Annotated in this window: 52 protein-coding genes and 2 tRNA genes (2 of these 54 running past the window's edge); 16 read left to right on the top strand and 38 right to left on the bottom strand. The window is 73.9% G+C overall.

Annotation, left to right across the window (positions count from 1 at the left end):
* The 3 genes in view from ACQ614_RS21345 to ACQ614_RS21335 are tightly spaced (at most 35 nt apart) and all read right to left on the bottom strand, a layout consistent with a single transcriptional unit that may run on beyond the window.
* Window positions 1–1,117 carry the 5' portion of a DegT/DnrJ/EryC1/StrS family aminotransferase gene (locus ACQ614_RS21345; RefSeq protein ID WP_431680094.1) on the bottom strand. The gene continues 29 nt to the left of window position 1, outside the view, so only the first 1,117 of its 1,146 coding nucleotides appear in the window; it begins with the start codon at window positions 1,115–1,117; its stop codon lies off the left edge, out of view.
* A gap of 35 nt (window positions 1,118–1,152) precedes the next feature.
* Window positions 1,153–2,133: an NAD-dependent epimerase/dehydratase family protein gene (locus ACQ614_RS21340; protein WP_431680093.1), complete on the bottom strand. Its 981-nt coding sequence runs from the start codon at window positions 2,131–2,133 to the stop codon at window positions 1,153–1,155.
* Entirely contained in the window at window positions 2,130–3,329 is a 1,200-nt protein-coding gene (locus ACQ614_RS21335; protein ID WP_431680092.1) for a Gfo/Idh/MocA family protein, read from the bottom strand. The genes ACQ614_RS21340 and ACQ614_RS21335 overlap by 4 nt, the downstream gene beginning before the upstream one ends.
* Before the next feature lie 355 nt (window positions 3,330–3,684).
* Here ACQ614_RS21335 and ACQ614_RS21330 point away from each other — a divergent pair, with 355 nt between their 5' ends.
* The 3 genes from ACQ614_RS21330 to ACQ614_RS21320 all read left to right on the top strand — a co-directional run bounded on the left by ACQ614_RS21330 (window position 3,685) and on the right by ACQ614_RS21320 (window position 5,944).
* Window positions 3,685–4,185 (top strand): YwqJ-related putative deaminase, encoded by a 501-nt coding sequence (locus tag ACQ614_RS21330; protein WP_431680091.1) that lies wholly within the window; start codon window positions 3,685–3,687, stop codon window positions 4,183–4,185.
* Window positions 4,186–4,267: 82 nt separating this feature from the next.
* Window positions 4,268–4,723, top strand: a complete 456-nt coding sequence (locus ACQ614_RS21325) for an SUKH-3 domain-containing protein (RefSeq protein ID WP_431680090.1) — start codon at window positions 4,268–4,270, stop codon at window positions 4,721–4,723.
* Window positions 4,724–4,861: 138 nt separating this feature from the next.
* A complete protein-coding gene (locus tag ACQ614_RS21320) occupies window positions 4,862–5,944 on the top strand; it encodes an acyltransferase family protein (protein ID WP_431680089.1) in 1,083 nt (360 codons plus the stop codon).
* Here ACQ614_RS21320 and ACQ614_RS21315 read toward each other — a convergent pair.
* Window positions 5,892–7,247, bottom strand: coding sequence for a sensor histidine kinase (locus ACQ614_RS21315; RefSeq protein WP_431680088.1), 1,356 nt, complete (start codon window positions 7,245–7,247; stop codon window positions 5,892–5,894). The two genes, ACQ614_RS21320 and ACQ614_RS21315, sit on opposite strands and share 53 nt — an antisense overlap.
* A gap of 212 nt (window positions 7,248–7,459) precedes the next feature.
* On the opposite strand from ACQ614_RS21315, the gene ppc reads away from it, so the two are divergent.
* A complete protein-coding gene (ppc, locus tag ACQ614_RS21310) occupies window positions 7,460–10,261 on the top strand; it encodes a phosphoenolpyruvate carboxylase (RefSeq protein WP_431680087.1) in 2,802 nt (933 codons plus the stop codon).
* Window positions 10,262–10,321: 60 nt separating this feature from the next.
* Here the strand turns inward: ppc and ACQ614_RS21305 are convergent, their stop codons facing one another.
* The 4 genes from ACQ614_RS21305 to pth form a co-directional block, all read right to left on the bottom strand.
* On the bottom strand, window positions 10,322–11,104 hold the full coding sequence (locus tag ACQ614_RS21305; protein ID WP_431680086.1) for a hypothetical protein: 783 nt from the start codon (window positions 11,102–11,104) through the stop codon (window positions 10,322–10,324).
* Window positions 11,097–11,591, bottom strand: a complete 495-nt coding sequence (locus ACQ614_RS21300; RefSeq protein WP_431680085.1) for a SigE family RNA polymerase sigma factor — start codon at window positions 11,589–11,591, stop codon at window positions 11,097–11,099. Before ACQ614_RS21300 ends, ACQ614_RS21305 begins: the two co-directional genes overlap by 8 nt.
* Before the next feature lie 123 nt (window positions 11,592–11,714).
* On the bottom strand, window positions 11,715–11,990 hold the full coding sequence (locus tag ACQ614_RS21295) for a hypothetical protein (protein ID WP_431680084.1): 276 nt from the start codon (window positions 11,988–11,990) through the stop codon (window positions 11,715–11,717).
* 174 nt (window positions 11,991–12,164) lie between these two features.
* Window positions 12,165–12,752: an aminoacyl-tRNA hydrolase gene (pth, locus tag ACQ614_RS21290; RefSeq protein ID WP_363500290.1), complete on the bottom strand. Its 588-nt coding sequence runs from the start codon at window positions 12,750–12,752 to the stop codon at window positions 12,165–12,167.
* Between the two features lie 139 nt (window positions 12,753–12,891).
* Here pth and ACQ614_RS21285 point away from each other — a divergent pair, with 139 nt between their 5' ends.
* Window positions 12,892–13,629 carry a DNA alkylation repair protein gene (locus ACQ614_RS21285; protein WP_431680083.1) on the top strand — a complete coding sequence of 246 codons (738 nt, stop codon included), beginning with the start codon at window positions 12,892–12,894 and terminating at the stop codon, window positions 13,627–13,629.
* Window positions 13,630–13,724: 95 nt separating this feature from the next.
* Here ACQ614_RS21285 and ACQ614_RS21280 read toward each other — a convergent pair whose 3' ends face one another.
* The 4 genes from ACQ614_RS21280 to ACQ614_RS21265 all read right to left on the bottom strand — a co-directional run bounded on the left by ACQ614_RS21280 (window position 13,725) and on the right by ACQ614_RS21265 (window position 17,353).
* Window positions 13,725–14,315, bottom strand: coding sequence for a 50S ribosomal protein L25/general stress protein Ctc (locus tag ACQ614_RS21280; RefSeq protein WP_431680082.1), 591 nt, complete (start codon window positions 14,313–14,315; stop codon window positions 13,725–13,727).
* 256 nt (window positions 14,316–14,571) lie between these two features.
* The gene (locus tag ACQ614_RS21275) at window positions 14,572–15,549 is read right to left on the bottom strand and encodes a ribose-phosphate diphosphokinase (protein WP_431680081.1); all 978 of its coding nucleotides are present in this window, start codon (window positions 15,547–15,549) and stop codon (window positions 14,572–14,574) included.
* A gap of 204 nt (window positions 15,550–15,753) precedes the next feature.
* The gene (gene glmU / locus ACQ614_RS21270; protein WP_431680080.1) at window positions 15,754–17,211 is read right to left on the bottom strand and encodes a bifunctional UDP-N-acetylglucosamine diphosphorylase/glucosamine-1-phosphate N-acetyltransferase GlmU; all 1,458 of its coding nucleotides are present in this window, start codon (window positions 17,209–17,211) and stop codon (window positions 15,754–15,756) included.
* Window positions 17,212–17,282: 71 nt separating this feature from the next.
* Window positions 17,283–17,353: transfer RNA gene (locus tag ACQ614_RS21265), tRNA-Gln, on the bottom strand.
* Window positions 17,354–17,553: 200 nt separating this feature from the next.
* On the opposite strand from ACQ614_RS21265, the gene ACQ614_RS21260 reads away from it, so the two are divergent.
* From ACQ614_RS21260 to ACQ614_RS21250, 3 genes are read left to right on the top strand one after another with little or no spacing between them, the layout of a single operon-like run.
* A complete protein-coding gene (locus ACQ614_RS21260) occupies window positions 17,554–18,513 on the top strand; it encodes an acyl-CoA desaturase (RefSeq protein WP_431683983.1) in 960 nt (319 codons plus the stop codon).
* Between the two features lie 26 nt (window positions 18,514–18,539).
* Window positions 18,540–19,268, top strand: coding sequence for a TetR family transcriptional regulator (locus tag ACQ614_RS21255; protein ID WP_431680079.1), 729 nt, complete (start codon window positions 18,540–18,542; stop codon window positions 19,266–19,268).
* Window positions 19,269–19,286: 18 nt separating this feature from the next.
* Window positions 19,287–20,150: a DMT family transporter gene (locus tag ACQ614_RS21250; protein WP_431680078.1), complete on the top strand. Its 864-nt coding sequence runs from the start codon at window positions 19,287–19,289 to the stop codon at window positions 20,148–20,150.
* A 182-nt stretch (window positions 20,151–20,332) separates the two neighbouring features.
* On the opposite strand, the gene ACQ614_RS21245 is transcribed toward ACQ614_RS21250, so the two are convergent.
* Entirely contained in the window at window positions 20,333–21,139 is an 807-nt protein-coding gene (locus tag ACQ614_RS21245) for a methyltransferase domain-containing protein (RefSeq protein ID WP_431680077.1), read from the bottom strand.
* Window positions 21,140–21,249: 110 nt separating this feature from the next.
* On the opposite strand from ACQ614_RS21245, the gene ACQ614_RS21240 reads away from it, so the two are divergent.
* A complete protein-coding gene (locus ACQ614_RS21240; protein ID WP_363500255.1) occupies window positions 21,250–21,744 on the top strand; it encodes a MarR family winged helix-turn-helix transcriptional regulator in 495 nt (164 codons plus the stop codon).
* A gap of 11 nt (window positions 21,745–21,755) precedes the next feature.
* Here the strand turns inward: ACQ614_RS21240 and ACQ614_RS21235 are convergent, their stop codons facing one another.
* The 8 genes from ACQ614_RS21235 to ACQ614_RS21200 all read right to left on the bottom strand — a co-directional run bounded on the left by ACQ614_RS21235 (window position 21,756) and on the right by ACQ614_RS21200 (window position 29,174).
* Window positions 21,756–23,297 (bottom strand): polysaccharide biosynthesis protein, encoded by a 1,542-nt coding sequence (locus ACQ614_RS21235; RefSeq protein ID WP_431680076.1) that lies wholly within the window; start codon window positions 23,295–23,297, stop codon window positions 21,756–21,758.
* A gap of 91 nt (window positions 23,298–23,388) precedes the next feature.
* Entirely contained in the window at window positions 23,389–24,228 is an 840-nt protein-coding gene (locus ACQ614_RS21230) for a response regulator (protein ID WP_431680075.1), read from the bottom strand.
* A 178-nt stretch (window positions 24,229–24,406) separates the two neighbouring features.
* Window positions 24,407–25,540 (bottom strand): galactokinase, encoded by a 1,134-nt coding sequence (gene galK / locus ACQ614_RS21225; protein ID WP_431680074.1) that lies wholly within the window; start codon window positions 25,538–25,540, stop codon window positions 24,407–24,409.
* Window positions 25,540–26,499, bottom strand: coding sequence for a UDP-glucose 4-epimerase GalE (galE, locus tag ACQ614_RS21220; RefSeq protein WP_431680073.1), 960 nt, complete (start codon window positions 26,497–26,499; stop codon window positions 25,540–25,542). Before galE ends, galK begins: the two co-directional genes overlap by 1 nt.
* Complete coding sequence (gene galT, locus ACQ614_RS21215; RefSeq protein ID WP_431680072.1) at window positions 26,496–27,596, bottom strand: galactose-1-phosphate uridylyltransferase; 1,101 nt, start codon at window positions 27,594–27,596, stop codon at window positions 26,496–26,498. The genes galE and galT overlap by 4 nt, the downstream gene beginning before the upstream one ends.
* A gap of 113 nt (window positions 27,597–27,709) precedes the next feature.
* Window positions 27,710–28,384, bottom strand: a complete 675-nt coding sequence (locus ACQ614_RS21210) for a LuxR C-terminal-related transcriptional regulator (protein ID WP_431680071.1) — start codon at window positions 28,382–28,384, stop codon at window positions 27,710–27,712.
* Window positions 28,385–28,543: 159 nt separating this feature from the next.
* A tRNA-Thr gene (locus tag ACQ614_RS21205) sits at window positions 28,544–28,616 on the bottom strand.
* Between the two features lie 108 nt (window positions 28,617–28,724).
* Window positions 28,725–29,174, bottom strand: coding sequence for a winged helix-turn-helix transcriptional regulator (locus ACQ614_RS21200; protein ID WP_431680070.1), 450 nt, complete (start codon window positions 29,172–29,174; stop codon window positions 28,725–28,727).
* A gap of 141 nt (window positions 29,175–29,315) precedes the next feature.
* On the opposite strand from ACQ614_RS21200, the gene ACQ614_RS21195 reads away from it, so the two are divergent.
* Complete coding sequence (locus ACQ614_RS21195; protein ID WP_363496882.1) at window positions 29,316–29,915, top strand: flavodoxin family protein; 600 nt, start codon at window positions 29,316–29,318, stop codon at window positions 29,913–29,915.
* A gap of 23 nt (window positions 29,916–29,938) precedes the next feature.
* Here the strand turns inward: ACQ614_RS21195 and ACQ614_RS21190 are convergent, their stop codons facing one another.
* A complete protein-coding gene (locus ACQ614_RS21190; RefSeq protein WP_431680069.1) occupies window positions 29,939–31,276 on the bottom strand; it encodes an MFS transporter in 1,338 nt (445 codons plus the stop codon).
* Between the two features lie 144 nt (window positions 31,277–31,420).
* Here ACQ614_RS21190 and ACQ614_RS21185 point away from each other — a divergent pair, with 144 nt between their 5' ends.
* Window positions 31,421–31,618 carry a hypothetical protein gene (locus ACQ614_RS21185; RefSeq protein WP_363496876.1) on the top strand — a complete coding sequence of 66 codons (198 nt, stop codon included), beginning with the start codon at window positions 31,421–31,423 and terminating at the stop codon, window positions 31,616–31,618.
* A 42-nt stretch (window positions 31,619–31,660) separates the two neighbouring features.
* On the opposite strand, the gene ACQ614_RS21180 is transcribed toward ACQ614_RS21185, so the two are convergent.
* A complete protein-coding gene (locus ACQ614_RS21180; protein WP_431680068.1) occupies window positions 31,661–33,457 on the bottom strand; it encodes an ABC-F family ATP-binding cassette domain-containing protein in 1,797 nt (598 codons plus the stop codon).
* A 147-nt stretch (window positions 33,458–33,604) separates the two neighbouring features.
* Between ACQ614_RS21180 and ACQ614_RS21175 the strand changes: the two genes are divergently transcribed.
* Window positions 33,605–34,156, top strand: a complete 552-nt coding sequence (locus ACQ614_RS21175) for a Uma2 family endonuclease (RefSeq protein WP_431683982.1) — start codon at window positions 33,605–33,607, stop codon at window positions 34,154–34,156.
* Here ACQ614_RS21175 and ACQ614_RS21170 read toward each other — a convergent pair.
* The 7 genes from ACQ614_RS21170 to rsmI all read right to left on the bottom strand — a co-directional run bounded on the left by ACQ614_RS21170 (window position 34,137) and on the right by rsmI (window position 40,694).
* Window positions 34,137–35,063, bottom strand: a complete 927-nt coding sequence (locus ACQ614_RS21170; protein ID WP_431680067.1) for a 4-(cytidine 5'-diphospho)-2-C-methyl-D-erythritol kinase — start codon at window positions 35,061–35,063, stop codon at window positions 34,137–34,139. The two genes, ACQ614_RS21175 and ACQ614_RS21170, sit on opposite strands and share 20 nt — an antisense overlap.
* A complete protein-coding gene (rsmA, locus tag ACQ614_RS21165; protein WP_431680066.1) occupies window positions 35,060–35,944 on the bottom strand; it encodes a 16S rRNA (adenine(1518)-N(6)/adenine(1519)-N(6))-dimethyltransferase RsmA in 885 nt (294 codons plus the stop codon). Before rsmA ends, ACQ614_RS21170 begins: the two co-directional genes overlap by 4 nt.
* 28 nt (window positions 35,945–35,972) lie before the next feature.
* Window positions 35,973–36,548, bottom strand: coding sequence for a Uma2 family endonuclease (locus tag ACQ614_RS21160; RefSeq protein WP_431680065.1), 576 nt, complete (start codon window positions 36,546–36,548; stop codon window positions 35,973–35,975).
* 90 nt (window positions 36,549–36,638) lie between these two features.
* Complete coding sequence (locus ACQ614_RS21155) at window positions 36,639–37,517, bottom strand: TatD family hydrolase (RefSeq protein ID WP_431680064.1); 879 nt, start codon at window positions 37,515–37,517, stop codon at window positions 36,639–36,641.
* Window positions 37,517–39,136 carry a methionine--tRNA ligase gene (gene metG, locus ACQ614_RS21150; RefSeq protein WP_431680063.1) on the bottom strand — a complete coding sequence of 540 codons (1,620 nt, stop codon included), beginning with the start codon at window positions 39,134–39,136 and terminating at the stop codon, window positions 37,517–37,519. Before metG ends, ACQ614_RS21155 begins: the two co-directional genes overlap by 1 nt.
* 88 nt (window positions 39,137–39,224) lie before the next feature.
* The gene (locus tag ACQ614_RS21145; protein ID WP_363496853.1) at window positions 39,225–39,647 is read right to left on the bottom strand and encodes a hypothetical protein; all 423 of its coding nucleotides are present in this window, start codon (window positions 39,645–39,647) and stop codon (window positions 39,225–39,227) included.
* Window positions 39,648–39,848: 201 nt separating this feature from the next.
* Window positions 39,849–40,694, bottom strand: a complete 846-nt coding sequence (rsmI, locus tag ACQ614_RS21140; protein WP_431680062.1) for a 16S rRNA (cytidine(1402)-2'-O)-methyltransferase — start codon at window positions 40,692–40,694, stop codon at window positions 39,849–39,851.
* Window positions 40,695–40,813: 119 nt separating this feature from the next.
* Between rsmI and ACQ614_RS21135 the strand changes: the two genes are divergently transcribed.
* Window positions 40,814–42,685 carry a dolichyl-phosphate-mannose--protein mannosyltransferase gene (locus tag ACQ614_RS21135; RefSeq protein WP_431680061.1) on the top strand — a complete coding sequence of 624 codons (1,872 nt, stop codon included), beginning with the start codon at window positions 40,814–40,816 and terminating at the stop codon, window positions 42,683–42,685.
* 109 nt (window positions 42,686–42,794) lie between these two features.
* Window positions 42,795–44,441, top strand: coding sequence for a penicillin-binding transpeptidase domain-containing protein (locus ACQ614_RS21130; protein ID WP_431680060.1), 1,647 nt, complete (start codon window positions 42,795–42,797; stop codon window positions 44,439–44,441).
* Window positions 44,442–44,472: 31 nt separating this feature from the next.
* On the opposite strand, the gene ACQ614_RS21125 is transcribed toward ACQ614_RS21130, so the two are convergent.
* The 7 genes from ACQ614_RS21125 to ACQ614_RS21095 form a co-directional block, all read right to left on the bottom strand.
* Window positions 44,473–46,059: a N,N-dimethylformamidase beta subunit family domain-containing protein gene (locus tag ACQ614_RS21125; protein ID WP_431680059.1), complete on the bottom strand. Its 1,587-nt coding sequence runs from the start codon at window positions 46,057–46,059 to the stop codon at window positions 44,473–44,475.
* 92 nt (window positions 46,060–46,151) lie between these two features.
* Complete coding sequence (locus ACQ614_RS21120) at window positions 46,152–47,489, bottom strand: hypothetical protein (protein ID WP_431680058.1); 1,338 nt, start codon at window positions 47,487–47,489, stop codon at window positions 46,152–46,154.
* A 165-nt stretch (window positions 47,490–47,654) separates the two neighbouring features.
* A complete protein-coding gene (locus tag ACQ614_RS21115; RefSeq protein WP_431680057.1) occupies window positions 47,655–49,154 on the bottom strand; it encodes a penicillin-binding transpeptidase domain-containing protein in 1,500 nt (499 codons plus the stop codon).
* Complete coding sequence (locus ACQ614_RS21110) at window positions 49,151–50,455, bottom strand: FtsW/RodA/SpoVE family cell cycle protein (protein ID WP_431683981.1); 1,305 nt, start codon at window positions 50,453–50,455, stop codon at window positions 49,151–49,153. Before ACQ614_RS21110 ends, ACQ614_RS21115 begins: the two co-directional genes overlap by 4 nt.
* A 105-nt stretch (window positions 50,456–50,560) precedes the next feature.
* Window positions 50,561–51,064, bottom strand: coding sequence for a DUF1269 domain-containing protein (locus ACQ614_RS21105; protein ID WP_431680056.1), 504 nt, complete (start codon window positions 51,062–51,064; stop codon window positions 50,561–50,563).
* 143 nt (window positions 51,065–51,207) lie between these two features.
* Window positions 51,208–51,870: an ABC transporter gene (locus ACQ614_RS21100; protein ID WP_431680055.1), complete on the bottom strand. Its 663-nt coding sequence runs from the start codon at window positions 51,868–51,870 to the stop codon at window positions 51,208–51,210.
* Window positions 51,867–52,763, bottom strand: coding sequence for an ATP-binding cassette domain-containing protein (locus ACQ614_RS21095; protein WP_431680054.1), 897 nt, complete (start codon window positions 52,761–52,763; stop codon window positions 51,867–51,869). Before ACQ614_RS21095 ends, ACQ614_RS21100 begins: the two co-directional genes overlap by 4 nt.
* Before the next feature lie 134 nt (window positions 52,764–52,897).
* Between ACQ614_RS21095 and ACQ614_RS21090 the strand changes: the two genes are divergently transcribed.
* Window positions 52,898–54,220: a VWA domain-containing protein gene (locus ACQ614_RS21090; RefSeq protein ID WP_431680053.1), complete on the top strand. Its 1,323-nt coding sequence runs from the start codon at window positions 52,898–52,900 to the stop codon at window positions 54,218–54,220.
* A gap of 2 nt (window positions 54,221–54,222) precedes the next feature.
* Complete coding sequence (locus ACQ614_RS21085; protein ID WP_431680052.1) at window positions 54,223–55,191, top strand: peptidase; 969 nt, start codon at window positions 54,223–54,225, stop codon at window positions 55,189–55,191.
* 87 nt (window positions 55,192–55,278) lie between these two features.
* Here ACQ614_RS21085 and ACQ614_RS21080 read toward each other — a convergent pair whose 3' ends face one another.
* Window positions 55,279–55,655, bottom strand: partial view of a MarR family winged helix-turn-helix transcriptional regulator gene (locus ACQ614_RS21080; RefSeq protein ID WP_431680051.1) — the 3' portion only. The gene runs 136 nt beyond the window's last position; the window shows 377 of its 513 coding nt (coding positions 137–513); its start codon lies off the right edge, out of view; the stop codon is at window positions 55,279–55,281.

The following is a 55,655-nucleotide window of genomic DNA, read 5'->3' as shown; positions in this document are numbered from 1 at the left end:
CGACGGTGTCCTGCTGCTGCTCGGTGAGGGTGTGGAACAGCGGCAGGACCAGCGAGCGGTGGGTGATCAGCTCGGTGGCGGGCAGCGGCACCCGGGCGGTCCCCTTGTACGGGGCCTCCAGGTGGGCGGCCATGATGCCGCGCCGGGCGAAGACGCCCGCGCCGGCGAGCCGGGCGAGCACCTCGGTGCGGTCGGGGGCGCCGTCGGGCAGCAGCAGCCAGCAGGACTGGTAGTTGCCGGTGCCGTGGGCCGGGTCGGCGACCAGCCGTCCGGCGAGCGGGCCGAGCAGGGTGCGGTAGCGCTCGGCGAGTTCGCGCCGCCGGGCGACCATGGCGGGCAGCTTGCCGAGCTGGACCAGGCCGACGGCGGCCTGGATGTCGGTCATCCGGTGGTTGAAGCCGATCTCGTCGTAGGTCTCGACGACGGCCGCGCCGCCGGAGGCGCTGTGCCGGTCGGCGGCGGAGACGCTCATCCCGTGCTCGCGCAGCCGGCGCAGGCGGGCGGCGAGTTCGGCGTCGTGGCAGGTGACCATGCCGCCCTCGCCGGTGGTGAGGAGCTTGCGCGGGTGGAAGGAGTAGGCGGCGATCTCGGCGCCGGCGCCGACCGGGCGGCCGCGGTAGACGGAGCCTGCGCCGCAGGCGGCGTCCTCGACGACGGTGGCGCCGCGCGGCTCGACCAGTGCCCGGATCGCGTCCAGGTCGACCGGGACGCCGCCCTGGTCGACGGCGATCACGGCCCTGGTGCGTTCGGTGAGCACGGCGGCGACGGTGTCCGGGGTGAGGTTGCCGGTGGCGGGGTCCACGTCGGCGAAGACCGGGACGGCCCCGACGTAGGTGACGGCGTTGGCGGTGGCGATGAAGGAGAGCGAGGGCACCACGACCTCGTCGCCGGGCCCGACGCCGGCGCCGACCATCGCGAGGTGCAGGGCGGTGGTGCAGGAGGAGACGGCGACCGCGTGCGGCACGCCGAGGTGCTCGGCGAAGGCCCGCTCGAAGGCGGCCACCCGGGGGCCCTGGGCGACCCAGCCGGAGCGGACGGCCTCGGCGGCGGCCTCGGCCTCCTCCTCGCCGAGCCACGGCACCATGACGGGGATGCCGGCCACGGGGGTACTGGACACGGGGGTGCTCCGAACTGCTCGCGGGTCGGTCGGGGTCACTGCGCGCGCCACCAGGCGACGAGCCGGCGCAGGCCCTCCTCGAGGCCGAGGCCGGGCTTCCAGCCGAGGTCGCGCTCGGCGGCGGAGATGTCGGCGAGCCGGCGGACCACGCCGCCGGCGGTGCCGCGGGCCGGGCCGTGCTCGACGTCGAGGTCGGTGCGGTCCATGGCGGCGAGCAGGGCGTCGGCGAGGCCGCGCAGCGATACCTCGCTCGCGGAGGCGATGTTGTAGACCCGGTCGGTGACCGGGGCCTCGGCGGCCAGCAGGTTGGCCCGGGCGATGTCCTCGGTGTAGACGAAGTCCATGGTCTGGGCGCCGTCGCCGAAGATCAGCGGGGGCTGCCCGGCGTTGATCCGCTCCATCCAGCGGATGAACACCTCGGTGTACTTGCCGTGGACGTCCATCCGGGGCCCGTACACGTTGAAGTAGCGCAGCGCGACGTAGTCCAGCCCGGTCATCGCGTGGAAGCTGCGCAGCATGCCCTCGTTGAAGGCCTTGGCGGCGCCGTAGAAGGTGTCGTTGTTGTAGGGGTGCTGGGTCTCCGGCGTCGGGAAGGTGTCGGCGAGGCCGTAGACCGAGGCGGTGGAGGAGGCGATCAGCTTCCGGACGCCCTTCTCGGCGGCGGCCTCGATGACGTCGAAGGTGCCGTCGACCATGATCTCCAGGGCGAGCCGGGGCTCGGCGGCGCACTGGGTGATCCGGATCGCGGCGAGGTGGAAGAGCAGGTCGGTGTCGTCGCCGAGGAGTTCGCGCAGCAGGGCCCGGTCGCGGATGTCACCGTCGACGACGCGCAGTTGCCCGGGGGCGGCGAGCTGCTGGGCGCGGGCGAGGTTCTCCGTGCGCCCGCGGACGAAGTTGTCGAGCACGACGACCTCGCGGGCGCCGGCCTCGACCAGTTGGTCGACGACGGTGGAGCCGATGGTCCCGGCTCCGCCGGTGACCAGGCAGCGGGACCCTTCGACGGTGACGGCGTTCATCGGGCGGTGGCCCTCTCCTGAGCGGTGGTCGGCTGGGCGGGGATCGGTGCGGTGTCGGCGCCCGGACCGACGGGCACGGTGGCGCCGCCGAGTTCGAGGCTGAGCGAGGCGGCGTGCAGCAGGCGCAGCACGCGCAGGCCGGCGCGGCCGTCGGTGAGCGGGGCCCGGCCCTCGGCGACGGCGGCGGCGAACTCGGCCATGACGTTGCGCAGCGCCTCCTGCTCGACCAGGGCGGGCGCCACCACGTCGCCGACCCGGTAGGAGATCAGGGCGCGGTGCCGGATGGCGTCGGTGAGCTCGTCGGGCGGGGTGAGGTCGACGCCGCGGTCGTGGATCGCCAGCCGGGCCTGCGGGTTGAGGTCGTCCCAGACCAGGGTGCGGCGGGAGCCGCCGATCAGGGTGGTGCGGACCTTGGTCGGGGAGAGCCAGTTGACGTGGCAGTGGGCGAGCGCGCCGTTGCTGAGCCGGACGGTCAGGTAGGCGACGCAGGCGCGGCCGGCGCCGATCGGGTCGGCGGCCTGGGCGCTGACGCCGACCGGCTCCACGCCGGGCGGCAGGACGAAGTCGAGGATGGACAGGTCGTGCGGGGCGAGGTCCCAGAGCACGTCCACGTCGGGCTGGACGAGGCCGAGGTTGATCCGCACCGAGTCGAAGAACTGGACGTCGCCGATCTCGCCGCCATGCACCAGCTCGCGGATGCGGCGGACCACCGGGGTGTAGCAGAAGGTGTGGTCGCACATCAGCACCAGGCCGCGTTCCTCGGCCAGTTCGCACAATTCGGCTGCCTCGTCGGCCGTGGTGGTGATGGGCTTCTCCACGAGCACGTGCCGGCCGGCCTCCAGGGCGGCCCGCACCAGCTTGTAGTGGGCGGCGGCGGGCGTGGCGACGGCGACCGCCCGCACCCGGTCGTCGGCGAGGACCTCGTCGAAGGAGGTGGTGGTGCGGACGGTGCTGTACTCACCGAGGACCCGGCGGGAGCGCTCCTCGTCCAGGTCGCACAGCCAGTGCAGCTGCAGCGCGGGTGTCTGCTGGGCGTTGCGGACGAGGTTGGGGCCCCAGTACCCGGCGCCGACCACGGCCAGTCCGATCCGGCCGGACGGTCCCGCCTCGGGTGCACCCGGCGTGGGGACGTGCTCCCCGGGCGCCTCGTGCGCCTCCTGCGCCGGCGCGCGACCCTGCCCGTACTGCATCGACATCGACAAGACCCCCCTTGTCCGGTGCCGGAGCGTCACTGCCCCGGTGCACCACGCGTCCGAACGGCGGCCCCGGACGATCGCCCCACCGGCCCTTCGGACGGCGGCGCCCCCACGGTGTGCCCAGGTGACCCCGTTGCTCGAACGGTACCGGCCGCCGTACGCCCCCGGGGTCCGAATCCGCAAACCCGAGGCGCGCCGTGACGGCGTTCGCAACGCTCCGTACACCCCGGGTCCGCGGCGCTGCGAAGGGTTTGACAGTCTGGAGGCCCACAATGAGGGAGCGGTCGGCATCCGCCGTCCGTCAGCACACCGAGCACCGGCCGGAGACCGCGCGGAACGCGGATCGAGGAGAACCATGGCAGCGAGCCCGACGGCCGACCGGGAGCCGGTCACGACCGAGCAGCCGGCGACCCAGGCCGTGCCGCACCTGCTCCACCTGCGGGACAGCGTGCTGCCCGCGGTGGCGGCCGCGCTCTCGCTGAAGAACGGGGACGTGCACACGCTGGCCGGTGACAAGGCCGACCTCGTGCCGCTGCTGCACCCGCTGGTCGCGGACTTCCTCGCCGGCCTGCCCATCGAGCACCGCGAGCGGTTCACCGGGCGCTGCCCGGAGGCGGTGCTGCTCTCCCAGTACCTCGCCACGGTCGACGGGGCGCGCTCCAAGCGCGCCTCACGCAAGCCGCTCGGCCTCCACGACGCCCGCAAGGCGCTCAGGGGCGCGCGGCTGACCACCGTCCGCATCCGCGAGGAGGGCGATCCGGCGCACGGCACGCACGCGCCGCCCTGCCGTTCCTGCGCGGCCCTGCTGGACCACCTGAACGTCGCGAGCGTCGCCGTCGGGCCCACCGCCCGCTGATGCCCGCCGTCCCTGTCCCCGAACCACGGAGCAGACCCTGAACGCGACCGCTGTACGAACCCAACCGCGCTTCCCCGCCGACGTGGCCGCCGCGCTCAAGCAGGCCGGCTGGCACCCCGGACGCTGGGAGATCCGCCAGGCCGAGGCCTGGGCGGACGTGCTCGCCGTGCACGGCGGGCCCCTGGACACCCCGCACTCCGTCTTCCCGGCCGCCGTCGAGGCCTGGGCCGAGTTCGGCGGGCTGGCCTTCGACCTCGGCGGCGCCGGCCGGGTGCTGGCCCGTACGCCGTTCCTGCTCGACCCCCGCTGCGGCCTGCACCAGCCACGCACCCTGGCCGACCTCGGCCGGGCCCTCGGCACCCGTCTCGCCCCGCTCGGCGAGGAGCGGTACGGCCAGGCCCTGCTCGCCGTCGACGAGCGCGGCCGGGTCTACAGCCTCGACCACACCGGCGAGTGGTACCTCGGCGCCACCGTCGACCAGGCCATCGCCACCCTCGTGCTGGGCCTCGCCCCGGAGCGGCTGCGCGCCGGCGCCTGACGGCACGCCACCGGAATCCTCCACCGCACCGGCTGACCGACCGTCGGCCGGTGCACTTTCCCCCGGACCCCTCCCGCCCCGGGCGTCCCGGCGCCACACTGTGTGGCTATTCCGAGGAGAACACCGGGAGGAACCGCGATGAGCGCCGCCCCCACCGCCGAACCGGCCGCCGCCGGGACGGCACCCGCCGCTTCCCGCGCCGACGCCCCCGCGGCCGCGCCCGCACGGCTGCCGCTCTTCGACAACGCCAAGTTCGCGGCGGTGGCGCTGGTGGTGTGCGCCCACACCTGGATGCCGCTGGTCGGCGCGGACCGCACGATCGCCGCCGCGGTGCTCACCGTCGCCGCCTTCGCGATGCCGGTGTTCGTGACCCTCTGCGGCTGGTTCGCGCAGCCCCGGCCGGGCCGGCCGGTCGACGGCCGCCGCCTGGTGACCGGGGTCGCCGTGCCCTACCTGGTCTTCCAGGTGCTCTACAACGTAGTCGGCATGGTGCTGGAACGGCGCGCGGCCCCGTTCTCCCTGCTGGAGCCGCGCTGGCTGACCTGGTTCCTGCTGTCGCTGTTCGTCTGGCGGCTGACGGTGCCCGTGTGGACGGCGCTGCGGCACCCCCTGGCGGTCGCCCTGCTGGTCGCCGCGGGCTCGGGCGCCGTCCAGGCGCTGCCGGCCGAGCTGGCCCTCAGCCGCACCCTGGCGTTCCTGCCGTGGTTCGTGCTGGGGCTGGTCCTGCGGCCGCACCACGTCGCCCTGCTGCGCAGGCCCGCCGTCCGGGGCTGGGCCCCGGTGGTACTGGCCGCGGTCTTCGCCGTGCTGTGGCTCGCCGCGCCGAAGCTGCTGAACCCGGGCTGGGTGGAGTACACCGACAGCGCGGCCCAGCTGCACGTGCCGTACCCGGTGTGGCTGGCGGTCAGGGCCGCCCTCGGCCTGCTGTCGCTGGCCGCCGGCGCGGCGTTCCTGGCACTGCTGCCCGAGGGCCGCACCCGCTGGACGGCACTCGGCGCCGCCTCGCTCCACGTCTACCTGCTGCACGGGCTGCCGCTGAAACTCGTCCAGGCCTCCGGCGTCTACCACGCCGGGGCCCTCCACCACGCCTGGACGGCCCTGCCCCTGCTCGGCGCCTTCGCCCTGGCCCTCGCCGTCGCCCTCGCCCTGCCGCTCGCGACCCGCCTGTTCACCCCGCTGGTCCACCCGAAACCCGCCGACCGCCTGCTGAAGGCCGCCTGAGCGGGGGACCACCGGAGGGCGGGGGCTCCTGGGCGAGCCGTTCCGAGGGCACCGCCAGGCGTGACGGCAGCACCGCCTCGACGCGGAAGCCGCCGTCCGGTTCCGGGCCGGCGTCGAAGCTGCCGCCCAGCGCCAGGACGCGCTCCCGCATGCCGACCAGCCCGTTGCCGCCGCTCGGCAGCCGCACCGGCTCGGCCCCGCCCGGGCAGTCGTTGACCACGGCGACCCGGACCCCGTTCGGCACGTAGGCGAGCACCACCACCACCCGTGCTCCGCCGGCGTGCTTGTGCGCGTTGGTGAGGCCCTCCTGGACCACCCGGTACGCGGTCTGTTCGGCGTCCCCGCGGTACCGGCGGTGGTCGCCGCTGACGGTCAGGGACACCGCCATCCCGGCCGCCCGGGACTGCTCGACCAGCCCGGGGACCTCGGCGAGCCCGCCCGCCGTCTCGGCCGCCGCGGCCGGCTCGGCCATCCGCAGCACACCGAGGATCTCGCGCAGCTCGTCCAGCGCCTGCCGGCCGACCTCGCCCATCAGCTTGGCGCTGGCCTGCGCCTTCTCCGGGTCCTTGGTGATGATCCGCTCCAGGGCGCCGGCGTGCACCACCATCAGGCTGACCCGGTGGGCGACCACGTCGTGCATCTCGCGGGCGATCCGGGTGCGTTCCTCCAGGCGGGCGCGCCGGGCGCGTTCGCTGGCCTGCTCGGCGAGCAGGTCGAGTTCGGCCTCCAGGCCGTGCGCCCGGTCCTTGAGGGACTCCACCAGCCGGCGGCGGGCACCCACGTACAGGCCGGTCACCACCGGCGGCACGGTCAGGCCGACCGCCACCAGGCCGGCCAGCACCACGAACACCCAGGTCGGCGGCAGTTCCTCGGCCGGTACCTGGGAGGGCGCGAGCACGTACACCAGCGCCATGCCGAAGGTCTCGGCGAGGGCGAGCGCGGAGAGCGCCACCACCCGGCGGCGGCGCGAGGGCCACTCCCAGGTCGCGGCCAGGGTGTACAGCGACACCACCAGCAGGACCATGCCGAACAGCCCGGGCACGAACACCAGCGCCACCAGTACGGGCACGGCCGGCCACCGCCGCCGCACCACCAGCGTCGCGCCGGCCAGTGCGCCGAGCACCGCCGACACCACCGCGAGCGGTGCCCCCAGGTGCAGCCGGTCCCCCACCATGCCGTGCGCGCCTGCGGCGCACTCCAGAGCGGCCAGGCCGGCCAGCCCCACGTCCAGCAGCGCACTGCGGCGCCGGGGCCACCACCCCAGGGTGTGGACCGGCCCGCCCCCCTCCGGCGACTTGCTCATGGGGGACAGCGTAAGGCCGCTCCTCGGGCCGTCCCCAGCGAGTTCCGTTACGGCCTCCGCAGGTGCCGTGCTGTCCGCCATCCGGCCACTTCTCGGACGCGGCACCCGGTGCCACCTATGCTGTTCGCGTCGGACAGCGCGGTCCGCACACATCGCCACTACAAAGGTGATGAGAGCCGTTGCCGAACCCCCACCACCACAGGGAGAAAGCCGTGACCGCTCCGGTCCCCGCCTCGGCGGACACCACATCCGCGAGCCCCGAGGCCGACAACGCCGCCCTGCGCGCGGACATCCGGCGCCTCGGTGACCTGCTCGGCGAGACACTGGTCCGGCAGGAGGGCCCCGAGCTGCTCGGCCTGGTGGAGCAGGTCCGCCTGCTCAGCCGCACCGACGGCGAGGCCACCGCCGAACTGCTCGGCGGCATCGACCTGGAGACCGCAGGCAAGCTCGTCCGCGCATTCTCCACCTACTTCCACCTCGCGAACGTGACCGAGCAGGTCCACCGCGGCCGCGAGTTCGCCACCCGCCGCTCCCGCGAGGGCTCGCTGCTGGCGCAGACCGCCGACCAGCTGGCCGACGCCGACCCCAAGCACCTCCAGGACACCCTGGCGCACCTGGCGGTCCGGCCGGTCTTCACCGCGCACCCCACCGAGGCCGCCCGCCGCAGCGTCCTCAACAAGCTGCGCCGGATCGGCGAGCTGCTGGAGCGCATCCACCGCGAGCACGTCGCCTCCGGGCTGTCCGAGGCCGACCCCGTCCGGCACTCCTCGGCGAAGCGCCAGGCCGACCGCCGGCTCGCCGAGGTCATCGACCTGCTCTGGCAGACCGACGAGCTGCGCATCGCCCGCCCCGAGCCCACCGACGAGGCCCGCAACGCCGTCTACTACCTGGACGAGCTGTACCGCGACGCCGTCCCGGAGGTGCTGGAGGAGCTGCACGAGGAGCTCGCCCGGGTGGGCCTCTCGCTGCCCGAGGGCGTGCGCCCGCTGACCTTCGGCACCTGGATCGGCGGCGACCGCGACGGCAACCCCAACGTGACCCCGCAGGTCACCTGGGACGTCCTCAACCTGCAGCACGAGTACGGCATCAAGGACGCCCTCACCGCCGTCGACGACCTGCGCAACTCGCTCTCCACCTCGGTCCGCCTCGCCGGGGCGAGCGAGGAGCTGCTCGCCTCGCTGGACGCCGACCTCAAGGCGCTGCCCGAGCTCAGCCCCCGCTACAAGCGGATGAACGCCGAGGAGCCGTACCGGCTGAAGGCCACCTGCGTGCGCCTCAAGCTGGAGAACACCCGGGACCGCCTGGTCTCCGGCACCGCGCACGTCGAGGGCCGCGACTACGTCGGCACCCGCGAGCTGATCGCCGACCTGCGGCTGATCCAGGACTCGCTGCGCGCCCACCGCGGCGGGCTGATCGCCGACGGCCGGCTCGCCCGCGCCGTCCGCACCATCGAGGCCTTCGGCCTGCAGCTCGCCACCATGGACGTCCGCGAGCACGCCGAGGCCCACCACCACGCGCTCGGCCAGCTCTTCGACCGGCTCGGCGAGGAGGCCTGGCGCTACGCGGACATGCCGCGCGAGTACCGCCAGCGGCTGCTCGCCAAGGAGCTCCGCTCCCGCCGCCCGCTCGCGCCCGTCCCGGCCCCGCTGGACGCGGCCGGCGCCAAGACCCTCGGCGTCTTCAACACCATCCGCGAGGGCTTCGAGCGGTTCGGCGACGAGATCGTCGAGTCGTACATCATCTCGATGTGCCAGGGCGCCGACGACGTGTTCGCCGCCGCCGTGCTGGCCCGCGAGGCCGGTCTGATCGACCTGCACGCCGGCATCGCCAAGATCGGCATCGTGCCGCTGCTGGAGACCACCGACGAGCTCCAGGAGGCCGACCGGATCCTGGACGAGATGCTCTCCGACCCGTCCTACCGCCTGCTGGTGTCGCTGCGCGGCGACATCCAGGAGGTCATGCTCGGCTACTCGGACTCCTCCAAGTTCGGCGGCATCACCACCTCCCAGTGGGAGATCCACCGCGCCCAGCGCCGGCTGCGCGACGTCGCCCACCGCTACGGCATCCGGCTGCGGCTCTTCCACGGCCGCGGCGGCACCGTCGGCCGCGGCGGCGGCCCCTCGCACGAGGCGATCCTCGCCCAGCCCTGGGGCACCCTGGAGGGCGAGATCAAGGTGACCGAGCAGGGCGAGGTCATCTCCGACAAGTACCTGCTGCCGTCGCTGGCCCGGGAGAACCTCGAACTCACCATCTCCGCGACGCTCGCCGCCTCCGCGCTGCACACCGCCCCGCGCCAGGCCCCCGAGGAGCTGGCCCGCTGGGACGCCGCGATGGACCGGGTCTCCGACGCCGCCCACACCGCCTACCGGGCCCTGGTCGAGCAGGAGGACCTGCCGAAGTACTTCTTCGCGGCCACCCCGGTCGACCAGCTCGCCTCGCTGCACCTGGGCTCCCGCCCGTCCCGCCGCCCCGACTCCGGCGCGGGCCTGGACGGCCTGCGGGCCATCCCGTGGGTGTTCGGCTGGACGCAGTCCCGACAGATCGTCCCCGGCTGGTACGGCGTCGGCTCCGGCCTCGCCGCCGCCCGCGCGGCCGGTCTCGGCGACGTGCTGGACGAGATGTACGGCCAGTGGCACTTCTTCCGCAACTTCCTGTCCAACGTCGCCATGACGCTGGCCAAGACCGACCTGCGGATCGCCCGCCACTACGTCGAGCAGCTGGTGCCGGCCGACCTGCACCACATCTTCGACCAGATCACCGCCGAGCACGAGCTCACCCTGCGCGAGGTGCTGCGCCTCACCGGCGAGGACGAACTCCTCGACCACAACCCGGTGCTGAAGCAGACCTTCGCCGTGCGCGACGCCTACCTCGACCCGATCTCCTACCTGCAGGTCGCCCTGCTGCGCCGCCAGCGCGACGAGGCGGCCAAGGGCCTCACCGAGGACCCGCTGCGGGCCCGCGCCCTGCTGCTGACCGTCAACGGCATCGCCGCGGGCCTGCGCAACACCGGCTGACGCCGCATCAGGCCGACGGGCCGGGGCGGTCCCGCAGTGCGGGACCGCCCCGGCCCGTTCTCACTCCACGGTCTGCTCCACCACCTGCACCTCGTACGGCCGGTAGCGCTCGCGGATCGCCTCCGCGGCCGTACCGGCCTGCGGGGTGCCGACCACGATCCCGCTGCCGTCGATCCGCGAGCCCACGTCGCCGATCTGCACCCCGCGGTCCCGCCAGTAGCGGGTGTCCTGCACGACGGCGCTCACGGCGTGCGCGAGGTCGTCCTGCGACCAACGGGCGTCGCGCAGCACGATCACCTGCCCCGCGGGGAGCGGCCGGTGGGCCAGCCGGTCGTCCAGACCGCTGCCGGGCACCCGGAACACCACGATCCTGCCGTGCCCGCGGTCCACACAGACCCCGGCGACGTTGAACCGGAACTCCCGCAGGGCGATCCGCCACACCTCGTCGGCCGCCCGGTCCGGCCGGTCGTCGCCCACCGGGGCGGCGCTGCCGACGGGGCCGCCGGCGGCGAGGTCGGCCGGGCAGGTCCGGTCCGGCAGTTCCATGGCGGGCCGGTCCGTCGCGGACGGTGCGGGTGCCGGTGCGGCCGGCCCCGTCCGCTCCGGTGCGCCGCCGCCGAGCAGCGGCACCAGGCCGACCAGCAGCACCGCGGCGGCGGTGGCGGCCTGCGCCCCGCGCCTGCGGCGCAGTCGGCGCCGACCCTGTCGACGCACCTCGGCCAGCGGCGCCGTGCCCTCCTCCGCGGCCGCCGCGTCGGCCGCCGCCGCCAGCCGGCCGGCCAGCATGCGATCGAATCCGTCGCCGGTCCCGTCCGCCGGGATCTCCCACAGGTCGTCAGCCACGTCCGCTCACCTCCCGCTCGGGCGCGAGGTCGCGCCGGAGCGTGGTCATCGCCCGTCCGAGATGTGTCTTCGCCGTCGTGAGCGTGCAGCCCATCTCCTCGGCCACCGCAGAGACCGGCAGATCGGCCCAGTAGCGGAGCACGACCGCGGCGCGCTGCCGCGGCGGGAGGGCGCGCAGGGCCTCGGCCAGCCGCTCGTCCCCTGCCGCGGCCTCCGGCCCGGCGAGGTCCGGCAGGCGGTCGGTGAGGACCTCGCGCCTGGTGCGCCGCCAGCGGGAGATGTGCGTACGCACCATGGTGCGGCGCACGTAGGCCTCGGTCGCCGACTCCTCGCGGATCGACCGGCGCCGGACGTACACCCGGGCCAGTGCGTCGTGCAGCAGGTCCCGGGCGTCGTGGAGGTCGCCGGTGATCAGGAACGCCGCGCGGAGCAGCGCCTGGTACCGCGCTCCGACGAAGGCGTCGAACGGGTCACCCTTCATCGTCATGCCCACCTGACGCACCGGGCGGCCGGAACGGACGACATGCCGGGGAAAAAATTCCGGCGGCCGGACGTGCGAGGGGCCGACCCCGGCGGGATCGGCCCTGCGGCGTGCGGCGCGGACGGCGCGTCAGTCCGTCGCGACCCGGTCGGCGCGCTTGCGGCGCAGCCAGGTCGCCGCGCCACCGGCGACCACGACCATGCCGCCGGCCACCGCGTACAGGCCGGCCGATCCGCCGACCGTGCCGCTGACCGGCGGCACCATCTGTGCGGCGGCGGGCTCGGGGGAGGTGGCCGGACCCGCCGTCGAGTCGGCGGCCTCCGCTGCCGGGGCGCCGACCGTGGTCGTGGCCAGGCAGAACGCCGCACCGCCGACCATCCGTGCCACCCGGTGGGACCGAATCACGTTCCTTACCCCCAGATCGAACCCCTCAACCCCTTCGTACGGGACAGACCGTATCCGATGGAACCTGCCGATCTGACCGTGATTCAGCTTCCAGCGGCCAAGCGTTGCACGACCGTTGTGTACTGCGCCGAATCCTCACGAACGGTCCCGGCGTTCCGGGCAGGGGGCGGCCGGTCAGGAGTTGTAGGTGCCCTGCGCCCGCTCCAGCCCCTCGGAGATGAGCGCCTCGACCGCGTCCGCCGAGCGGTCCACGAACCAGTCCAGGTCCTTGCGTTCGGCGGAGGAGAAGTCCTTCAGCACGAAGTCGGCGACCTCCATCCGGCCGGGCGGGCGGCCGATGCCGCAGCGGATCCGGTGGTAGTCGGGGCCGAGCGACTTGGTGATGGACTTGAGGCCGTTGTGGCCGTTGTCGCCGCCGCCGCACTTCAGCCGCAGGGCCGAGTAGTCGATGTCGAGCTCGTCGTGGATCGCCACGATCGCCGCGTTGGGGACCTTGTAGAAGTCGCGCAGGGCGGTGGTGGGGCCGCCGGAGAGGTTCATGAAGGTCATCGGCTTGGCCAGCACCACGCGGCGCCCGGCGAGCCGGCCCTCGGCGACCTGGGCGCGGCTCTTGTGCGCCTTGAACTTCGCGCCGATCCGCTCGGCGAGCAGGTCCACCACCATGAAACCGATGTTGTGCCGGTTGCGGGCGTAGCCGTCCCCGGGGTTGCCGAGCCCGACCACCAGCCAGGGGCCCGTGTACTCGTCCGCCACCGCGCTCATCACCGATCTCCGCTCGCCCGAATCCTGACGCATCCATTATCCGCAGCGCCCGGGCCGCGGGCCGCGGCAGGGGCACCGGTGGCCGGGTCGGCGTACCGTCGGACGCGGACCACGACCGCCGCGAGCCGAAGGACCGCCCGTGACCGCACCCCCCGCCGCCGTACTGGCCGACGAGCTCACCGCGGCCCTGGAGGACTCCGTGGTGCCCGGCCGGGCCGAGCAGGAGAAGGCGTACCTGAAGAGTTCGCTGGACCACCTCGGAGTGCCGGTACCGGGAATGCGTGCCGCGGTGCGCGGCCTGCTCCGCCGGTACCCGGGGCTGGACCGGGCCGCGGTGCTGGCGCTGGCGGAGGAGCTGTGGGCGCGGCCGCTGCACGAGACGCGCAGCTGCGCGGGGTTCCTGCTGGAGGCCCGGGCACAACTGCTGGTGCCGGCCGACACGGCGCTGCTGGAGCGGATGCTGGAGGAGTGCGACACCTGGGCGCACTGCGACGTGATCGCACCGAAGGCGGCCGGTCCGCTGCTGCTGCGGTACCCGGAGACGGCGGCGGTGCTGCTGCGCTGGAGCCGCCGGGAGGAGCTGTGGGTGCGCCGGGGCGGGGTGCTGGGCTATCTGCCCGCCGTCCGGTCGCCGGAGCAATTCCCGCGCCGTTTCGGTGACTTCGGGCGGCTGGCGGACCCGCTGCTGGACGATCCGCGGTTCTTCGTGCGCAAGGCGCTCGGCTGGGTGCTGCGGGAGGGGGCGAAGCACAGCCCGGAGGAGGTCTGCGGGTGGCTGGCCGGGCGGCTGCCGCGGGTGTCCGGGCTGACGCTGCGGGAGGCGCTGCGGCCGGTGCCGCAGGAGCTCCGGCTGCGGCTGCTGGCCCCGCACGACTGAGCGGGGAGAGCTCGGACGGCGGTGCCGGGAACGCCGCTGCCCCGGCGGCCCCTCGCAGGAGGGGCTGCCGGGGCAGCGGTCGGGAGATCCGGGGATCAGGCCTCGACGGCCTCGCCCTCGGCGGCCTCCTCCTCGGTGGCCTCGGGGGCCTGGGCGCCGATGACCTGCAGCACGACGGCGTCGGCCTCGACGGCCAGGGTGGTGCCCTTCGGCAGGGTGATGTCGCCGGCGGTGATGGAGGCGCCGGCCTCCAGGCCCTCGACGGAGACGGTGACCGACTCGGGCAGGTGGGTGGCCTCGGCCTCGATCGGGAGGGCGTTCAGCACGTTCTCGATCAGGTTGCCGCCGGGGGCCAGCTCGCCCTCGGTGTGGACCGGGATCTCGACGGTGACCTTCTCGCCGCGCTTCACCAGGATCAGGTCGACGTGCTCGATGCTGCGCTTGATGGCCTCGCGCTGGACGGCCTTCGGCAGCACGTACTCGTCCTTGCCGTCGATCGGCACGACCAGCAGGGCGTTCGGGGTCTTGAGGGCCATCATCAGGTCGTGGCCGGGCAGGTTCAGGTGGACCGGGGCGTGGCCGTGGCCGTAGACGACACCGGGGACGAAGCCGGCGCGGCGGGCGCGACGGGCGGCACCCTTGCCGAACTCGGTGCGGGTCTCGGCGGCAAGGCGGATCTCGGACACGGCTGCACTCCTCGTGAGAAAGACTGGCGCGGGTGCAGGAACGACAAAAACCGCCGGGCCACACCCTCAAGTTCCTTGGGGGGTCGCTCGGCGGCGGACGACTACTGGAAGCAGCGCGTCGATCACGGTTGCGGCACCCGTACGGGCACACGGCATCCCTCGCCGAGCAGTCCCACGAGTCTAACCGCTGCCCGCGTCAACCGCGAAATCGGCCCCCGCACGCGTCGCGTGCGGGGGCCGACCGGCCGTGCGGGTGTCAGTGCACGCCCTCGAAGAGGCTGGTCACCGAACCGTCCTCGAAGACCTCCTTGATCGCGGCGGCGATCGAGGGGGCGATGGAGAGGGTGGTCACCTTGTCCAGCTGCAGCTGCTGCGGGGTGGGCAGGGTGTTGGTGAAGACGAACTCGCTGACGCGGGAGTTCTTCAGGCGGTCCGCGGCGGGGCCGGAGAGGACGCCGTGGGTGGCCGCGACGATCACGTCGGCCGCGCCGTTGTCGTAGAGCGCGTCGGCGGCGGCGCAGATGGTGCCGGCGGTGTCGATCATGTCGTCGACCAGCACGCAGACCCGGCCCTTGACGTCGCCGACGACCTCGGCGGACAGGATGGTGTTGGCCTGCGTCATGTCGCGGCGCTTGTGGATGATCGCCAGCGGGGCGCCCAGGCGGTCGCACCACTGGTCGGCGACCTTCACGCGGCCGGCGTCCGGGGAGACGATGGTGAGCTTGGAGCGGTCGACCCGCTCGCCCACGTAGTCGGCCAGCATCGGCAGCGCGAACAGGTGGTCCACCGGGCCGTCGAAGAAGCCCTGGATCTGCGCGGTGTGCAGGTCCACGGCCATCAGGCGGTCGGCACCGGCCTGGCGGAGCAGGTCGGCGACCAGGCGGGCCGAGATGGGCTCGCGGCCGAGGTGCTTCTTGTCCTGCCGGGCGTAGCCGTAGAACGGCAGGATCGCCGTGATGCTGTGCGCCGAGGCCCGCTTCAGCGCGTCGATCATGATGAGCTGTTCCATGATCCACTGGTTGATCGGAGCCGTGTGGCTCTGGATCACGAAGCAGTCCGCGCCGCGGGCCGACTCCAGGAAGCGGACGTAGATCTCACCGTTCGCGAAGTCCAGGGCCTTAGTGGGAACCAGTTCGGTCTCGAGCTCCCGGGCCACCTCCTCCGCCAGCTCGGGGTGGGCACGGCCGGAGAAGAGCTTGAGCTTCTTCTCACCCGACGTCGTGATCCCGCTCACTGCACCGTCTCCTCGAGTTGCTGCCGCACATGGACCCGCCACGGCGCACCCGGGCAGCAGCGCTCGGGACGTCGGTCGGCGGGGATTTGGGGTACGCCGAGACGCGGACGGTCAGCCCAGTGGCGCACGTATGTACTCCAGGTTACGCGGTGCGCCGTCAACCGTCCGCCCCGGGATCGCATCCCAAGATCCCCTGCAGGGGGCTCAGGCCTCGGGAGTCTCCGCAGCCTCGGCAGCCGCAGCGGCCCGGGCGGCCGCCGTGCCGGGGCGCTTGCGGGCCACCCAGCCGGCGATGTTGCGCTGCTGCGCACGGGCGACGCCGAGCGAACCGGCAGGCACGTCCTGGTAGATGACCGAGCCCGCGGCGGTGTACGCGCCGTCGCCCACGGTCACCGGGGCGATGAACATGTTGTCCGAGCCGGTGCGGCAGTGCGCCCCGATGACGGTGCGGTGCTTGTTCACGCCGTCGTAGTTGACCGTGACGGACGCCGCACCGATGTTGCTGCCCTCGCCGACGGTGGCGTCGCCGATGTACGAGAGGTGGGGCACCTTGGCGCCCTCGCCGATCTCGGAGTTCTTGATCTCGACGTAGGTGCCGGCCTTGGCCTTGCGGGCGAGCTTCGCGCCCGGGCGCAGGTAGGCGTACGGGCCCACCGAGGCGGACTCGCCGACCTCGGCCTCGATCACCGTGGCGTTGCTCACAGTGGCGCCGGCGCCGATGGTGCTGTCGGTGACGGTGGAGTTCGGGCCCACGGTGCAGCCCTCGCCCAGGTGCGTGGTGCCCTGCAGCTGGGTGCCGGGCAGGACGACCGCGTCGGGCTCGTAGGTGACCTGGACGTCCAGCCAGGTGGTGGCGGGGTCGACCACGGTGACGCCGGCCCGCATGGCGCGCTCCAGCAGCCGGTCGTTGAGCATCCGGCGGGCCTCGGCCAGCTGCACCCGGTCGTTGATGCCGAGGATGTCGCGGAAGTCGTCGGCGACCACGGCACCGACCCGGTGGCCCGCGGTGCGCAGGATCTCCAGGGTGTCGGTGAGGTACTCCTCGCCCTGCACGTTGTCCGTGGTGAGCCGGCCGAGGGCCTCGGCGAGCAGCTTGGCGTCGAACGCGAACACCCCGGAGTTGATCTCGGAGACGGCGCGCTGCTCGGCGGTGGCGTCCTTGTGCTCGACGATTGCGGCGACCGCGCCGTGGTCGTCGCGCAGGATGCGGCCGTAGCCGTCGGCGTCCGGGACGACGGCGGTCAGCACGGTCACGCCGTTGCCCTGCTCGGTGTGGGCGTCGGCGAGGGCGCGCAGGGTGGCGCCGGTCAGCAGCGGGGCGTCGCCGGTGGTGACGAGCACGGTGCCGTCGAGGACGGTGCCGTCCGCGGTGAGCGCCTCCAGGGCGGTGCGCACGGCGTGGCCGGTGCCGTTCTGCTGCTCCTGGACGGCGGTGCGCACGCCCTCGTAGTGCGCATCCAGGTGCGCGGTGACGAGCTCGCGCAGGTGGCCGACCACGACGACGAGGTGCTCGGGCGCCAACTCCTGTGCGGCGGCGACGGCGTGGCCGACGAGCGACCGGCCGCAGATCTCGTGCAGCACCTTCGGGAGCCGGTTGGACTTCATCCGGGTGCCCCCGCCTGCGGCGAGCACGACGACGGCGGCGGTCTTGTTGGCGGTCACGCGGGAGTCTCCTCGGTTGTTCTGAGGGAGGGTCGGGCGCGCCTGCCGGACGGCCGGGGCAGTGTGCTGAGCTCCCGGAGGAGGATTCGAACCCCCATAAGCTGGACCAAAACCAGCTGTCCTGCCCTTAGACGATCCGGGACGGATGCCGTGCACGGGTGACGCGCCGACGGACGTCGGCGGGCAATGCAGGGCTAAGAGTACGGGCTGCGCCGCTCTGCATCCACCACCCTCGGGAGTCCGCGGTTGCAACACGTCTTCCCATCGGATGCCCCAGAACCTACGATGCCGTAGGTTACGGATACGTAGGTAACGCTCCCTCCCCGAGGACGCCTCATGACCATGCAGGCCGGTGCAGCAGCACCTCCCGTCGCGGCCGGCAAGGCCCCCGCCCAGGTCTCCGCCACCCTCGGAGGGGAGAAACAGGGGCTGGCCGAGCGGATCACCCTGGGCCTGTTCATCGGCGTACCGTTCCTGGCCCTGGTGGCGGCCGCGCCGGTCGCCTGGGGCTGGGGCCTCGGCTGGGTGGACGTGGCGATCGCGACCGTCATGTACTTCGTGACCTGCCACGGCATCACGGTCGGCTACCACCGCTACTTCACCCACGGCTCGTTCAAGGCCAACCGGCCGCTGCACCTGGCGCTGGCCGTGGCCGGCAGCCTCGCCGTGGAGGGGCCGCTGGTGCGCTGGGTGGCCGACCACCGCAAGCACCACCGGTTCAGCGACAAGGAGGGCGACCCGCACTCCCCCTGGCGCTACGGCGAGAGCCTCCCCGCGCTGATGAAGGGCCTGTTCTGGGCCCACATGGGCTGGCTCTTCGACGAGGAACAGACCCCGCAGCACAAGTACGCGCCGGACCTGGTCGCCGACCCGGCCATAAGGCGGATCTCCCGGCTGTTCTGGCTCTGGACGACCCTGTCGCTGCTGATCCCCCCGCTGGTCGGCGGACTCGTCACCATGTCCTGGGCGGGCGCGCTGTCCGCCTTCTTCTGGGGCTCGCTGGTCCGGATCGCACTGCTCCACCACGTGACCTGGTCGATCAACTCGATCTGCCACGCGGTCGGCGCGCGGCCCTTCAAGTCCCGCGACCGGTCCGGCAACGTCTGGTGGCTCGCGGTGCTGTCCTGCGGCGAGTCCTGGCACAACCTGCACCACGCCGACCCCACCAGCGCCCGCCACGGCGTGCTGCGCGGGCAGGTCGACTCCTCGGCCCGGGTGATCCGCTGGTTCGAGCGGGCGGGCTGGGCGACCGACGTCCGCTGGCCGCGGGCCGAGCGGATCGACGCCCGCCGCGCCGTATGACCCGCCCGCTGCAGCATGATGTAGGGGTGAACGGGAGCAACGCAGACACCGCGGACGGCCATCAGCACGCACCGGGCGGGGACGGCGGCGCGGCGGGCCGCGCCCGCTCCACCCCCGCGGCGCGCGGCGGCAGGTCGGGCGGCCGGGTGCGGATGACCGGCAAGCAGCGCCGCGAGCAGCTGCTGGACATCGGCCGGTCGGTCTTCGCGGAGCGCGGCTACGACGGCACCTCGGTCGAGGAGATCGCCGAGCGTGCGGGCGTCTCCAAGCCGGTGGTGTACGAGCACTTCGGCGGCAAGGAGGGGCTGTACGCGGTCGTCGTCGACCGCGAGATGCAGCTGCTCCTGGACATGGTGACCGGGGCGCTGACCGGCGGGCACTCGCGGGAGCTGCTGGAGCAGGCCGCGTTCGCGCTCATGGACTACATCGACACCTCCACGGACGGGTTCAAGATCCTCGTCCGGGACTCGCCGGTCGCCCAGTCGACCGGCAGCTTCGCCTCGCTGATCAGCGACATCGCCACCCAGGTCGAGGACATCCTGGGCCTGGAGTTCAAGTCGCGGGGCTTCGACCCGCGGCTGGCGCCGATGTACTCGCAGATGCTGGTGGGCATGGTCGCACTCACCGGCCAGTGGTGGTTGGAGGTGCGCAAGCCGCAGAAGGCCGAGGTCGCCGCCCATCTGGTGAACCTCGCGTGGCACGGCCTGGAGGGGCTGGAGCGGCATCCGAAGCTGGTGGGCGAACGACGGGCGTGACAGCACCGAGGTGGTCGCGTGGTGGTCTTCATTCTGGCGGTGGGCGCAGCCTGCTTCCTGGGCCTGGGCTTCGTGCTCCAGCAGCACGCCGCCCAGCGGGCGCCCAAGAGCGACCTGCTGCACTGGCGGCTGCTGCTCGACCTGATGCGGATGCCGGACTGGCTGCTGGGCCTCGGATTCATGATCACCGGCCTGGTGCTCAGCGCGCTCGCGCTGAGCCAGGGCGAGGTGGCACTGGTGGAGCCGCTGCTGGCGACCAACCTGGTGTTCGCGATGCTGCTGGCCCGGACGCTGACCGGGACACGACTGGGCCGCTCCGGCTGGACCGGAGTGGCCCTCATCGCACTCGGGGTGACCGCGTTCATCGTGGCGGGCCGCCCGGAGGGCGGCGGCGCGGAGGCCGGGCCACTGCGGTTCTGGCTGGTGGTGGGGATCGTCGCCGGGCTGGCGCTGCTGCTGGTCCTCGTCGCCAAGCACATGCCGCTGTTCGAGGAGGCGACCCTGCTGGCGCTCGCCGCGGGCCTGCTCTACGGGCTGCAGGACGCCCTCACCCGGATGACCACGGAACGCCTCGACGACGAGGGCCTGCACGCGGTGGTGCGCAGCTGGCAGCCGTACGCCGTGGTGGTGATCGGCGTGGTGGGGCTGCTGCTGGTGCAGTCGGCGTTCGAGGCGGCGCCGCTGCGGATGTCGCTGCCGGCGCTGACCGCGGCCCAGCCGCTGACCGGGATCGCCTGCGCGGTCGGGTTCCTCGGCGACCAGCTGCGGGTGACGCCGGCCGCCGTGGCCTGGCAGGTGGTCGGCCTGCTGTCGGTGGTGGCCGGCGTCGTCCTGCTCGGGCGGCACCCGGCCATGCCGGGCCACCACCACTTCCACAAGTAACGGCGTGAACCCCTCATGGGCGCGTGGGGGAACCTCCCGGCCGAAGGCTGGGGGAGAACTGCGCGGTCCGGGAGCGGGTCACCGTGCAGAACCGGTCGAGCCCTGATCCGTACGGTGACCCACATCCGAATTGCGCAGTTCCCCGCGCCCCTTGTGGATCATCCCCTGGGGGAGCACCTCGACTAGCGGCGCCGGGCGACGGCGAAGATGCGGCGGAACGGGAAGACGGTGCCCTGCTCCCCGGCCGGGTAGGCCTCGCGCAGGAGGGCGCCGTACTCGGCGAGGAACTCCGCCCGGTCGGCGGGGTCGGCGAGCCGGGCGAGGACGGGCCGCAGTGCGGTGCCCTTGACCCACTCCAGGACCGGGTCGGGCCCGGTGAGCAGGGTGAGGTAGGTGGTCTCCCAGACGTCGGCGGTGCGGTCCGCGCCGAGCAGGGTGTGCAGGTAGTCGGCGGGGTCGTGGACGCCGGCCCGGCTCGCTCCGGTGCCGAGGGCCTCGCGCCAGCGGGGGCTGCGGCGGAGTCCGGCGAGCAGGGTGTGGCTGGGGGCGTCGAAGTTGCCGGGGACCTGGAAGGCGAGCACGCCGCCGGGCTTGAGGGCGGCGGCCCAGCGGGCCACCAGGGGCAGGTGGTCGGGGCGGCCGGCGCCGTCGGGGTTGAGCCACTGCAGGGTGGCGTTGGAGACGATCGCGTCGGGGGCCGCGTCGGAAGGGTCCCAGGTGCGGGCGTCGGCGAGCAGGTAGGCGGCGCGGGGTTCGCCGGTGGTGCGGGCGGTGTCGAGCATCTCGGCGGAGTCGTCGATGCCGGTGAGGTGGGCGTCGGGCCAGCGCTCGCGGAGCACGGCGGTGGAGTTGCCGGGGCCGCAGCCGATGTCGAGGACGACGGGGGCGGCGGGCAGGGCGGGCATCCGGGCGACGAGTTCGTGCAGCGGGCGGGTGCGCTCGTCCGCGAAGCGGAGGTACTGCGCGGGGTCCCAGGGGGTGGCGGACATGGCTGCTCCCAAGTATCTCGACATCAAGATATCCGGTCGAGAGGCTGCGCGCGAAAACTCTCGATGTCAAGAGACTTCACATCGACACATCCCCCGATACACTGATCGCCATGGAGGACGAGGTCGACCGCCTGGTCGCAGCATGGCGCCGCGAGCGCCCCGACCTCGACGTGGAACCGCTCGAGGTGCTCAGCCGGGTCAGCCGACTCGCCCGGCACCTGGACCGCGCCCGCCGCGCGGCCTTCGCCGAGCACGGCCTCGAACCCTGGGAGTTCGACGTGCTGACGGCGCTCCGGCGGGCCGGCACCCCCTACCAGCTCTCCCCCGGGCAGCTGCTCACCCAGACCCTGGTCACCTCCGGCACCATGACCAACCGGATCGACCGGCTCACCGGCAAGGGCCTCGTCCGCCGCCTGCCCGACCCGGACGACCGCCGCGGTGTCCTCGTCCGGCTCACCGACGACGGCCGCGACAAGGCCGACCAGGCGCTCGCGGGCCTGCTCGCCCACGAGCGCGAGCTCCTCGCCCAGCTCAGCTCCGACCAGCAGGGCGAGCTCGCCGCGCTGCTGCGCCGCCTGGTCGCCCCCTTCGACCAGGCCGGCTGAGACCCGGGCCCTCAGAAACCGTCCGGGTACGGGGTGGCCAGCGCCGCCACCGGGACGGCCTCCGGCGTCCGGTAGCCCGGCAGCAGCTCCGCCAGGCGCCCGCGCACCTCGGTGTCCGCATTGCCCCTGGCGGCCGCGTACAGCGCCGTCAGGCCGCCCGCCAGGTCCTCCGGGCCGCCGTCCCCGGCCGCCGTCGCGAAGATCCGGCCGTGCTCGGTCGGCAGCCGCTCCTCGCCCTCGGAGAACAGCGCCTCGTTGAGCTTCTCCCCCGCCCGCAGGCCGGTGTAGCGGATCTCCACGTCCTCCGCGCCCAGCTGCACCTGCCGGGCGAAGTTGTGCACCAGGTCGACGATCCGCACCGGCTCGCCCATGTCGAGCACGAAGACCTCGCCGCCCTCGGCCATCCGCCCGGCCTCCAGCACCAGGCCGACCGCCTCCTCGATGGTCATGAAGAACCGGGTGACGTCCGGGTGGGTGATGGTCACCGGGCCACCGCTGCGCAGCTGCTCCTCCAGCACCGACAGCAGCGAGCCGCGCGAGCCCAGTACGTTGCCGAACCGGACGGCCGAGAACACCCCGGTGCCCAGGTTCCGGGCGTCCCTGGCGTTCGCCTGCACGATCAGCTCCGCGAGCCGCTTGCTCGCCCCCAGCACCGAGGTCGGGTCCGCCGCCTTGTCCGTGGAGATCAGCACGAACCGCTCCACGCCGGTCGCCAGTGCGGCCTCCACCAGGTGGTCGGTGCCCAGCACGTTCGACTTCACCGCCTCGCTGGGGTGCCGCTCCAGCAGCGGGAGGTGCTTGTGCGCCGCCGCGTGGAAGACCACCTCGGGGCGCAGGTCGCGGAAGATCTGCTGGATCCGCGGCCGGTCCCGGATGTCGGCGATCACCAGCGAGTCGTCGGTGAGCAGCGCCTCACCCCAGATCTCCAGCTGGAGGCGGTGCAGATTCGATTCGTCGTGGTCCAGCATGTACAGCTCGGACGGGCCGAAGGCGTGCACCTGGCGGCACAGCTCGCTGCCTATCGACCCGCCCGCACCGGTGACCAGCACCCGGCGGCCCTCGATCACCGCCCGGACGTCGGGCGAGACCACGTGCACCTCGTGCCGGCCGATCAGCTTGTTGACGTCCAGACTGCGCATGTCCGAGCCGACCACCTCGCGGCGCAGCGCGGACAGGAAGGACGGCAGGTAGCGGACGGCGACCCCCGCCGCCGCGGCGGCCGTCGCCAGCGCCCGCACCTGCTGGTGCGGCAGCCCCGGGATCGCCAGCACCACCACCTGCGCGCGGTGGGTCACCGCTAGGGGGGTGAGCTCGGCCAGCGGGCCCAGCACCGGCACCCCCTCGACGGACAGGCCGGCCTTGGCCGGGTCGTCGTCCAGCACACCCACCGGGGCGAGGCCGAACTCCGGTGTCCTCAGCAGGTCCCGGACGAGCGCCGACCCCGCGGCGCCGCCGCCGACCACCAGGGCGCGCAGGCCGGGCGGGCCGGCCGGGGGCTCCGGGACGGGGCCGGACTGTGCATCGGGACGGGCGGCAATGCTGTTCGGCGACATCTGTCCTCCGGTCTCCTGACCTGACGGAGTCGGTACCTGGGTGTGGCGTCGGGCCGTTCCCCCCTGCCCGGCGCGGGCACGGAGAGAGCGGTCAGCCGGCGCCCGGGCCTGCGTTCGAGGCGACGGTCGGCGGATGCGGTGGCGGTACCGGGGCGGGCGGCGGCAGCGGCTCGGACGGGGTGATCCCGGCCCGGCGGGCCACCGCGACGGCGGCGAGGGTGGAGTGCACCCCCAGCTTGCCGAGGACGTTCTGCATGTGGGTGCGGACTGTGTGCGGCGACAGGTAGAGCCGCTCGGCGGTGGCCTGCCGGCCCAGACCGGCGACCATGCAGCGCAGCACCTCCTCCTCCCGCGGGGTGAGGGTGCCGACCAGTCGCTCGCTCTCCGTCCTGTCCCGCCGCGCGCTCGTCAACTCCCGCACCACACCGGTCAGCAGGGCCGGCGGCAGGTGCGTCTCGTCGCGCAGCACGCCGCGGACGACGGCCAGCAGCCGCCCCAGCGAACTCTCCTTGGCGACCCAGCCGGACGCGCCGGCCTGCAGCGCGCGGACGGCACGGCCCGGGTCGTCGTGCGCCGCCAGCACCACCGCGCGCAGTTCGGGATGGGTGCGGCAGATCCGGGCGACCAGCGCGATGCCGTCACCGGACGGCAGGCCGGGCACCGACTCACGGCGCGGCAACGGCACCACGGCGGAAGGGAGTTGGCCCCGCACCCGGGGCCCGGACCGGACGGCGGACGGGGTCAGGTCGGCATCCACCAGGGCGATGTCGTACGGACGGCCCTCGGCGGCGGCCCGCTCGAGGGCGCGCTCCGCCGCGGCCGGGCTGCCGGCCGCACCGACCTCGATCTCGGGTTCGGCGGCGAGCGCCGTGGCCAGCGCCTCGGCGAAGATCCGGTGGTCGTCGACCACCAGGACGCGCGTACGCCCCATCGTCCGTCCCCCCTGTTCGGCGCCGACCCCCACCGGTACCGGACTCAGCGTACGGGAGGGGCGGGTGAAGGGTGGGGGATTGGTGAAGTTTCTTCATCCCCTGGTGATTTGACCTTCGCGCAGCAACCACGACCGCGGGGGAGGCCGAGCTCACAGGGGCAACCACAAGGGGCGCGGGTCAGCCGATCCGGTGGGCGCCGGCGGCGGGGACGGCGGTGAAGGTGCGAGGGGTGGCGTAGCCGGCGCCGGCGAAGGCGGTGGTGACGGCGGCGGCGACGGTGTCCAGGGTGTCGGCGGCGACCAGGGCGATGACGGAGCCGCCGAAGCCGCCGCCGGTCATCCGGGCGCCGAGGGCGCCGGCCGCGACGGCCGCCTCGACGGCGAGGTCGGTCTCCGGGCAGGAGACCCGGTAGTCGTCGCGGAGCGAGGCGTGCCCGGCGGTGAGGATCGGCCCCAGCGCCGCGAGGTCGCCGGCGTCCAGCAGGGCGACGGCCTGCTCGACGCGGGCGTTCTCGGTGACCACGTGCCGTACCAGCGGGCGGAGTTCGACGGGCAGCCGGTCGAGGGCGGCGTCCAGGCCGGCCGGGGCGAGGTCCCGCAGGGCGGGCAGCCCGAGCAGCGCGGCGGCCCGCTCGCAGCCGGCCCGCAGTTCGGCGTAGGCGCCGTCGGCGAGGTCGTGCTTGACCCGGGTGTCGACCACCAGGAGCCGCAGGCCGGCCCCGGCGAGGTCCAGCGGGACCTGCCGCTGGGCGAGGCCGCGGGTGTCGAGGAAGAGGGCGTTGCCCTCGGTGCAGCAGACCGAGGCCATCTGGTCCATGATCCCGCAGGGCACGCCGACGAACTCGTTCTCGGCGCGCTGGGCGAGCCGGGCGAGGGCCGGGCCGTCGAGGCCGAGCCCGTGCAGGTCGCTGTAGGCGGCGGCCACCACGCACTCGATGGCGGCGGAGGAGGAGAGGCCGGCTCCGGTGGGCACGTCGCTGTCGATGTGCACGTCGGCGCCGCCGACCTCGTGCCCGGCCGCGCGCAGCGTCCACACCACGGCGGCCGGGTACTTGGCCCAGCCCTCCACGCTTCCGGGGGCGAGGTCGGCGACCGACAGTTCCACCGGGCCGCCGTCGGTCTGTGCGCTGTGCAGCCGCAGCAGACCGTCGGTGCGGAGCCGGACGGTGGCCCGGGCGGCCTGCGGCAGGGCCACGGGCAGCACGAAGCCGTCGTTGTAGTCGGTGTGTTCGCCGATCAGGTTGACCCGGCCGGGCGCCGCCCAGGCCCCTGCCGGGGCGGCGCCGTCGTGGACGGACTGGGAATCTGTCATCAGGCTCGCTTCTCCAGGGTGAAGGCCCAGGCGTCGGCGACGATGTCGTCGAGTTCGGGGCGGCGGGGGCGCCAGCCGAGCGCCTCGTGGGCGCGCTCGGCGGAGGCGACGAGGACGGCGGGGTCGCCGGGGCGGCGCTCGGCGGTGACGACGGGGATCTCGCGGCCGGTCACGCGCTTGACGGACTCGATGACCTCGCGGACGGAGAAGCCGTTGCCGTTGCCGAGGTTGCAGATCAGGTGCTCGCCGGGCTTGGCGGCGTCGAGGGCGAGCAGGTGGGCCGCGGCGAGGTCCGCGACGTGGATGTAGTCGCGGATGCAGGTGCCGTCCGGGGTCGGGTAGTCGTCGCCGAAGACGGAGATGTGCGGGCGCTGGCCGAGGGCGGCCTGGAACACCAGCGGGATGAGGTGCGACTCGGGGTCGTGGCGCTCGCCGTAGGCGCCGTACGCGCCGGCGACGTTGAAGTAGCGCAGCGACACCGCGGCCAGGCCGTGGGCGGCCGCCTCACTGGTGATCAGGTGGTCGACGGCGAGCTTGGTGGCGCCGTAGGTGTTGGTCGGCGAGGTGCGCGCGGTCTCCGCGATCGGGACGACCTCGGGCTCGCCGTACACGGCGGCGGTGGAGGAGAAGACGAGCTTGCGCACGCCGGCCTTGCGCATCGCCGAGACGAGCTCCAGGGAGCCGGCGACGTTGTTGCGCCAGTACTTCTCGGGGTCGGCGACGGACTCGCCGACCTGCGAGGAGGCGGCGAAGTGCAGGACGCCGTCGAAGGAGCCGTCGAGCACGTCGGAGGCGTCCTGGATGCGGCCGCGGACGAACTCGGCACCGGCGGGGACGCCCTCGGCGAAGCCGGTGGACAGGTCGTCGAGCACGGTGACCTGGTGGCCCGCCTCCAACAGGTGGGCGGCGACCACGCTTCCGACGTAGCCGGCGCCACCCGTGACCAGGTACTTACTCATGATGCGACCTCCCGCAGGCGCTGTGCCGCCGCCTCGGGCGACACATCGTTGACGAACGCGTCCATGCCGGATTCCACACCGGCCAGGAACTTGAGCTTGCCTACCGTACGACGAATCGTGAACAGCTCCAGGTGCAGTGCCAGCTCGTCTCCTCCGAGAGCGGGCGCCTGGTGCCATGCGGCGATGTACGGCGTCGGTGCGGCGTGCTCATTGTGCCCGGGCTCGATGAACAGCCGGTCGAAGCGGCGCAGGAGTTCCAGGTAGAGCCGGGGGAACTCGGCGCGTTCGGCCTCGGTGAGGCGGGTCAGGTCGGGCACCCGCCGGTTCGGGTAGAGGTGGACCTCGTACGGCCAGCGGGCGGCGAACGGCACGAAGGCCGTCCAGTGCTCGCCGGCCAGCACCACCCGGGCGGGGTCGGCCCGTTCGGCGGCGAGCAGGTCCTCGAAGAGGTTGCGTCCGGTGCGTTCGCGGTGCCGGCCGGCCTGCTCGACCGCGCGGGCGGTGCGCGGGGTGACGAACGGGAAGGCGTAGATCTGCCCGTGCGGGTGGGCCAGGGTCACCCCGATCTCGGCGCCGCGGTTCTCGAAGCAGTACACCTGCCGGACGCCGGGCAGTGCGGACAGCTCGGCCGTGCGGTCCGTCCAGGCGTCCAGGACCAGGCGGGCCTGCGGCTCGCTCAGGTCGGCGAAGGACAGCTCGTGGTCGGAGGTGAAGCAGACCACCTCGCAGCGGCCGGTGCCGGGCCCGGAGCCGGCGAGCGGGTGGTCGCGCCCGGTGACGCGGGCGGCGTCGGCGGCCAGCGACGGGAAGCGGTTCTCGAAGACCGCGACCTGGTACTCGGCGGCCGGGATCTCGCTGAGCCTGCCGTCCCGGGACGGGCAGAGCGGGCACTCGTCGGCCGGCGGGTGGTAGGTGCGGCCCTGCCGGTGGGCGGCGACGGTCACCCAGTCCCCGGTGACCGGGTCCCGGCGGATCTCGGACAGGCTCGCGGTGGGCTCCAGCGGGCGCAGGTCGGTGGAGTCCCTGAGGGCGGCGTCGTCCCCGTCGAAGTAGAGGAGCTCGCGGCCGTCCGCGAGTTTGGTGGTGGTCTTCTTCACGGTGAACTGCTCCGATCTCCTCGCTCCCGAACATAATCAAACATCGCCGACCACAAGTCAACAGACGGGATCGTGAGGAAACACCGGGCGGGCAGACGGGCCGAACGGAACGGTCAGGCCGAACGGCCGACCCGGTCCAGCAGGCCGGTCCGGGCGGCCACCGCCGCCGCCTCCAGCCGGGAGCGGGCGCCCAGCTTCACCAGGACGCGCTGCACATGGGTCCGGGCGGTGCTGGAGGCGATCCCCATGCCGGCCGCGATGGCCGCGGTGTCCTCGCCCTCCGCGATCCGGGCCAGCACCTGTGCCTCCCGCCGGGTCAGCAGCCGCAGCAGCCGCACCGCGTCGTCGTCCGGCTCCGCGGCCGGCCGCAGCAGCGCCTCGAAGGCCCCCTGCAGCACCTCGGCCGCCACCGCGGCCTCCCCGGCCCGCACCCGGGCGATCGCCCGCTCGACCACGTCGATCCGCTCGTCGCTGCGCACGTAGCCGGCCGCACCGGCGGCGAAGGCGGCGGCGACCCGACCCGGGTCGCCGACCGGCCCGAGCACCACGACGGCCAGCTCCGGGTGCTCCGCGCGCAGCCGGCGCAGCGGGGCGAAGACGTCCTCCCCCCCGGCGCCACCGGCGACCCCGAGCAGGCAGACCTCGGGCCGCCGCCCGGCGACCAGCGTCGCGGCGGCAGCGGCGGGCGCCCCCACGCCGAGCACCCGGTGGCCGCGCAGCTGCAGCGCGGCGGCCAGCGCCTCGGCCAGCAGGCGGTGGTCGTCGACGATCACGAGCCGAACGCCCACGGCGCCTCCCAGTCCCCCGTGCCGGCCGCCGGGGTCCTCCGCACCCGGCCGCGGCGCTTGACGCACCATCACAGCGCATACCCGCCCGGCCCGCCAGGCCGCAGGCCCGGGGGGAACGCAGAAGGCCCCCGCCTTGCGGCGGGGGCCTTCGAACTCCGGAGCCCCCATGCGGAATCGAACCGCAGACCTTCTCCTTACCATGGAGACGCTCTACCGACTGAGCTATAGGGGCCTGTTCCTCGGGCGCTTGCTGCTCCCTTCGAACGAGGAAGACATTACAGGGTCGTCGACCGGAAAGCGAAATCGATCGGCCGCCTCCCCCCTCGGAGCCCGGGAACGGTCAGGCAGGCCCCTGGACGCCGCCTGCGCAGTGCGCGGCGTCGAACCGCTCGCGTGCCGCCACCACCGCGCCGGCGTAGGACTCGACCCAGTCGCCGAGCGGGGCGATCCGTTCGGCCAGCGTGCGGCCGAGCGGCAGCAGCCCGTACACCACCCGCGGCGGGGTCTCCGGGTGGACGGTGCGCAGCACCAGGCCGTCCCGCTCCAGGGCGCGCAGGGACTGGGTGAGCATCTTGCGGCTGACCCCGCCGACCGAGCGCTGCAGCTCGGAGAAGCGCTGCTCGCCGCAGCTGTGCAGGCTCAGCACGAGCAGCAGGGACCACTTGTCGGCGAGCTCCGCGAAGACGTCCCGACTGGGGCAGACGGCGGCGAAGATGTCGAACTCCTCACCGGCCGCGGTACAGGAGGCCGCGGGTTCGGCGGTCGGGGCGGAGGTCTGCGGGGTGGCCATACCGCACAGGGTAACGCCGGCGGTCTCCAATCGGGAGTTGGTAACCATCGGAGACCTGGTCTACATTGGAGACCGTCAAGCCCGGCCGGGCCTTCCGAACGGCCGGGCCCCCGTCTGCCCTCTTCGAGGAGTCATCCCGCCATGACGACCGCCATCCGCCCCACCGTCGCCATCGCCTTCCACTCCGGCTACGGCCACACCGCCGTGCTGGCCGAGGCCGTGGCCCGCGGTGCCGCCGCGGCCGGTGCCGACACGGTGCAGATCGCCGTGGACACCATCACCGAGGAGCAGTGGGCGCAGCTGGACGCCGCCGACGCGATCGTCTTCGGTTCGCCGACCTACATGGGCACCGCCTCCGGCGCCTTCCACACCTTCGCCGAGGCCACCTCCAAGCGCTGGTTCGGCCAGGACTGGAAGGACAAGCTGGCCGCCGGCTTCACCAACTCCGCCTCGAAGAGCGGCGACAAGCTGCACACCCTGCAGTTCTTCACGGTGCTGGCCGCCCAGCACGGCATGCAGTGGGTGAACCTCGGCCTGCACCCGGGCTGGAACTCCACCACCGCCTCCGAGAACGACCTCAACCGCCTGGGCCTGTTCCTCGGCGCCGGCGCCCAGACCAACAACGACCAGGGCCCGGAGGGCGTCCACAAGGCCGACATCGCCACCGCCGAGCACCTCGGCGACCGGGTCGCCCGGCAGACCGCGATCACCCTCGCCGGCCGCGCCGCGCTGGCCGCCTGACGCAGCGCCGCACCGGCGGTCCGTCACCGCGCGGCCGCCGCACCCCCGTCCAGTGCCGGGGTGCGGCGGCCGCGTGCGTCCAGCTCCGTGCCGCGCGTCTCCGGCAGGCCCAGCAGGCACAGCAGGGACACCGCGCCGAGCCCCGCCAGGTACCAGCCGACCGGCACCGCCGTCCCGTACGCGGCGGTCAGCCGGGTCGCCACCAGCGGTGCGGTCGCCCCGCCGACCACCCCGGCCAGGTTGTACGTGAGCGCCGCCCCCGTGTAGCGCACCCGGGTCGGGAACAGCTCCGGCAGGCAGGCCGCCACCGGTCCCAGCATGGCCCCGAGCAGCGCCATCGCCCCCAGCAGGGCGAGCGCGATCCATCCCGTCCGGCCGGTCTCCAGCAGCGGGAAGAGCAGCACCGACCAGCCGGCCGCCCCCGCCGTCGCGGCCAGCAGGGTGCGGCGGCGCCCGAAGCGGTCGCTCGCCCGGGCGCTCAGCACCACCGTGCCGCCCTTCAGCACCGAACCGGCCATCAGCAGGCCGAGCACCGGCGACCGGGACACCCCGAGGTCCGCGGTGGCGTGCGCCAGCGCGTACGTCGTCGTCAGGTAGAACAGCGCGTACCCGGACATCACCGCGCCCGCGCCGAGCAGCACCGGACGGGCGTGCCGGCGCAGCACCTCCGCCACCGGCACCCGGGGCCGCACCCGCTCCGCGCGGAACACCGGGCTCTCCGCCACCCGAAGCCGGACGAACAGCCCGACCGCCACCAGGGCCAGCGAGGCCAGGAACGGCACCCGCCAGCCCCAGGCGAGGAACGCCGCCTCGTCCAGCACCCCGCCGAGCAGCAGGAAGACCCCGGTCGCCAGGAAGAACCCGGCGCAGGGGCCGAGTTGCAGCAGGCCGCCGTACCGGCCGCGGCGGCCCGGCGGGGCGTGCTCGGCGAGCAGCAGCGCCGCACCGCCCCACTCGCCGCCCAGGCCCAGCCCCTGGCAGAAGCGCAGCACGGTGAGCAGCACCGGCGCCCACACGCCCCACCGGCCGTGGTCGGGCAGCAGGCCGACCGCAGCCGTGGACAGGCCCATCAGCAGCAGCGACACCACCAGCACGGCCCGGCGGCCGAGCCGGTCGCCGAAGTGCCCGAAGAGCACGGCGCCCAGCGGGCGGGCCACGAAGGCCACCGCGTAGACGGAGAAGGCCGCGAGCAGCGCACCCGCCGGGCCCAGCCCGGGGAAGAACACCCGGCCGAAGACCAGGGCGGCGGCGGTGCCGTAGATGAAGAAATCGTAGAACTCGATGGCGGTTCCGAGGAGGGCCGCGGCGGCCACCCTGCGCAGGACGGCCGGATCGGGTGCCGATGGGGTGTCACTCGTCATGACGCCCACCCTGGCAAGGCGCTGACCTGCAAGGACAGCAGCGGCACGGGTGATTCGGAAGCGCACGGCCCGGCGGGAGCCGGGGTGGTGCGCCGGGCGGGCCGCGGCGGTATGGTGGCCGCTCCCGGATTCGAAAGGGCGCACGTGAGAGACGTGTTCGACGAGAACGGCGTGTTCGACAAGCTCTTTGCCGCGCTGTGCCTCGCCCTCAACCTGCTGCTGCTCGACCTCGGCGTCTCGCAGTACCGCCACGGCGGTTCGGCCGCCTGGGCGCTCTTCGCCGCGGCTCTGCTCCTCGGCACCGGCTACCAGACCGCCCGCCGGTTCCGGCCCAGGCGCTGAAGGGCGCCCCTTCAGGGGCGCCCCCGAGGCCTGCTCGGCGACTCAGACCTGCTCGGCGAGCTCCAGCCAGGCCATCTCCAGCTCCTCCTTCTCGTCGCGGACCTTGCGCAGCTGCGCGTCCAGTTCCGCGACCTTGGAGAAGTCGGCGGCGTGCTCCGCGAGCCGGGAGTGCAGCTTGGACTCCTGGTCGTCCAGCTTGGCGATCTGCCGCTCCAGCTTCTGCATCTCCTTCTTCGCCAGCCGGGTGTCGGCGGCGGGCTTGGCCGGTGCGGCCGGGGCCGCCACGGCGGGTGCCGACGCCTCGGCCATCCGGGCGCGGCGCTCCAGGTACTCGTCGACGCCGTTCGGCAGCATCCGCATCCGCCGGTCGCCGAGCAGGGCGTAGACGGTGTCGGTGGTGCGCTCGATGAAGAAGCGGTCGTGGCTGATCACGATCATCGACCCGGGCCAGCCGTCGAGGAGGTCCTCCAGCTGGTTGAGGGTCTCGATGTCGAGGTCGTTGGTGGGCTCGTCGAGGAAGAGCACATTGGGCTCGTCCATCAGCAGGCGCAGCAGCTGGAGGCGGCGGCGCTCGCCGCCGGAGAGGTCGCCGACCGGCGTCCACTGCTTGTCCTTGCCGAAGCCGAACTGCTCGCAGAGCTGACCGGCGCTCATCTCCCGGCCCTTGCCGAGGTCGACGCGGCCGCGGACCTGCTCGACGGCCTGCAGCACCCGGGTCTCCGGGTCCAGCTCGGCGATCTCCTGCGAGAGGTACGCCAGGCGCACGGTCTTGCCGACCTTGATCACACCGCCGGCCGGCTGCACGTCGCCCTCGGTCGCGTGGGCGGCCTGCATGGCCCGCAGCAGCGAGGTCTTGCCGGCGCCGTTGACGCCGAGCAGGCCGATCCGGTCGCCGGGGCCGAGCTGCCAGGTCAGGTGGTCCAGCAGGTGCTTGGGGCCGGCCTTGATGCTCACGCCCTCGAGGTCGAAGACGGTGCGGCCGAGGCGGGCGTTGGCGAACTTCATCAGCTCGGACTTGTCCCGCGGCTCCGGCACGTCGGCGATCAGGGCGTTGGCCGCCTCGATCCGGTAGCGCGGCTTGGAGGTGCGGGCGGGCGCGCCGCGGCGCAGCCAGGCGAGCTCCTTGCGGGCCAGGTTCTGCCGCTTCTGCTCCTCCGTCGCCTCGATCCGGGAGCGCTCGGCGCGGGCGAAGACGTAGTCGGAGTAGCCGCCCTCGTACTCGCGGACCTCGCCGCGCTGGACGTCCCACATCCGGGTGCAGACCTGGTCGAGGAACCAGCGGTCGTGGGTGACGCAGACCAGCGCCGAGCGGCGGGCCTGCAGGTGGCGGGCGAGCCAGGCGATGCCCTCCACGTCGAGGTGGTTGGTGGGCTCGTCCAGGACGATCAGGTCGGGCTCGCCGAGCAGCAGCTTGGCCAGCGCGATCCGGCGGCGCTCGCCGCCTGAGAGCGGGCCGATCACGGTGTCCAGGCCGTCGGCGAAGCCCGGCAGGTCGAGGCCGCCGAACAGGCCCTCGATGATGTCGCGGATCCGGGCGTCGCCGAGCCACTCGTGGTCGGCCCGGTCGGCGATCACCTCGTGCCGGATGGTGGCCGCCGGGTCGAGCGAGTCGTGCTGGGTGAGGACGGCCAGCTGCAGGCCGCCGGAGTGGGTGATCCGCCCGCTGTCCGGCTCCTCCAGCTTGGCGAGCATCCGGATCAGGGTGGTCTTGCCGTCGCCGTTGCGTCCGACGACGCCGATCCGGTCCCCCTCGCTGACGCCGAGGCTCACCCCGTCCATCAGGGCACGGGTGCCGTACACCTTGGTGACGGACTCGATGGTGGCGAGGTTGACGGCCACTGCTGCTGCGCTCCTGGGAGGGGTCGGGAGGTGTCTCCGACCACCCAGCCTAGTGGGAGGCAGGAACGTCCCGGCCCGTGCGAGAGTCGCAGCAGCGAACCGGAGAGCGGGAGGTGTGCGGTGACGGCAGTCGGAGGGCGGCCGCAGATGCTGCCCGAGGAGTTCGAGCGCATCGCCGTGGCAGCCGAGCGCGAGGACGTACGGATGGAGTTCGTCCACGGGCGGATCGGCGTCAAGGCAGTACCCGACGGCGACCACCACGAGATCGTCCGCCGGGTGACGCAGCAATGTGTGCAGCAGCGCCCCGACCTGTGGCTGTACCCCGGGCGCGGACTGCGGGTGGAGACCTACCGCAAGGGCCACGCCAAGCCGGACGGAGTGCTGTCCCCGAAGGGCAGCTTCGCCGGTCAGGGCGAGTGGGCCGACCCCGACCGGGTCGTGATGGTGGTCGAGGTGACCTCGTACGACACCGACACCGACCGCCGCGACCGGGACGAGAAGCCGCGGGCCTACGCGGAGACCGGCATCCCGGTCTACCTGCTGGTCGACCGGGACAGCTGCGAGGTGCTGGTCTTCGGCGAGCCCGAGGACGGGCAGTACGTGAACCTGGTGCGGCGGCCATTCGGCAAGACCGTCGTGCTGCCCGAGCCGGTCGGGATCAGCCTGGACACCGAGCCGTTCAAGGCCTGGGTGCGCTGACCTCCGCCCCCGGGACGGGGCCGCGGGTGGCGTGGGCGGTGCGGCAGGTGCCGGAGGCCCGCAGGGCGGCGGCGACGGCGGCAGCCGACTCGGCGTCCTTGGCCAGGAAGGCGCAGGTCGGGCCCGATCCGGAGACCAGGGCGCCGATCGCGCCGGCCTCGGTGCCGGCCCGCAGGGTGTCGGCGAGCGAGGGCCGCAGCGAGAGGGCGGCGGACTGCAGGTCGTTGGTGAGTGCGGCGGCCAGGGCCACCGGGTCGCCGGAGGCGAGGGCTGCGAGCAGGGCCGGGTCGGCGTCCGGGGTGGGGACGTCGGCCTCCGAGGAGCCGGTGCCGGCCTCCTCGCGGAGCCGGTCGCACTCGCGGAAGACCGCCGGGGTGGAGAGCCCGCCGTCGGCGACCGCGAACACCCAGTGGAAGGTGCCGGCCACCGGCAGCGCGTCCAGGATCTCGCCCCGGCCGCGGCCCAGCGCGACCCCGCCGAGCAGGGCGAACGGCACGTCGGAGCCGAGTTCGGCGGCGAGTTCCAGCAGGGTCTCGAGCGGGGTGGCCAGGCCCCACAGCGCGTCGCAGGCGACCAGCGCGGCGGCGCCGTCCGCACTGCCGCCGGCCATGCCGCCGGCCACCGGGATGGCCTTGGCAATGTGCAGGTGGACGCCCGGGTCGGCGAGGCCGTGGTGCGCGGCGAGCAGCCGGGCCGCGCGGGCGGCGAGGTTGCTGTCGTCCAGCGGGACGGCGGCGGCGTCCGGCCCGGTGCAGGAGAGCGTGACGCCCTCGCTGGGGGTGGCGGTCACCTCGTCGAACAGGCCGACGGCGAAGAAGACGTTGGCCAGGTCGTGGAAGCCGTCGGCGCGCAGGCCGCCGACCCCCAGCTGGACGTTGACCTTGGCGGGGACGCGAACCGTGATCATTTCTGGGCCTCGGGCTTGTGCTCGGCGATGGCGGCGAACTGTTCGACCGTCAGCATCTCGCCGCGCAGCTTGTGGTCGATCCCGGCGGCGTGCAGCGCCTCCTCGGCGGCGGCCGGGGAGCCGGCCCAGCCGGCCAGCGCGGCCCGCAGGGTCTTGCGGCGCTGTGCGAACGCGGCGTCCACCACGGCGAAGACCTCCGCACGGGAGGCGGCGGTCTTCGGCGGATCCCGGCGGACGAGCGAGACCAGGCCGGAGTCGACGTTCGGCGCGGGCCAGAAGACGTTGCGGCCGATCGCCCCGGCCCGCTTCACCTCGGCGTACCAGTTGGCCTTCACCGAGGGCACGCCGTACACCTTGTTGCCAGGCTTGGCGGCGAGCCGGTCGGCGACCTCGCTCTGCACCATGACGAGGGTGCGCTCGATGCTCGGGAAGGTCTGCAGCATGTGCAGCAGCACCGGCACCGCGACGTTGTAGGGCAGGTTGGCGACCAGCGCGGTCGGCGGCGGGCCGGGCAGCTCGGTGACCTCCATGGCGTCGGAGAGCACCAGGTCGAAGTCCTTCGCCTTCTCCGGCATCCGGGAGGCGACGGTGGCCGGCAGGTGCCGGGCGAGCAGCGGGTCGATCTCCACCGCGGTGACGTGCGCGGCGACCTCCAGCAGCGCCAGCGTCAGCGAACCGAGCCCGGGGCCGACCTCGACCACGCTGTCCTCGGCGGTCACCCCGCCCGCGCGGACGATCCGCCGCACGGTGTTGCCGTCGATGACGAAGTTCTGCCCGCGCTGCTTGGTCGGCTTCACGCCGAAGGCGGCGGCCAGCTCGCGGATGTCGGCCGCGCCGAGCAGGTGGTGGTCGGCGGCGGGTGCGGGATCGGTGCTGCTCACCCCGCAAGGATACGGGCGCCGCGGCACCTCAGAGTTCGACGACCTGCTTGAGGTCGATCTCCACCGGGAACGGCACCGCCGTGACCAGCAGCCCTTCGTGGACGGCCACCGGCAGGTAGACGCCCTGCTCCTCGTCCAGCCGGAACTCGTGGACGACCGGCAGGTCGTCGTCGCCCCGCTCGACCCGCCAGTAGGAGGGGATCTTCTTCTCGGCGTACTGGCCCGGCTTGCGGAACCGGTCGTTCGCCCGGGTGCCGTGCGACACGACTTCCACCATCAGCACCACGGCCTCCGGCGGAAGGCACTCCAGCTCGAAGACGTCGATGCCGGTCTTGTCGAAGACCACGACGTCCGGCTTCGTGGTGTTCTCCGGGTCGAGTAGCACACATCGCTCGGGCAGCACGCTGTACGGCGCTGCCCGCCCGGCGAAGAGCGCCCGCTCGATGCCGGAGCGCACCAGGTCATGCCAGAGATTCGTCTGCCCCCGCACCATGATGATTCCGTCCACCAGATCCCATTCGAACGGCAGATCGAGGTCCTTGACCTGCTCGTACGTCCACTCCTGGGACATCGGGTGGTTCCGGTCGATCGGCTCGGCGGTCATCGCCACCTCCCTCACCGCCCTCATGCTAACCAGCACGGGGGTGGCGCGAGGGTGCAGAAGCGTTCCGCCGGATTACGACCTCTGTTCGGGTCAGTACCCGAAGGCGCGGGCGGTGTTCTCGGCGATCGCGGTGGCCATCTCGTCCTCGGCGATGCCGCGGTGGGCGGCCATGGCGCGGAGGGTGACCGGGATCAGGTAGGGGGCGTTGGGGCGGCCGCGGAAGGGGTGGGGGGTGAGGAAGGGGGCGTCCGTCTCGATCAGGACGCGGTCGAGCGGGGTCACCGCCAGGGCCTCGCGCAGGGCGTGGTTGGACTTGTAGGTGACCGGGCCGGCGAAGGAGAGGTACCAGCCGTGCTCGGCGCAGACCTTGGCCATCTCGGCGTCGCCGGAGTAGCAGTGGAAGACGGTGCGCTCGGGCGCGCCCTCCTCCAGCAGGAGGGCGATGACGTCCTCGTGGGCGTCCCGGTCGTGGATGACCAGGGCCTTGCCGTGCCGCTTGGCGATCTCGATGTGGCGGCGGAAGGACTCCTTCTGGATGTCCACGCCCTCGGGGCCGGTGCGGAAGTAGTCGAGGCCGGTCTCGCCGACCGCCTTGACCTGGGGCAGGGCGGCGAGGGCGTCGATCTCGGCGAGCGCCTCGTCGAGGGCGGCGGCCCCGCCGGGGGCCCGGTGCTGCCCGGACCAGCCGTCGGGGTCGCCGAGGAAGATCCGCGGTGCCTCGTTGGGGTGCAGGGCGACGGCCGCGTGCACGGCCTCGAACTCGGCGGCGAGGTCCGCCGCCCAGCGCGAGCCGCGCACGTCGCAGCCGACCTGGACGACGGTGGTCACCCCGACCGAGGCGGCCCTGGCGAGGCCCTCGGCGGGGGTGCCGTTCTGCATGTCCAGGTGGGTGTGCGAGTCGGCCACCGCCACGGCCAGGGGTTCCGGCAGCGGCGGCGGGGTCGACCGGTCGTCGTCCTTCTTGGCCATCAGGAGGCGGGCTTCTCTTCCAGGCGGGGGAACAGGATGTCGCCCTTGGTGACGGTGGCACCGGCGGGCAGCCGGCCCCAGTCGGCCACGGTCGCGATGGTCTGCGAGGCGAGGGCGCCGAGGGACTCCTCGGCGCCGAGCGACTCCCACAGCTTGGCGGCGGCGGTCGGCATCAGCGGGTTGAGCAGGACGGCGGTGGCGCGCAGTGCCTCGGCCGCGGTGTAGAGGATGGTCGCGAGGCGGGCCCGGCCCTCCTCGGAAGTGTCCTTGGCGACCTTCCACGGCTCCTGCTCGGTGAGGTAGCCGTTGACCAGCTTGACGAACTCGAAAATCGCGGCGATGCCGCCGGCGAAGTCCAGCTCCTCGCCGATCTTCAGGTCGGCCGTGGCCGCGGCCTTCGCCAGGCCGTCGACGACCGCCTGCTCGGCCTCGCCGGCGGCGGTGGCCGCCGGCAGCGCGCCCTCGTAGTACTTGCCGACCATGGCGGCCACGCGGGAGGCGAGGTTGCCGAAGTCGTTGGCGAGCTCGGAGGTGTACCGGGCGGTGAAGTCCTCCCAGGAGAACGAGCCGTCGGTGCCGAACGGGATCGCCCGCAGGAAGTAGTAGCGGTAGGCGTCCACGCCGAAGTGCGAGGTGAGGTCGGTGGGCGCGATGCCGGTCAGGTTGGACTTGGACATCTTCTCGCCGCCGACCATCAGCCAGCCGTTGGCGACGACCCGCTTGGGCAGCGGCAGGCCCGCGGCCATCAGCATGGCCGGCCAGATCACCGCGTGGAAGCGGAGGATGTCCTTGCCGACCAGGTGGACGGAGGCCGGCCAGAGCTCCTCGAAGCGGGCGTTGTCGGTGCCGTACCCGGCGGCGGTGATGTAGTTCTGCAGGGCGTCGACCCACACGTAGAGGACGTGCTTCTCGTCCCAGGGCAGCGGCACGCCCCAGTTGAAGGTGGAGCGGGAGATCGAGAGGTCCTGCAGGCCCTGCTCGACGAAGCGCAGCACCTCGTTGCGGGCCGAGGCGGGGGCGATGAAGTCCGGGTTGGCCGCGTAGAACTCCAGCAGCTTCGGGCCGTACGCGGAGAGGCGGAAGAAGTAGTTCTCCTCCTCCAGCCACTCGACCGGGCGCTTGTGGATCGGGCAGAGCTTCTCGTCCTCGGTGGCACCGGGGAGCAGCTCGCCGGGGAGCTTGTACTCCTCGCAGCCGACGCAGTACGGGCCGGAGTAGCCGCCCTTGTAGATCTCGCCCTTGTCGAAGAGGTCCTGGACGAACTCCTGGACGCGGTCGGTGTGCCGCTTCTGGGTGGTGCGGATGAAGTCGTCGTTGGCGATGTTCAGGTGCTGCCAGAGCGGCTTCCAGGCCTCTTCGACCAGCTTGTCGCACCACTCCTGCGGGGTGACGCCGTTGGCGTCGGCGGTCCGCATGATCTTCTGGCCGTGCTCGTCGGTACCCGTGAGGTACCAGACGTTCTCGCCGCGCTGGCGGTGCCAGCGGGTGAGGACGTCGCCCGCGACCGTGGTGTACGCGTGGCCCAGGTGCGGGCGGTCGTTCACGTAGTAGATCGGGGTCGTGACGTAGTACGCCGAGCGCGGGGCGTCGGTGGTGCTGTGGTCTTCAGTGGCCGCCATGCCACGGAATCTTAGTCGCGCGAAGGAACCACCCTCGACCGATTACCGGCCCGGGGCGGCCCTCCGCTGCGGCCGGGGCGGGCCCGGCTCAGTCGGCGCGGTGGGTGAAGAAGCCGAACCAGCGGCGGCGCGGCCCGGCCGGCACCGCCTGCTCCGGCTCCTCGGGTTCGGGGTGGCTCTGGTATCCGGGGGCGTGGTGCACCTGGCCCTCGGCGCCGGCGACCCGCCCCTCCCGCATGATCCGGACCTTGTGGCCGCCGCAGCCCGGGCAGGTGGGCTCGCGCAGCGGCGAGGGGACGCGGACGCCGTTCGCCTTGTACTCGAAGACGATGCGGCCCTCCCGGTCCACGTGGTGCTCGATGTCGTACGCCTGCTCCCAGCCGTAGCCGCAGCTCAGGCACGCGAAGGAGTACGCCTCCCGGACGGTCTCGACCGTGGGGGGCCGTCGGGTGGTCAGTCCGACGCCGCTGGGCGTTTCGCCAGTCAGAGGGCTACCGATCGTCTCGCTCATAGCCGTCTCCCAGGTGCCCGCCGGACGGTCGTCCGGCTCGGGTCTTCCATCCCGGACCTTGCCCGCGCTGACGGGTTTCCCACCCGACTTGTCAAGTCTTGGACGTGCGTTGGGAAGACCTGTACGAAGCCGGTGCGCGCGGGGCACTCCCGGGGTGCTTCCCTCCACGGTACGCGCGGGACCCCCCGGGAGCACTCCTGGTCAGCCCGCGTTCTTCGCGGCCACCACGGCGTCGAAGACCTCGCGCTTGGGCAGGCCCAGCTCGGCGGCGACGGCGGCGATCGCCTCCTTGCGCCGCTCGCCGGCCTCCTCGCGGACGGCGACCCGGCGGGCCAGCTCGGCGGGGCCGACCTCCTCCGGGGCGGCCGGCGGGGCGCCGGCCACGACGACGGTGATCTCGCCCTTGACGCCGTCGGCGGCCCAGGCGGCCAGCTCGGCCAGCGGGCCGCGGCGGACCTCCTCGTAGGTCTTGGTGAGCTCGCGGCAGACCGCGCCGGGGCGGTCTGCCCCGAAGGCCTCGGCCATGGCGGCGAGGGTCTCGGCGATCCGGTGCGGGGCCTCGAAGAAGACCATGGTGCGCGGCTCGGCGGCGATCGTCGCGAGCTGGCGGGCCCGATCGCCGGCCTTGCGGGGCAGGAAGCCCTCGAAGGTGAAGCGGTCGACCGGCAGGCCGGAGAGGGCGAGTGCGGTGAGCACCGCGGAGGGGCCGGGGACGGCGGTGACCCTGATGCCGGCCGCGACGGCGGCGTCGACCAGGCGGTAGCCGGGGTCGGAGACCGAGGGCATGCCGGCGTCGGTGACCAGCAGCACCCGGGCGCCGCCGCGCAGCGCCTCGACCAGCTCGGGGGTGCGGGCGACCTCGTTGCCCTCGAAGTAGGAGACCACCCGGCCGGCGGGGGCCACTCCGAGGGCCTGGGTGAGCCGGCGCAGCCGCCGGGTGTCCTCGGCGGCGATGACGTCGGCGCCGGCCAGTTCGGTGAGCAGCCGGGGCGGGGCGTCGGTGACGTCGCCGATGGGGGTGCCTGCGAGAACGAGTACTCCTGTCACGGGCACCATCCTCCCAGGGCGGGCGGGCCGCCGGGGCAGCCGGGCGAACGGTGACGAACCGGGCAGGTTCGCGGGGAGGACCGGAGGGGGCCTCCTGCCGCCGGGAATGCGCCCCTACGATGTGGCGCGTGAGCGGCGACACGTCATCCGAGGCGCCTGCGGGCGCGGACCACACCGACCAGGGCGGCGTGGCGCTGCTGAGCGCGGCCGCGGCGGCGCCCGGCGGCGCACCGGGGGCACCGGCCCTGCCGGGCCCCCGCGAGCCGGAGCCCGGGCGGTCCTTCTGGCAGCGCCGGCTCGACCGGTACGGCTACCGCGCCCCGGAGCCGGTGCCGGTGGCGGCGCGGCTGGTGCCGCCGATGCCGGACGGCCCGGGGGTGACGCCCGACCGGGTGCCGCCCTCCCCCGTGCTGCTGCAGCTGGGACTCGCGGTGCCCGCCGGGCTGTGGTCCTGGCTGTGCCGCTGGGCGGGCTGGATCGGCCCGCTGGCGGTGGCGGTCTTCGGCGGCCTGCTGCGGTTCTGGCACCTGGGCGCGCCGAAGGCGCTGATCTTCGACGAGACGTACTACGCCAAGGACGCGTACTCGCTCTGGAAGGGCGGCTACGAGACCAGCTGGGCGGACGACGCCAACAACCTCATCACCTCGGCGCACCCGACCGTCCCCTACCGGGTGGACCCGGCGTACATCGTGCATCCGCCGGTCGGCAAGTGGATCATCGGCCTGGGCGAGCAGATCTACGGCATGAACCCGGTGGGCTGGCGGTTCATGACGGCCGTGCTGGGCACCCTGTCGATCCTGATGATCGCCCGGATCGGCCGGCGGCTGTTCCGCTCGACCCTGCTGGGCTGCGTGGCGGGCCTGCTGCTGGCGGTCGACGGCCTGCACTTCGTGATGAGCCGGGCGGCGCTGCTCGACCTGGTGGTGATGTTCTGGTTCCTGGCGGCGTTCGGCTTCCTGCTGCTGGACCGCGACCGCACCCGGGGGATCGTCGCCCGCAGGCTGGAGACCCGGCCCGGCGGGGACTGGCTGTTCCTCGGCTGGCGGCCGTACCGGCTGGCGGCGGGCGTCTCGCTGGGCCTGATGACCGCGACCAAGTGGAGCGGCCTGTACGCGCTGCTGGCGTTCGCCGTGCTCGGCGTGGTGTGGGACGCCTCCGCCCGCAGGGCGGCCGGCAACCGGCAGTGGCTGCTGTGGGGCCTGTTCGACGCGCTGGTGGCGCTCCCGCTGCTGTTCGTGGTCACCGTCGGCGTGTACGTGGCCTCCTGGACGGGCTGGTTCATGAGCAGCACCGAGCCCGGCAAGGGCGGCTACGGCCGGGACTGGGCGGTGCACCGCGCCGGGCTGTCGCCGGACACGGTGATGGGGCTGCCGCTGCCGCAGTTCGACATGAGCTGGGTGCCGGCCGGGCTGCGCGGCCTGTGGCACTACCACGCCACCATGTACGACTTCCACGTCCACCTGACCAGCCCGCACACCTACCAGTCGAACCCGTGGAGCTGGCTGCTGCTCGGCCGGCCGGTGTCCTTCTTCTACGAGTCCCCGAAGGCGGGCCAGGCGGGCTGCACGGCCGCCGAGTGCGCCCGCGAGGTGCTGGGCATCGGCACCCCGGTGCTGTGGTGGGCGGGCATCGCCGCGCTGGCGTACTGCCTGTACCGGTGGGCGCTGCGGCGGGACTGGCGGGCCGGGGCGGTGCTGTGCGGCGTGGCGGCCGGCTACCTGCCGTGGTTCGGCTACCAGCAGCGGACGATCTTCCTGTTCTACGCGGTCGCGTTCGTGCCGTTCCTGGTGCTCGCGGTGACCATGATGATCGGCGCCCTGCTGGGCCCGGCCGGGGCGAGCCGGGACCGGCGGCTGATCGGCGGCGCGGCGGCCGGCCTGCTCGTGTTCGCCGTCATGTGGAACTTTTTGTACTTCTACCCCCTGTATACGGGTGAGACGATCCCGATGGACGACTGGCGTTCCCGGATGTGGTTCACCAGCTGGATCTGACCGACCGCGGGCACGGACGTGCCATCTGTGACCGAAGTGTCGTAGGTGCACACATGTTCTGTGTTCTACCGTGGTGCGGTCTGCCATCGGCTGAACACTGGGGGGAACCGTGCACAAGGGCGTGAAGATCGGCATCGGCACCGTCGTCGCGGCGATGGTCACCGTCGGCGGATACGGCGTGTACAACATCGCCGACGCGCTGACCGGGAACGACAAGCCCAAGGGCCCGCGGACGGTGGTCGCCGGGTCGCCGAGCGACGAGCAGGCCGCGAACGCCGCCAAGGCGTTCCTCGCGGCCTGGGCCAAGGGGGACCTGGAGGCGGCCGGCGAGCAGACCGACCGGCCGGACACCGCCAATGCGGAGCTCGCCGCCTTCCGGGACAAGCTGAAACCGACCGCGATCACCCTCACCGCGGGCGGCCCGGCCGCCGCCCCGGCGGGCGCACCCGCCCAGGACTCGGCCAACGCGGCCAAGCCGGTGATGCGGGGCTTCTCCGCCAAGGTCGAGTTCGCGGGCAGCGGCAAGGCCTGGACGTACGAGGGCGTGCTGCCGCTGGTGAAGATGAGCGACGGCAAGGCCGCCGTGCAGTGGAGCCCCGCGGTCGTCCACCCGCACATGGCCACCGGCCGGACGATCGACGTGAAGCCGGTCTTCGCGCAGGCTTCCGAGGTCACCGACCGCAACGGCAAGCCGCTGACGGCCTTCCCGTCGCTGACCGGCCTGCTGGAGGGCTTCAAGAAGGGGGCGGACGGCGACCCGGCGGGCGCCGGCAGCGCGGTGGTGATCACCGGTACGCCCAAGCCCGAGCAGCTCTTCGTGATCACCGAGCCCAAGCCGGTGCCCTCGGTGAGGCTGACCCTGGACGCCAAGCTGCAGCAGGCCGCCGAGGAGGCGGTCAAGGAGCAGTCCAAGGGCGGTGCGCACAAGGCCTCGCTGGTCGCGATCGAGCCGAGCACCGGCAACATCCTGGCGTTCGCCAACGCGCCCGTCGGCGGTCAGAACCGCGCCTTCGGCGGCGCCACCGCCCCCGGCTCCACCATGAAGGTGGTCACCGGGGCGGCCCTGCTGGAGGCCGGCGTCACCCCGCAGAGCACGGTGGCCTGTCCGGAGACCACCTCGGCGGGCGGCCAGACCGTCCCGAACGACTTCAAGGGCGACCACCCCTCCTACACGTTCAAGGACGACTTCGCGCAGTCCTGCAACACCGCCTTCATCAACGAGGGCAACAAGCGGCTCAAGGCCGACTCCCTGCCGAAGATCGCCAAGGAGGTCTTCGGGCTGGGTCTGGTCTGGCACACCGGCCTGGAGAACTTCGACACCGACATCCCGGTGCCGTCCAACATCAACGGCGCGCTGCCGGAGTTCATCGGCCAGGGCGCGATCCGCACCAACCCGCTGGCGATGGCCTCCGTCTCGGCCACCGTGCAGAGCGGAACGTTCCACCAGCCCGTCCTGATCGCCGGCAAGAAGGACGTCGCCACGGCCTCCCGGCAGCTCAGCTCCTCGGTGCTGACCGACCTGCGGTCGCTGATGCGCGCCGTGGTGACCGAGGGCACCGCCAAGGACGCAATGGCCGGGATCCCCAACGTCTACGCCAAGACCGGCACCGCGGAGGTCGACGGCAAGGACACCAACAGCTGGTTCACCGCCTACCGCGGGAACCTGGCGGTCTCCGCCGAGGTCGAGGGCGGCGGCCACGGCGCCCAGGCGGCCGCACCGGCGGCGGCCAAGCTGCTGCACATCGGCAACAACTGACCGGATCACCCGGGCCGGACCGGCCCGACGCTCAGCCCCGGCCGTAGACGGCGGTGACGTTGTCGACGGCCGGGCGGGCGCGGCCGGCCGGGCCCGCGGCGAAGGCCTTCAGGACGTTCTCGGTGACCCGGCGCACCAGGTCGCCGGTCCGGGCGTCCATGCCGTGGTTGCCCCGGCCGCCGGGGCCCTGGGCGTCGAGCGCCTCCACCCAGCGCATGGTGCCGCTGGCGAACACCCCGGCCCCGCTCGGCGCCGTCCAGTAGGCGGTGTCGGCGAAGGACCGCCGGCCGTCGCAGACCACCGGCGAGTGGGCGACGATCTCGATCGGGCGCGGGGTGGGGAAGCCGGTGTTCACCCGGTCGTACTCGACGCCGACCAGGTGCGGGAAGGAGTCGCCCGCCTTCGCCCCGGTGCCCTCGAACAGCCAGTGGCCGGGGGCGGTGACCACGTACGGGGCGTCCACCGGGTAGCCGTCGTAGATCACCCCCAGCAGGGAGCTCTCCGGGTCGGCGTCGGGGGCGTCCCGGAAGTCGTTGGTGGCGGGCCGGCCGGCACGGCGGCCCGGGTCGTCCTTCCAGGCGCCCTTGTAGCAGACCACGATCCGGTCCGGGCCGAGCTCGGAGGGCTCGTGGCGGACCCGGCGGAAGCAGCAGTTCGCGCCGAGCACCGCCAGGTTGGTGCCGGCGTCCCGGGCCGCGGCGACGTGCGCGCGCTGCTCCGGCGACCAGTACTCGTCGTGGCCGAGCGAGAGCACCGCCGTGGCGCCCCGCAGCAGCTGCGGGTCGCGGGCCAGGTCGACGGTGGTGGTGTACGCCAGCGGCAGGCCGAGCCACTCGGCCAGCGCGATCAGCGGCGCCTCGTACACCAGGAACAGCCCGGCGCCGTCGGCGTAGCGGTACGGGCGGTCGAAGGTGACCTGCAGGGAGCGGGTGGCCAGGCCGCCGGTGGGGCCGTTGTACAGGTTGTGGCCGCCCCACTCGTTGTAGGCCTGCCAGGTGGTGACCGCGTTGACCACCACCGTCCGGCCGGCGGCGGCGCGGGAGCGGACGGTGACCGGGACGAACCGGCGGCCGGAGCCGTCCTCGGCGTCCAGCCGCAGCAGGTAGCTGCCCTCCGGCCAGCCGCGGGTCTGCACGGTGGCGCTGCGCCGCCAGCCGGCGCGGACCATGCGGGTGCCGGCGTCGACGGTGGGGGCGGCCTGGCGGGTGCCCGGCAGCGGGTCGGAGTGCCAGACGAGCCGGGCGCGGGCGCCGCCGTACCAGCCCATCCGGTAGGCGCGGACGCGGAACGCCGGGGCGGTGGTCGACACGTACAGCCCGAAGGGCTCGCCGGGCAGGACGCTCACCCGGTCGGCGAAGCCCTCGATCGCCTCGGGCGCGCCGGGCCTGTCGATGCGCCAGTCGGCGTCCCCGGGCAGGGCGTTCTCGGCGGCGGTCGAGGACGGCGCGGGACGGGCCGCCGACGACTGCGGGGGCGGCGCGGTGCGCCCGTCCGAGGAGGCGGGCGAGGGGGCGCAGCCGGCCGGGCCCGCGGTGGCGGCCCCGACCGCCGCAGCGCCCGCCGCCAGTCCCAGGAAGCGCCGCCGGGCCGTGCCCGCCGGGCCGTCGCTCTGCGCCATCCGTCGCCCCTCCGTCGTCCGCCCGTGGTTCCGCCGCCACGAGTGTTGTGGATCATCGTGGCGTACGGCGCGGGACGCGCCGGACGGCGGGGTCAGACCTGGACGAGTCCGCTGCGCGGGGGCAGCGCGGCCGCCTCCGGTGGTTTCCAGGTCAGGGTGCGGGAGGCCAGCCGGGGCCAGATCACCAGCACCGCGGGCAGCGCCAGGTAGCCGAACCGGCCGGCCGGGGCGAGCACGAACGCTATGGTCAGGCCGGCCGCGAGCAGGTCGCAGGCGGCGATCGCCGAGGTCGGCGGGTAGGCCAGCAGCCAGAGCGCGACGGCCAGGCCGCCGAGGCAGAGCAGGCTGAGCGAGATGGTGTGCCCGATCGGGCCGAACCCGGCGAGGATCTTGCCGGGCAGCGGGCTGCCGGCCGGGGTCTGCACCGCCGCCAGGCCCAGCGGGAAGCGGACGACCTGCTCGCGCATCTCGGCGCCGTCGGCCACCGCGAACGGCAGCACCACCAGGGCGGCGGCGCCCACCGCGATGCCCGCGGCGCCGGCGGCCGGGCGCCGCCCGTACAGCCGCCAGATCAGCAGGGCGGCGACCGGCAGCGCCGGCCAGGCCGTCCATTTGAGGGTGCAGGCGAGGGCCAGCACCACGCCGGCGCCGACCGTCCGGCCGCGGGCGGCGAGTGCCATGGCCAGGCAGCAGACGCCGATCAGCGGCAGGTCGACGCCGCCGACGGCGAGGGCGAGGCCGATCAGCGGCGAGGCGGTGAGCGCGGCGAGCGGCAGCAGCGGGGCGCGGCCCTGCGCGGGCCGCAGCAGCCACCAGCTGCCGAGCATGCAGCCGAGGAAGGTCAGCGCGAACCAGATCCGGGCGTCGCCGAGGAGCTGGGTCACCGGTCCTGCGCTGCCGAGGACCGCCCGCGGCAGGCCGAACAGCGTCATCGCCGGCAGGTACGGGTTGTAGTCGGCCGGCCGCACCGGGTCGGCGAGGTACGGGTCGCCGGAGTGCAGCAGCAGGTGGGCGGAGCGTTCGACCACCATCACCTCGGACTGGTGGCGCCCGTGCACGGCGAGCAGGACGAGCGGCAGCAGTACCGCTCCGACCAGCGCCACCGAGGCGGCCGCGCGCGGGCCGTACCGGCGCGGCAGCACCAGGCAGAGCAGCCCGGCGAGCCCGTAGGCCGGGGCCGCCAGGGTGCCCCAGAAGATCTGGTTCGGCAGGTCGGAGACGAGCGGGAAGGCCGCGGCCCAGCCGGCCGCGACGGCGCAGCCGAGCAGTTGGACGCCGCGGTGGGCGACCAGTCGGCGGGCCGCCGGGCGCCTGTCCGACCGCGGTCCGGGCACCCGGGGAACGGGTGCCCGGCCGACGCCGGGCTCGGCACGGCGCCGGAGCGCACGGCGCGCGGGCCGTGGCCGGTCGGGCATCCGGGGGCTCACCATGGCAGAGAGGGTATGGGCTGAGTGGGGCGGTGTCCCGGTGCCCCGACGGTTGATGGTGTGCGTCCTGCCACAGCGGGGCGGGTGGCACCCGGTGCCGCGGCGGCAGTGCGGGCAGGTCCGGGCTCCGGCGGGGGTGGCCGAGGGCTTTCCGAGGGTTCCGGGAGGTCAGCCTCCGGAGAGCACCGCCTGCAGGACCGAACGGGCGATGGGCGCGGCCAGGGCGCCGCCGGTGACGTCGGTGGCCTCGCTGTCGGCGATCACCACGGCGACCGCGACCGGGGGCACCCCGCCGGTGTCCGGGCGGGCCCAGCCGATGAACCAGGCGTAGGGGGTGTCGCCGTTGCCGGTGCCGTGCTGGGCGGTGCCGGTCTTGCCGCCGACGGTCGCGCCGGGGATGCGGGCTCTGCGGCCGGTGCCCTCCTCGACCACGTCGACCATCAGCTGCTGGACCTGGGCGGCGACGCCCGGGCTCATCGCCTGCCGGTAGAGCTCCGGGTGCATGACCTGGACGGCGGTGCCGTCGCTGCGGGTCAGCTTGTCCACGAGCTGTGGACGCATGACGGTGCCGTTGTTGGCGACCCCGGCGGCCACCATCGCCATGACCAGCGGGGTGGCGGCGGTGTCGTACTGGCCGATGGAGGAGAGCGCGACCTGCGAGGTGTTCATCCGGGTGTCGAAGTTCGACCGGGCGGCGCGCACCGGGACGTCCAGCGAGGCGTCGTTGAAGCCGAAGGACGCGGCGGTGGACGCCATCCGCTCCAGCCCGACCTGGGTGCCGAGCCAGCCCATGGTGCTGTTGCAGGAGTTCACCATCGCCTCGTCCAGCGAGAGGCCGGCCTCGTCGCAGGCGCGGCTGTCGTTGACCAGCTCGGTGGTGGTGCCGGGCATCACGTACGGGTAGGGCGCGCCGGTCGGGGCGTGGATGTCGCGGACGGTGCCGGCGGAGAGGGCGGCCGCGGCGGTGACCACCTTGAAGGTGGAGCCGGGCGGGTAGATCTGCCGCAGCGCCCGGTTGAGCATCGGCTGGTCGGTGTCGGCGCGCAGCCTCGTCCAGGCCTCGCGGTCGGCGGCGGAGGACCCGGCGAAGCTCCCCGGGTCGTAGGAGGGGGTGCTGGCGAGGGCGAGGATGCGGCCGGTGGCCGGTTCGATCGCGGCGACGGCGCCCTGCTGGCGGCCGAGGCCGCGCAGGGCGGCCTGCTGCGCGGCCGGGTCGATGGTGGTGTGGACGTCGCCGCCGGGGTTCTGCCGGCGGGCGACGGCGTCCCACACCGCCCAGCTGGACAGCCGCTCGTCGGCCCCGGACAGCAGGTCGTCGTAGATGCCCTCCAGCTGGCTGTTGCCGTAGACCTGGGAGGCGTAGCCGGTGACGGCGGCGAACGCGGGGCCGTCGGTGTAGGTGCGCTTGTAGTCGTAGCGGCCGCCGGTCGGGGTGGAGCCGGTGACCGGCTCGCCCGCCACCAGGACGTTGCCGCGCGGCTGGTCGTAGCGTTCGACGGTGAGGCGCTGGTTGGCCTTGTTGTGGTTGAGCGCGTCGGCCTGGAAGATCTGCACCCGGGTGGCCTGGGCGGCCAGGGCGACGATCAGCAGCAGGCAGAAGGTGCCGGCCCGGCGGCCGGTGGTGGAGATGCCGGGGCGGGTCTGCCCGTTGTCGCCGCGCGGTTTCACGTCCGGCTCCCGGGGCGGGGGCGGCGGGCGGTGTCGCTCATCCGCACCAGCAGCGCCACGATGATCCAGTTGGTGACCACCGAGGAGCCGCCCTGGGCGACGAAGGGCAGGGTCATCCCGGTCAGCGGGATCAGTGCGAGCACGCCGCCGGCCACCACGAAGACCTGCAGGCCGACGATGGCGGCCAGGCCGATCGCCAGCAGCCGCCCGAACGGGTCCCGCAGGGCCAGGCCGGTGGCGAAGCCGCGCGAGACCAGCAGCGCGTAGAGCAGCAGCACGGCGGTCAGCCCGGTCAGGCCGAGTTCCTCCCCCACGGTGGCGAGGATGAAGTCGGACTTGGCGGCGAAGCCGATCAGGATGGAGTGGCCGAGGCCGAGGCCCGCGCCGAGCAGCCCGCCCCAGGCGAAGGCGAACAGCGACTGGGCGATCTGGTTGGGGCCCTGCCCGGCGGCGATCGAGCCGAGCGGGTCCAGCCAGTCGGTGACCCGGCCGTGCACGTGCGGCGACAGCCGTCCCACGCCGAAGGCGCCGACGGCGGCGAGGAACAGCCCGATCGCGATCCAGCCGCTGCGCGCGGTCGCCACGTAGAGCATCACCACGAACAGGCCGAAGAACAGCAGCGAGGTGCCGAGGTCGGTCTCCAGCACCAGGACGCCGACGAACGCCGCCCAGACCACCAGCACCGGGCCGAGCACCCGGCCGCGCGGGAGCTGGAACCACAGGATGCGGCGGCCGGTCAGCGCCAGCGCGTCCCGGTGGCCGGCGAGGTAGGCGGCGAAGAACACCGCGAGCAGGATCTTCGCGAACTCGCCCGGCTGGATGGAGAAGGCGCCGACGGTGATCCAGATCCGCGAGCCGTAGACCGGCGGGAAGAACACCGGCAGCACCAGCAGCACCAGGGCGGCCAGCGCGCAGATGTAGGCGTACCGCTGGAGCACCCGGTGGTCGCGCAGCACCACCACCGCGGTCAGGAAGAGCGCCACCCCGATCGCCGACCACAGCAGTTGGGAAAGGGCCGCGGAGGAGCCCGGTGTCGCGCGGTCCAGGCGGTAGATGACGACCAGTCCGATGCCGTTCAGCAGCACCGCGATGGGCAGCAGCAGCGGGTCCGCGTACGGGGCCCGCCAGCGGACGGCGGCGTGCGCGACCAGCGCCAGCCCGCCGAGCGCCGCGCCGTAGGTCGCGGCGTCGGGCGGCGGCCGGCCGTCGATGTTCACACCGACCTCGACGTAGCCGAACACCGCGATCAGCACCGCCCCGACGACCAGCAGCAGCTCGGTGGTGCGCCGGGTCGGGGGCATCGGGGCCGCGGTGGGCGGTGCGGCCGCCGGGGTGGTGGGTGTGGCCACGGCCGTCCTCGCAGGCGGGCGGGTCGGCGGTCGCCCGGGGCGGGCGGCCGCGGGGGGTCACTCGCCGACGTGCGCCTTGGCCGCCTTGAGGGCCTCGACCAGGTGCTCCTCCTGCTCCGCGCTGAGCGAGGTCTGCAGGATCTCGCCGCCGTACTGGCCGAGTGCGGGCACCACCTTGTCGGCGGTGGCGGAGCGGACGAGCATGAAGACGGCGGCGGAGCCGGGCTCCATCTTCTGGCCGACCTGGCGCATGAACTTGTCGTCCACGCCGGTGTCGGTGGCGGCGCCGACGGCCGCGCCGGTGGCACCGCCGACCGCCGCGCCCAGGAACGGCATGAAGAAGAGCAGGCCGATGACACCGCCCCACAGGGCGCCGGAGGCCGCGCCGATGCCGGTGGTGTTCACCGCCTGGTGCAGCTTGACCTTGCCGTCCGCGCGGTGCTCGACGACGACGATGTCCTCCAGGTCGATCAGCTTCTGCTTCTGCAGACCGATCGCGGTGTCGCGGACCTGCTGCGCGGTGGCCACGTCGGGGTAGGCGATCGCGAAGAGATTGCTCACGCGCGGGTTCCTTCCGAGTCGTCGAGCGTGCGGACCCGGTGCCGCACCGCTGCTGGTGGTCCGCAGCCTAACGAGGATTTGCCATATTTATGCGGGATCGTGGCGGTGTGTCCGATATTCGGCCGCGGGTCGGCCGACCCCGGTCAGTCCGCCCGGCGGGCCGCCAGCGCCGAGGCCCCGGCCACCGCGGCCACCGCCAGCACCGCGGCGGCGGCGAGCGCCGGAAGCACGGTCGCCGGCAGGTCGACCTCCCCGTGCTCGGCCCCGCGGACGAGCTCCCGGACCACCACATGGGCCGGCGCCCAGGGCGCCAGCAGCACCAGCACCACCGCCCCCAACGCGGCGACGATCCCGTACGGCCCGGTCGGCAGCACCGGACGGTTGCACAGGGCGCCCACCGCCAGCCCCAGCAGCAGGCACACCGCGGTGGCGGCGAGGCCCGCGGCCAGCGCCGGGCCGGCACCCGCCTTCGACTGCCCGCCGGTGGCCAGGACGGCCGCCGTCCCGGCCGCACCCAGGACGGCGCCGACCGCGAGCGCCGCCAGCAGCGCGGCCCGGTGCACCCGCCGGGCGCCGGCCGCGGCGACCAGGCAGGCCCGGGAGGCCGGCGGTTCCGCGGTCACCGCGCAGCGCACCAGCCACGCGGTGACCGGCAGCAGCATCCCCGCGCTCCAGGCGTGTCCGGCGAGCGGCTCGTCTCCCCCGGACAGGCCGAGGACCATCAGCAGCCCGTAGCTGATCACCGGCGGCACCCAGCGGTGCGAGCGCAGCAGCAGCTCCAGGTGGTAGCGGACCAGGGCGGTCACCGGGCCTCCTCCGGGACGGGCGGCACGTGCTCCGCGGCCTTCTCCTCCGCCGTCCCGGCGGCCCCGCTCCCGGACTCCTCGACGGCGGTGAGGCTGCGCACGTGCAGAGCGCGGCCGCCGGCGAGCAGGGCGCGCAGCAGCGCGTCCGAGTGGGCGGCGGGCACCTCCAGCCGCGTCCCGCCGTCGGCGAGCGCGGTGCGGCGCGGCGACCCGGGCAGGTGCCCGGGCAGCGGCAGCGGGCTCTCCACCTCGATCCGCACGGCCGGCCCGCCGGCCCCGGCGGCCGCCACCGGGAGCAGCCCGGCACCGGCCACCTCGTACGCGGCGGTGGTGAGTCCGGCCAGCCGGCCGGGGTCGTGGTCGACGAAGAGCACCCGGCCGCCGCGGGCGGCCCGGTCGGCCGCGGCGTCGTCGAGCAGGGCGCGGGCGGCCGGGTCGAGGCCCGTCCAGGCCTCGTCGAGGACCAGCAGGTCGGCGTCGGCGAGCAGGGCCTGGGCGACGGCGACCTTCTGGCAGGTGCCCTTGGAGAGTTCGGCGAGCGGGGTGCGGGCGCGGTCGGCGATCCCGAAGACGTCCAGCCAGTGCTCGGCGCGGCGGGCGGCCTCGGCGGCGTCGAAGCCGCGGATGCGTCCGGCGTGCCGCAGGTAGCCGCGGGCGTCGAAGGGCAGTGCGGGCGGGAAGCGTTCGGGGACGTACGCCCGGGAGGGCGGCAGGACGGCCGTACCCTCGGTGGGCCGCTCGACCCCGGCGGCGATCCGCAGCAGCGTGGACTTGCCGCTGCCGTTCGGGCCGCCGATCCGCACCAGCTCGCCCGGCCCGACGGCGAGCGCCACCCCGCGCAGAATCCACGGTCCGCGCCGCCCGTACCTCCGGCCCATCCCGTCGAGTCGCATGCGCCCCCCTCTCGCGCGAGAGCCTAAATGTGCCGGACGGGGCGGGACAGGGCGCCCCGATCCGCACAATCCCCTTGGTTCGCACAGGCCCTGCACATTGGGTGAAGCGAACTGATGATCCATAGGATGCGCGCGTGACGACCATCAGACGACGAACGGCGACCCGCGCGGCGGGGCTGCTGTCAGCACTGGCGATATCCGCCGGCATGCTGCTCGGCACCCTCCCGGCGCACGCCGACGAACCCAGCGGCTCCGCAGCCGCCAGCACCGAGGCGCCCAAGGTCGACCTCGTCCTCGACGTCAGCGGCTCCATGCGCGCCACCGACATCCAGGGCAAGAGCCGAATGTCGGTCGCCCAGCAGTCCATCAGCGAGGTCATCGACGCGCTGCCCGCGGAGACCGAGTTCGGCATCCGCACCCTCGGCGCGACCTACCCCGGCACCGACAAGGCCGAGGGCTGCAAGGACACCAAGCAGCTCTACCCGGTCGGGAAGACGAACAAGGTGGAGGCCAAGACGGCCGTCGCCACCCTGCGTCCGACCGGCTGGACCCCGATCGGCCTGGCGCTGCGCGGCGCCGCCCAGGACCTCGGCGACGGCCCGACCACCCGCCGGGTGGTGCTGATCACCGACGGCGAGGACTCCTGCGCCCCGCCGGACCCGTGCGAGGTGGCCCGCGAACTGGCCTCCCAGGGCATCAACCTGGTCGTCGACACGCTCGGCCTGGCCCACGACGACAAGACCCGCCAGCAGCTGCTGTGCATCGCCAACGCGACCGGCGGCACCTACACCGACGTGCGGACGAAGGAGCAGCTCACCGAGAAGGTGAAGCAGCTGGTCAACCGCGCCGGCGAGACCTACCGGGTGGCGCCCACGAAGGTGGCCGGCGCCGACGCCTGCCCCGACGCCCCGCTGCTGCGCCCCGGCGTCTACAGCGACCGGGAGAAGTTCTCCGAGCACCGGGTCTACCGGGTGCCGGTGAAGCCGGGCGAGGAGCTGCGCGCCTCGGTGAGCGTCACCCCGGACCGCGCGGTCGCCCGCGACTACGGGGTGCTGCTGCTCGCCACCGACACCGGCGGCCAGGAACTCGTCCGTGGCACCGACGCGGGCAGCGGCCGCACCGATGTCGCCTCCACCGGTGTCCGCTGGTCGGCGCCCGCCCAGGACGAGGACGAGAAGCCCTCCGCCTCGCCCTCCGGCAAGGGGGCCGCGGAGCACGTGGTCTGCCTGGTCGTCAGCAACTCCTTCGCCGCGCAGGCGGGCGTGCAGGCCGAGCCCGGCCTGCCGCTGGAGCTGACCGTGGACGTCGCCAAGGCCTCCCCGGCACCGGACGGCCCGGCCATGGGCCTCGGCCGCGGCTGGATCCTGCTGCTGGTGCTGACCCTGGCGGGCCTGCTCGCCGGCCTGGTCTTCGGCTGGCTGGCACGCTGGCGGATCGCTGTCTGGCAGGAGAACTGACGATGCGTGCTTCGACGATGCGTTCCCTGACGGTGCGTTCCGCGCTCGTCCGTACCGCGGCCGCGCTGCCGCTGGGCCTCGCCGCCCTGCTGGCGGCCGCCCCCTCCGGCGCGGCGGCCTCGCCGTCGCCGTCGCCGTCGGGCTCCGCGGGCAGTGCCCCGGTGACCACGGCCGGCACGACCTTCCTCACCGCGACCCCGCTGCCCGCCGGGCGGGCGGCCTCGGTGTCCGCCTCGACCGGTGACTACCTGTACTGGGCGTTCGCCGCGACCGAGGGTCAGACGAACACCGTGCACGTCACGGTGGCGCTGCCGCCGTCGGCGGACCGGCACGGGAAGCAGACCTGGTCGGTGGAGCTGTTCGACGGCCTGCGCCGCCGCCAGTCCTGCACGGCCGGGCCGCAGAACGCCACCGCGGACACCGGCGCCCAGTCGGTCGCGATGAGCTGCGCCCTGCGGCAGGTCCGCTCCTGGGCCGAGCCGTGGTCCGGCGACCCGCTGCCCGGCACGTACTACGTGCGGCTGTCGGTCGCGGACGTCCCGCAGCAGGACCTCGGCCTCGCGGCCCAGGTGCAGCTGAACGTCACCGCCAAGGGCGGGGCGAACGACGCCCAGCCGGAGGGCGGCGAGCTGAAGGCGCCGCTGGTGCCTCCGGTCAACGCCGGCTCGACCGCGGCGCCCGGTGCGGCCGCCACGCCGAGCGCGGCGGCCTCCGCGTCCGCCTCGGCCTCGGCCGCGCCGGGCACCGCCAAGGTGGCCGCCCCGGCCGAGGCCGAGGAGCACTGGTACAGCGGCCTGTTCTCCGGCTGGAACACCCGCTGGTACTGGACCGTCGCCGGCGGCGCGCTGGCCGCACTGGCCGGCGTGTGGGGCTACACCCTGACCCGCCACCCGCGCGGTCGCCGGCCGGCCGGGCCGGCCCCGGTGCCGCCGCAGGCACCGGCACCGCAGCACCCGCAGTACCGCAGCTGAGCCGTCCGGCACGGCTGCCCGAAGGGCCCGGCCGGGGCGACGTTCCGTCGCCCCGGCCGGGCCCTTCGCCGTTCACGGGTCGCCGGGTCAGCCGACCGCGGCGGGCACCGGCCCGGCGTCCGTGGCGGGCTCCGGCTCGGCCGCCGTGGCGGGCGCGGACGGGCCGAGCGTGCGGACGGCGGCGACCAGCGGTGCGAGCTCCGGGCGGCGGCCCGCCGCGTCCAGCGCCTCGCGCAGGGCGTGGTCGTTGGTGGGCCGGGCCTGCTCCAGCAGGTCGAGGCCGGCCCCGGTGACGTTGGTGTAGATGCCGCGGCGGTCGGTCGGGCAGAGGTATCGGGCCAGCAGGCCACGGTCCTCCAGGCGGGTGACCAGCCGGGTGGTGGCGCTCTGGCTGAGGACGACGGCGTCCGCGAGCTGGGTCATCCGGAAGTGCCCGCCGTCGCCGTCGTGCTGCGCGCTGAGCA

The sequence above is a fragment of the Kitasatospora dryopteridis genome, from assembly GCF_050749075.1.
Lineage (GTDB): Bacteria > Actinomycetota > Actinomycetes > Streptomycetales > Streptomycetaceae > Kitasatospora.
This window is presented reverse-complemented; position numbering and strand designations above follow the sequence as displayed.

Bases quoted from the DNA above. Each gene is read 5' to 3' on its own strand.
- ACQ614_RS21240 (WP_363500255.1), top strand. From the start codon at position 21,250: ATGGAGGACGAGGTCGACCGCCTGGTCGCAGCATGGCGCCGCGAGCGC.
- ACQ614_RS21170 (WP_431680067.1), bottom strand. From the start codon at position 35,063: ATGATCACGGTTCGCGTCCCCGCCAAGGTCAACGTCCAGCTGGGGGTC.
- ACQ614_RS21085 (WP_431680052.1), top strand. From the start codon at position 54,223: ATGCGTGCTTCGACGATGCGTTCCCTGACGGTGCGTTCCGCGCTCGTC.
- ACQ614_RS21300 (WP_431680085.1), bottom strand. From the start codon at position 11,591: ATGACGATGAAGGGTGACCCGTTCGACGCCTTCGTCGGAGCGCGGTAC.
- ACQ614_RS21095 (WP_431680054.1), bottom strand. From the start codon at position 52,763: ATGCGACTCGACGGGATGGGCCGGAGGTACGGGCGGCGCGGACCGTGG.
- ACQ614_RS21200 (WP_431680070.1), bottom strand. From the start codon at position 29,174: ATGGCCACCCCGCAGACCTCCGCCCCGACCGCCGAACCCGCGGCCTCC.
- ACQ614_RS21110 (WP_431683981.1), bottom strand. From the start codon at position 50,455: ATGCCCCCGACCCGGCGCACCACCGAGCTGCTGCTGGTCGTCGGGGCG.
- ACQ614_RS21145 (WP_363496853.1), bottom strand. From the start codon at position 39,647: ATGAGCGAGACGATCGGTAGCCCTCTGACTGGCGAAACGCCCAGCGGC.
- ACQ614_RS21235 (WP_431680076.1), bottom strand. From the start codon at position 23,297: ATGTCGCCGAACAGCATTGCCGCCCGTCCCGATGCACAGTCCGGCCCC.
- ACQ614_RS21245 (WP_431680077.1), bottom strand. From the start codon at position 21,139: ATGTCCGCCACCCCCTGGGACCCCGCGCAGTACCTCCGCTTCGCGGAC.
- ACQ614_RS21190 (WP_431680069.1), bottom strand. From the start codon at position 31,276: ATGACGAGTGACACCCCATCGGCACCCGATCCGGCCGTCCTGCGCAGG.
- galE (WP_431680073.1), bottom strand. From the start codon at position 26,499: ATGAGTAAGTACCTGGTCACGGGTGGCGCCGGCTACGTCGGAAGCGTG.
- galK (WP_431680074.1), bottom strand. From the start codon at position 25,540: ATGACAGATTCCCAGTCCGTCCACGACGGCGCCGCCCCGGCAGGGGCC.
- ACQ614_RS21315 (WP_431680088.1), bottom strand. From the start codon at position 7,247: ATGAGCAAGTCGCCGGAGGGGGGCGGGCCGGTCCACACCCTGGGGTGG.
- ACQ614_RS21155 (WP_431680064.1), bottom strand. From the start codon at position 37,517: ATGGCCAAGAAGGACGACGACCGGTCGACCCCGCCGCCGCTGCCGGAA.
- metG (WP_431680063.1), bottom strand. From the start codon at position 39,136: ATGGCGGCCACTGAAGACCACAGCACCACCGACGCCCCGCGCTCGGCG.
- ACQ614_RS21330 (WP_431680091.1), top strand. From the start codon at position 3,685: ATGGCAGCGAGCCCGACGGCCGACCGGGAGCCGGTCACGACCGAGCAG.
- ACQ614_RS21230 (WP_431680075.1), bottom strand. From the start codon at position 24,228: ATGGGGCGTACGCGCGTCCTGGTGGTCGACGACCACCGGATCTTCGCC.
- pth (WP_363500290.1), bottom strand. From the start codon at position 12,752: ATGAGCGCGGTGGCGGACGAGTACACGGGCCCCTGGCTGGTGGTCGGG.
- ACQ614_RS21160 (WP_431680065.1), bottom strand. From the start codon at position 36,548: ATGACCGCCGAGCCGATCGACCGGAACCACCCGATGTCCCAGGAGTGG.
- ACQ614_RS21135 (WP_431680061.1), top strand. From the start codon at position 40,814: ATGTGGCGCGTGAGCGGCGACACGTCATCCGAGGCGCCTGCGGGCGCG.
- ACQ614_RS21335 (WP_431680092.1), bottom strand. From the start codon at position 3,329: ATGTCGATGCAGTACGGGCAGGGTCGCGCGCCGGCGCAGGAGGCGCAC.
- ACQ614_RS21195 (WP_363496882.1), top strand. From the start codon at position 29,316: ATGACGACCGCCATCCGCCCCACCGTCGCCATCGCCTTCCACTCCGGC.
- ACQ614_RS21120 (WP_431680058.1), bottom strand. From the start codon at position 47,489: ATGGTGAGCCCCCGGATGCCCGACCGGCCACGGCCCGCGCGCCGTGCG.
- ACQ614_RS21320 (WP_431680089.1), top strand. From the start codon at position 4,862: ATGAGCGCCGCCCCCACCGCCGAACCGGCCGCCGCCGGGACGGCACCC.
- ACQ614_RS21260 (WP_431683983.1), top strand. From the start codon at position 17,554: ATGCAGGCCGGTGCAGCAGCACCTCCCGTCGCGGCCGGCAAGGCCCCC.
- ACQ614_RS21125 (WP_431680059.1), bottom strand. From the start codon at position 46,059: ATGGCGCAGAGCGACGGCCCGGCGGGCACGGCCCGGCGGCGCTTCCTG.
- ACQ614_RS21340 (WP_431680093.1), bottom strand. From the start codon at position 2,133: ATGAACGCCGTCACCGTCGAAGGGTCCCGCTGCCTGGTCACCGGCGGA.
- ACQ614_RS21175 (WP_431683982.1), top strand. From the start codon at position 33,605: ATGCTGCCCGAGGAGTTCGAGCGCATCGCCGTGGCAGCCGAGCGCGAG.